52 protein-coding genes are annotated in these 49,059 nt (G+C 45.1%); 44 read left to right on the forward strand and 8 right to left on the reverse strand.

Going from position 1 to position 49,059, the window contains the following annotated elements; genetic code table 11:
• Positions 1-373 precede the first annotated feature (373 nt).
• The gene (locus tag QZL69_RS04015) at positions 374-1,837 is read right to left on the reverse strand and encodes a helix-turn-helix domain-containing protein (protein WP_022213940.1); all 1,464 of its coding nucleotides are present in this window, start codon (positions 1,835-1,837) and stop codon (positions 374-376) included.
• Positions 1,838-2,108: 271 nt separating this feature from the next.
• Between QZL69_RS04015 and QZL69_RS04020 the strand changes: the two genes are divergently transcribed.
• From QZL69_RS04020 to QZL69_RS04035, 4 genes are all read left to right on the forward strand, one after another.
• Complete coding sequence (locus tag QZL69_RS04020) at positions 2,109-2,675, forward strand: hypothetical protein (protein WP_022213941.1); 567 nt, start codon at positions 2,109-2,111, stop codon at positions 2,673-2,675.
• 175 nt (positions 2,676-2,850) lie between these two features.
• Positions 2,851-3,444 (forward strand): hypothetical protein, encoded by a 594-nt coding sequence (locus QZL69_RS04025; protein WP_022213942.1) that lies wholly within the window; start codon positions 2,851-2,853, stop codon positions 3,442-3,444.
• 410 nt (positions 3,445-3,854) lie between these two features.
• Positions 3,855-4,907, forward strand: coding sequence for a DnaJ C-terminal domain-containing protein (locus QZL69_RS04030; protein ID WP_022213943.1), 1,053 nt, complete (start codon positions 3,855-3,857; stop codon positions 4,905-4,907).
• Between the two features lie 235 nt (positions 4,908-5,142).
• The gene (locus QZL69_RS04035) at positions 5,143-6,393 is read left to right on the forward strand and encodes a CDP-alcohol phosphatidyltransferase family protein (protein WP_118252172.1); all 1,251 of its coding nucleotides are present in this window, start codon (positions 5,143-5,145) and stop codon (positions 6,391-6,393) included.
• Position 6,394: 1 nt separating this feature from the next.
• Here QZL69_RS04035 and QZL69_RS04040 read toward each other — a convergent pair whose 3' ends face one another.
• The 3 genes from QZL69_RS04040 to QZL69_RS04050 are packed head-to-tail and all read right to left on the reverse strand — an operon-like array spanning position 6,395 to position 9,553.
• Complete coding sequence (locus QZL69_RS04040; RefSeq protein ID WP_022213945.1) at positions 6,395-7,900, reverse strand: ATP-binding protein; 1,506 nt, start codon at positions 7,898-7,900, stop codon at positions 6,395-6,397.
• A 29-nt stretch (positions 7,901-7,929) separates the two neighbouring features.
• Positions 7,930-9,165, reverse strand: coding sequence for a vWA domain-containing protein (locus QZL69_RS04045; protein WP_022213946.1), 1,236 nt, complete (start codon positions 9,163-9,165; stop codon positions 7,930-7,932).
• Between the two features lie 52 nt (positions 9,166-9,217).
• Entirely contained in the window at positions 9,218-9,553 is a 336-nt protein-coding gene (locus QZL69_RS04050) for a hypothetical protein (RefSeq protein WP_022213947.1), read from the reverse strand.
• Between the two features lie 135 nt (positions 9,554-9,688).
• Between QZL69_RS04050 and upp the strand changes: the two genes are divergently transcribed.
• From upp to QZL69_RS04165, 23 genes are all read left to right on the forward strand, one after another.
• Positions 9,689-10,318: a uracil phosphoribosyltransferase gene (gene upp, locus QZL69_RS04055; protein WP_022213948.1), complete on the forward strand. Its 630-nt coding sequence runs from the start codon at positions 9,689-9,691 to the stop codon at positions 10,316-10,318.
• A gap of 10 nt (positions 10,319-10,328) precedes the next feature.
• On the forward strand, positions 10,329-10,961 hold the full coding sequence (locus QZL69_RS04060) for an endonuclease III domain-containing protein (RefSeq protein WP_022213949.1): 633 nt from the start codon (positions 10,329-10,331) through the stop codon (positions 10,959-10,961).
• Positions 10,962-11,032: 71 nt separating this feature from the next.
• Positions 11,033-11,950 (forward strand): ketopantoate reductase family protein, encoded by a 918-nt coding sequence (locus QZL69_RS04065; protein ID WP_022213950.1) that lies wholly within the window; start codon positions 11,033-11,035, stop codon positions 11,948-11,950.
• A 21-nt stretch (positions 11,951-11,971) separates the two neighbouring features.
• Complete coding sequence (locus QZL69_RS04070; protein ID WP_022213951.1) at positions 11,972-12,445, forward strand: acyl-CoA thioesterase; 474 nt, start codon at positions 11,972-11,974, stop codon at positions 12,443-12,445.
• Positions 12,446-12,483: 38 nt separating this feature from the next.
• Complete coding sequence (locus QZL69_RS04075; protein ID WP_022213952.1) at positions 12,484-12,942, forward strand: metallophosphoesterase family protein; 459 nt, start codon at positions 12,484-12,486, stop codon at positions 12,940-12,942.
• Positions 12,943-13,091: 149 nt separating this feature from the next.
• Entirely contained in the window at positions 13,092-13,334 is a 243-nt protein-coding gene (locus QZL69_RS04080) for a hypothetical protein (RefSeq protein ID WP_022213953.1), read from the forward strand.
• Between the two features lie 22 nt (positions 13,335-13,356).
• The gene (locus QZL69_RS04085) at positions 13,357-14,367 is read left to right on the forward strand and encodes a helix-turn-helix transcriptional regulator (protein WP_022213954.1); all 1,011 of its coding nucleotides are present in this window, start codon (positions 13,357-13,359) and stop codon (positions 14,365-14,367) included.
• Positions 14,351-15,319: a biotin--[acetyl-CoA-carboxylase] ligase gene (locus QZL69_RS04090; RefSeq protein WP_022213955.1), complete on the forward strand. Its 969-nt coding sequence runs from the start codon at positions 14,351-14,353 to the stop codon at positions 15,317-15,319. Before QZL69_RS04085 ends, QZL69_RS04090 begins: the two co-directional genes overlap by 17 nt.
• Before the next feature lie 190 nt (positions 15,320-15,509).
• The gene (locus QZL69_RS04095) at positions 15,510-16,175 is read left to right on the forward strand and encodes a F0F1 ATP synthase subunit A (RefSeq protein ID WP_022213956.1); all 666 of its coding nucleotides are present in this window, start codon (positions 15,510-15,512) and stop codon (positions 16,173-16,175) included.
• A 40-nt stretch (positions 16,176-16,215) separates the two neighbouring features.
• The gene (gene atpE, locus QZL69_RS04100) at positions 16,216-16,440 is read left to right on the forward strand and encodes an ATP synthase F0 subunit C (RefSeq protein ID WP_015540752.1); all 225 of its coding nucleotides are present in this window, start codon (positions 16,216-16,218) and stop codon (positions 16,438-16,440) included.
• Between the two features lie 40 nt (positions 16,441-16,480).
• Entirely contained in the window at positions 16,481-16,981 is a 501-nt protein-coding gene (gene atpF / locus QZL69_RS04105; protein ID WP_022213957.1) for a F0F1 ATP synthase subunit B, read from the forward strand.
• Positions 16,962-17,465, forward strand: coding sequence for an ATP synthase F1 subunit delta (gene atpH, locus QZL69_RS04110; RefSeq protein WP_022213958.1), 504 nt, complete (start codon positions 16,962-16,964; stop codon positions 17,463-17,465). The genes atpF and atpH overlap by 20 nt, the downstream gene beginning before the upstream one ends.
• A 5-nt stretch (positions 17,466-17,470) precedes the next feature.
• Positions 17,471-18,985: a F0F1 ATP synthase subunit alpha gene (gene atpA, locus QZL69_RS04115; protein WP_022213959.1), complete on the forward strand. Its 1,515-nt coding sequence runs from the start codon at positions 17,471-17,473 to the stop codon at positions 18,983-18,985.
• A 25-nt stretch (positions 18,986-19,010) separates the two neighbouring features.
• Entirely contained in the window at positions 19,011-19,907 is an 897-nt protein-coding gene (gene atpG, locus QZL69_RS04120; protein ID WP_022213960.1) for an ATP synthase F1 subunit gamma, read from the forward strand.
• Positions 19,907-21,301: a F0F1 ATP synthase subunit beta gene (atpD, locus tag QZL69_RS04125; RefSeq protein ID WP_022213961.1), complete on the forward strand. Its 1,395-nt coding sequence runs from the start codon at positions 19,907-19,909 to the stop codon at positions 21,299-21,301. Before atpG ends, atpD begins: the two co-directional genes overlap by 1 nt.
• 12 nt (positions 21,302-21,313) lie before the next feature.
• On the forward strand, positions 21,314-21,721 hold the full coding sequence (gene atpC / locus QZL69_RS04130; protein ID WP_022213962.1) for an ATP synthase F1 subunit epsilon: 408 nt from the start codon (positions 21,314-21,316) through the stop codon (positions 21,719-21,721).
• Between the two features lie 432 nt (positions 21,722-22,153).
• Positions 22,154-23,155 (forward strand): LacI family DNA-binding transcriptional regulator, encoded by a 1,002-nt coding sequence (locus QZL69_RS04135; RefSeq protein WP_022213963.1) that lies wholly within the window; start codon positions 22,154-22,156, stop codon positions 23,153-23,155.
• 411 nt (positions 23,156-23,566) lie between these two features.
• Positions 23,567-24,880 (forward strand): ABC transporter substrate-binding protein, encoded by a 1,314-nt coding sequence (locus QZL69_RS04140; RefSeq protein ID WP_022213964.1) that lies wholly within the window; start codon positions 23,567-23,569, stop codon positions 24,878-24,880.
• Between the two features lie 86 nt (positions 24,881-24,966).
• On the forward strand, positions 24,967-25,872 hold the full coding sequence (locus QZL69_RS04145; RefSeq protein ID WP_022213965.1) for a carbohydrate ABC transporter permease: 906 nt from the start codon (positions 24,967-24,969) through the stop codon (positions 25,870-25,872).
• 17 nt (positions 25,873-25,889) lie between these two features.
• The gene (locus QZL69_RS04150) at positions 25,890-26,738 is read left to right on the forward strand and encodes a carbohydrate ABC transporter permease (protein WP_022213966.1); all 849 of its coding nucleotides are present in this window, start codon (positions 25,890-25,892) and stop codon (positions 26,736-26,738) included.
• Between the two features lie 119 nt (positions 26,739-26,857).
• Positions 26,858-28,345 (forward strand): glycoside hydrolase family 32 protein, encoded by a 1,488-nt coding sequence (locus QZL69_RS04155; RefSeq protein ID WP_022213967.1) that lies wholly within the window; start codon positions 26,858-26,860, stop codon positions 28,343-28,345.
• 142 nt (positions 28,346-28,487) lie between these two features.
• Positions 28,488-29,639 carry an alanyl-tRNA editing protein gene (locus QZL69_RS04160; RefSeq protein ID WP_022213968.1) on the forward strand — a complete coding sequence of 384 codons (1,152 nt, stop codon included), beginning with the start codon at positions 28,488-28,490 and terminating at the stop codon, positions 29,637-29,639.
• A 21-nt stretch (positions 29,640-29,660) separates the two neighbouring features.
• On the forward strand, positions 29,661-30,530 hold the full coding sequence (locus tag QZL69_RS04165; RefSeq protein WP_022213969.1) for an amidohydrolase family protein: 870 nt from the start codon (positions 29,661-29,663) through the stop codon (positions 30,528-30,530).
• An 88-nt stretch (positions 30,531-30,618) separates the two neighbouring features.
• Here QZL69_RS04165 and QZL69_RS04170 read toward each other — a convergent pair whose 3' ends face one another.
• Together QZL69_RS04170 and QZL69_RS04175 are read right to left on the reverse strand one after the other, a co-directional pair.
• Positions 30,619-31,764: a hypothetical protein gene (locus QZL69_RS04170; protein WP_022213970.1), complete on the reverse strand. Its 1,146-nt coding sequence runs from the start codon at positions 31,762-31,764 to the stop codon at positions 30,619-30,621.
• Complete coding sequence (locus QZL69_RS04175) at positions 31,761-32,522, reverse strand: GNAT family N-acetyltransferase (protein ID WP_022213971.1); 762 nt, start codon at positions 32,520-32,522, stop codon at positions 31,761-31,763. The genes QZL69_RS04170 and QZL69_RS04175 overlap by 4 nt, the downstream gene beginning before the upstream one ends.
• 309 nt (positions 32,523-32,831) lie before the next feature.
• Here QZL69_RS04175 and QZL69_RS04180 point away from each other — a divergent pair, with 309 nt between their 5' ends.
• The 12 genes from QZL69_RS04180 (at position 32,832) to QZL69_RS04235 (ending at position 42,878) form a co-directional block, all read left to right on the forward strand.
• Positions 32,832-33,326 carry a prepilin peptidase gene (locus tag QZL69_RS04180; RefSeq protein ID WP_022213972.1) on the forward strand — a complete coding sequence of 165 codons (495 nt, stop codon included), beginning with the start codon at positions 32,832-32,834 and terminating at the stop codon, positions 33,324-33,326.
• Positions 33,323-34,345: a hypothetical protein gene (locus QZL69_RS04185; RefSeq protein ID WP_022213973.1), complete on the forward strand. Its 1,023-nt coding sequence runs from the start codon at positions 33,323-33,325 to the stop codon at positions 34,343-34,345. Before QZL69_RS04180 ends, QZL69_RS04185 begins: the two co-directional genes overlap by 4 nt.
• Positions 34,335-35,525: a CpaF family protein gene (locus QZL69_RS04190; RefSeq protein ID WP_022213974.1), complete on the forward strand. Its 1,191-nt coding sequence runs from the start codon at positions 34,335-34,337 to the stop codon at positions 35,523-35,525. The genes QZL69_RS04185 and QZL69_RS04190 overlap by 11 nt, the downstream gene beginning before the upstream one ends.
• Positions 35,522-36,265 (forward strand): type II secretion system F family protein, encoded by a 744-nt coding sequence (locus tag QZL69_RS04195; RefSeq protein WP_022213975.1) that lies wholly within the window; start codon positions 35,522-35,524, stop codon positions 36,263-36,265. The genes QZL69_RS04190 and QZL69_RS04195 overlap by 4 nt, the downstream gene beginning before the upstream one ends.
• Before the next feature lies 1 nt (position 36,266).
• On the forward strand, positions 36,267-37,301 hold the full coding sequence (locus tag QZL69_RS04200; protein WP_022213976.1) for a type II secretion system F family protein: 1,035 nt from the start codon (positions 36,267-36,269) through the stop codon (positions 37,299-37,301).
• Between the two features lie 47 nt (positions 37,302-37,348).
• A complete protein-coding gene (locus tag QZL69_RS04205) occupies positions 37,349-37,528 on the forward strand; it encodes a Flp1 family type IVb pilin (protein WP_022213977.1) in 180 nt (59 codons plus the stop codon).
• 15 nt (positions 37,529-37,543) lie between these two features.
• Positions 37,544-39,031, forward strand: coding sequence for a DUF5702 domain-containing protein (locus QZL69_RS04210; RefSeq protein ID WP_022213978.1), 1,488 nt, complete (start codon positions 37,544-37,546; stop codon positions 39,029-39,031).
• A gap of 229 nt (positions 39,032-39,260) precedes the next feature.
• The gene (locus tag QZL69_RS04215; protein WP_227222165.1) at positions 39,261-39,902 is read left to right on the forward strand and encodes a TadE/TadG family type IV pilus assembly protein; all 642 of its coding nucleotides are present in this window, start codon (positions 39,261-39,263) and stop codon (positions 39,900-39,902) included.
• Entirely contained in the window at positions 39,880-40,323 is a 444-nt protein-coding gene (locus tag QZL69_RS04220; protein WP_022213980.1) for an A24 family peptidase, read from the forward strand. Before QZL69_RS04215 ends, QZL69_RS04220 begins: the two co-directional genes overlap by 23 nt.
• Positions 40,320-40,760, forward strand: a complete 441-nt coding sequence (locus tag QZL69_RS04225) for a TadE/TadG family type IV pilus assembly protein (protein WP_022213981.1) — start codon at positions 40,320-40,322, stop codon at positions 40,758-40,760. The genes QZL69_RS04220 and QZL69_RS04225 overlap by 4 nt, the downstream gene beginning before the upstream one ends.
• A 2-nt stretch (positions 40,761-40,762) precedes the next feature.
• Positions 40,763-42,127: a DUF6382 domain-containing protein gene (locus QZL69_RS04230; RefSeq protein ID WP_022213982.1), complete on the forward strand. Its 1,365-nt coding sequence runs from the start codon at positions 40,763-40,765 to the stop codon at positions 42,125-42,127.
• 136 nt (positions 42,128-42,263) lie between these two features.
• Positions 42,264-42,878 (forward strand): rhomboid family intramembrane serine protease, encoded by a 615-nt coding sequence (locus QZL69_RS04235; RefSeq protein ID WP_227222167.1) that lies wholly within the window; start codon positions 42,264-42,266, stop codon positions 42,876-42,878.
• On the opposite strand, the gene QZL69_RS04240 is transcribed toward QZL69_RS04235, so the two are convergent.
• Positions 42,794-43,534, reverse strand: coding sequence for a sensor histidine kinase (locus QZL69_RS04240; RefSeq protein ID WP_022213984.1), 741 nt, complete (start codon positions 43,532-43,534; stop codon positions 42,794-42,796). The genes QZL69_RS04235 and QZL69_RS04240 overlap by 85 nt on opposite strands.
• 127 nt (positions 43,535-43,661) lie before the next feature.
• Here QZL69_RS04240 and QZL69_RS04245 point away from each other — a divergent pair, with 127 nt between their 5' ends.
• Both QZL69_RS04245 and QZL69_RS04250 read left to right on the forward strand, forming a co-directional pair.
• The gene (locus tag QZL69_RS04245; RefSeq protein ID WP_022213985.1) at positions 43,662-44,063 is read left to right on the forward strand and encodes an HIT family protein; all 402 of its coding nucleotides are present in this window, start codon (positions 43,662-43,664) and stop codon (positions 44,061-44,063) included.
• 24 nt (positions 44,064-44,087) lie between these two features.
• Positions 44,088-44,618, forward strand: a complete 531-nt coding sequence (locus QZL69_RS04250; protein WP_022213986.1) for an RNA polymerase sigma factor — start codon at positions 44,088-44,090, stop codon at positions 44,616-44,618.
• 60 nt (positions 44,619-44,678) lie between these two features.
• On the opposite strand, the gene QZL69_RS04255 is transcribed toward QZL69_RS04250, so the two are convergent.
• Entirely contained in the window at positions 44,679-45,749 is a 1,071-nt protein-coding gene (locus QZL69_RS04255; protein ID WP_022213987.1) for an undecaprenyldiphospho-muramoylpentapeptide beta-N-acetylglucosaminyltransferase, read from the reverse strand.
• A 152-nt stretch (positions 45,750-45,901) separates the two neighbouring features.
• Here QZL69_RS04255 and QZL69_RS04260 point away from each other — a divergent pair, with 152 nt between their 5' ends.
• The 3 genes from QZL69_RS04260 to QZL69_RS04270 form a co-directional block, all read left to right on the forward strand.
• Positions 45,902-46,978 (forward strand): DUF4367 domain-containing protein, encoded by a 1,077-nt coding sequence (locus tag QZL69_RS04260; protein ID WP_022213988.1) that lies wholly within the window; start codon positions 45,902-45,904, stop codon positions 46,976-46,978.
• A gap of 61 nt (positions 46,979-47,039) precedes the next feature.
• Complete coding sequence (locus QZL69_RS04265; RefSeq protein WP_291518235.1) at positions 47,040-47,564, forward strand: DUF6147 family protein; 525 nt, start codon at positions 47,040-47,042, stop codon at positions 47,562-47,564.
• A gap of 359 nt (positions 47,565-47,923) precedes the next feature.
• Positions 47,924-49,059, forward strand: a 1,136-nt coding sequence (locus QZL69_RS04270) for an MBL fold metallo-hydrolase (RefSeq protein WP_291518239.1), incomplete at its 3' end; no start/stop codon positions are given.

A 49,059-nucleotide genomic window follows, 5' to 3' on the forward strand; every position in this document is an offset into this window, starting at 1 on the left:
CTTGACAGGAAGTAAGTTATTTAAAGGTCTACAGAAATCGGAGAGGAAAATGACTGGGAGATGAGTAAGTGATCAGGAAGTCAACAGAAGTTAGGAGTTTTGGATGACTACGTTAAAAGAAAGTAGCAACAGAGTACATAAATTCGAAAAAAATGGATGGTTAGAATTGTACTTGCCTACAAGCAAGTCAATAAATTATCTCCAGGAGGATGCTCCAGAGGACACTTATTTACATGAAGGTCTTTCTACCTGAAATACCAGTGAATAGTAACGGCTTTAGAAGCAGGTTTTCATTCCGCTTGCCATATTCCGAAAAAACATGAAAAATATGAGTCAGCCTTTAGAAAAAATAAGGCTGGCTCGTATTTTTATACTATTTTGCTTCCAGCTGCTCAATCATGCGATAAATGATCTGCTCGGCTTCCTCAGGCTTGTAGTAAACATCCGGATCCATATTTGTCAGGAATTCCTGAAAGATCTGCAGGATAAATGGCTCTGTGATCGCGAAGCACATATGATCACCTGAATTTGTCTGATAAGTAAGTGAGCATGTGTTACCACAAAGACACATACGAAGGTTTTCTGACAAATGGTTCAGAGGCTTCTTCAAAATGCGGTAGGAACCGTTATGACAGCATTGTGCGATTTCACGGAGAATCCGGATTCGCTGCGCTATATTTAACGGATGATAAAAGGTTTGTGGAATTTCTTCAAATAAACCTTCTTGCAGGAAACGGGTCATTCCATACTCTGTAAAATATATAATAAATTTTTCGTCGTTGATCAGCTGCATATTATTGTTGAACAAAGTATCTGCCATAGATATAACAGAATCTGCCCCAGGAATATCATAATTGAAAATATCTTCCAACAAGTCTCTGCGTAAAAACGGGAGAATACAGGCTTCAGGCTGAATATTGATGAGCAGATCGGCAGAAGCTCGCGTTCTGGCAACAAATTGGAAAAGGGATGGCAGATCATCTGCAATAATAGGAAAAGTCTGAAATGCAGGCTGACAAAGATCTCGATGCGAATGAAACAGATTCCACAATGCCTGCAGGATATTCGGATCCTGATACAAAATTCCTGTCTGATAATCAGAAGAACACGTGATAGCAAATTCCGAGGTCAGGATCATATATGGCAGAGCAGAGAGATTCTGAAGATGCGAGATCTCATTTGTACAAAAACAATGGATACGATAATCCAGCTTATTCATATAGACTGGAAACAGATTTCGCAGATAATAAAGCTCATAAAGTTCATGCGCGTCTGTAAACTGAGCAGTACGGTTCAGAATGAAAATATGGTCGATCTGCAGCGAACCGGCAGGCTGGATCGTGGACAGCAGATGCAGCAGAAATGGATAGTCAGGCTGCAGGAAAAGAGCGATTTTTCCATTTGGCTTAGCGGCTTCCGACAATAAAATCTGATGGACAGAAGAATCTATTGCCTGTCTGGAATTTAGCAGAAGACAGTTCTGGGTGGGGGAAAAATCTTCCTTCAGATCAGGTGCGGAAGTTGCCAGATTATAAGAAGGCTGAGAGGATCTGTTTGGAAAATCAGACAAAAAGTGTTCGATGCTTTTACAAATATAGTAAGCATCATCTCCCATACGGGCCATTTTCCAGGATTCCTTAAGTTGGTAAGTCTCTGAAGGAGTAAGCTTCATAAAATAAGCCATCTGCTCTACTAATTCAGCAGACATAGGTTCACGTTTCCCATTAATAAATTTATAAACTGTAGAACGCTCCAGATCACAGTACTGAGCCAGAGCCATCACTTTGATTTTTTTCTCATGGATATAATTTTTCAGTAAATCAGAAAATACAGACATATGTAAAAATCCTTTCGCAAGTTCAACTATTAATCCTTAGTATACCATATTCGTTATAACGAAAGTGAAAAATCAAACAAAATTTGGCAAAAAGTACTATAAAAATCTGGCCACAAACTATGCCCCATCTTGTGATATAGTTGGAATTTTCTTAAAATTAGATAAGTAAGGTGCTACGGAGAAGAAATAAAAAAAGCTATCCGAAATAAAAACAAATTTGCAAATACACCATGATAAACTAAAAACATCTTAAAGATAAGGAGGACAAGAGATGAAAAACACAAAACAGACAGTACTGAAAAAGAAAGCAAAACAGTTATGTTGTATTTTACTGACGGCTATTTTGTGTATAGGAATGACGTTGCCGGTTATGGCTGCGTCATCGAAGTACAATGCGGCAGTGTCAAGCTACAAGAAGTACATGAAAGGCAAGCGCGGTAGTTACAAAATTGTGGATGTCGATGGAAACGGAATTCCGGAACTGCTTATGCATAACAGCTCTGCCGGGATTAATGAAGTTCGTACCTACAATCCAAAAACAAGAAAAAATGTAAGGGTAGGTTCTATTGGATATGGAAAGGGATACAACCTGTCGATTAAGTATTCCAGAAGTTGCCATACTGTAATGGTCTGCAATGCGAACACAGGTGGAAGTGAGTATTACATCTACAAGATCAAAGGCACCAAAGCTACGAGAGTAGTGAGGGCCGAACGTTTTAATGGTAAATTCAAGAGTGGATATGCAATCAATGGAAGGAAAGTAAGCTATTCCACTTATAACAAGACCATTAACAGATATATGAAGAATGCGAAAACAGTTCGTTCAAGCGGATATTGATGCGGCGCGATTATGAAAAAGGAAAAAGAAGAAGTACAAAAAACATAGGTATAGAACTTTAAAAAGGTTACTATACTTATGACCGTTTAGAGACAAAAGAGAAATATGTAGCAAAATAAATATGCAATTATGATATGTTAGAATTAAAAGCAGTAATCGAGAGGAGAAAAAAGGAATGAAACGAAGTATTTTATCAAGGATGGCAGCATTTTTGTTGATTTTTGTACTGGGATTTGCTGTAGTAGCAGGAAACAATGTTTCGACGGTAGAAGCGGCAGCCAGAAGTTCTTCCATCAACATGAACATTTTCAAAAAGAAAAATGTACGGACTTATCTTCAGGATATGTCTTATGCAGGCGGAATTAATTTTTCCGGGCAGACGCAGTTAAAGAAGAATCTTCCTAAAATTGTCCGTCGAGATTTCCTGTATGCAAACTGGAAAAAATACAAACGTTATCAAACGGGAGTAGATATGCTGGTTCCGAAAAGCGTTGTCCTCAAACATATACAGGATACCTACGGAATCAAAGTAAAAAGTGTGAATCTCCCGGTAAAAAAGGGAAAGTATCTGCTCAAAGAATTGTGGTGGCAGAGTGAAACTGTGATGAAATATTACAACGCAGTCCGCACAAAAACAGGAGCTACGATCACGATCAGGGGCAGCTTGTTTGGCAGATATGAAGGAAAAGAAGTGATTACAGTAAAACCTGCACGAAATTCGATGGGATTTGTAATCACATCCATGAGATATTATAGAGCAGGCAGGTAAAGTTTATTCCGCTTGACATATTCCGAAAAACCATGGAAAATAAGGGTATCAGAAATAAACTGGATGCATGGTTAGCCAGAAAGAGCAATTGGTTAGTCAGAAGAAGCAGTTGGAAATAAAAGACAAACAACTGGAACAGCAGGAGAAAGAATTACAGGAATTACGCCGTATGCTTGCAGAAAAAAATAAATGAATGAAGATGGGAAAGAACAAAACAGGGGCTACGATCACGATCAGAGCCAGGTTGTTTGGCAAGTATGCAAGGACAGGAAGCAAAAATCTTTCCGCACCATCTTGACATATCAAAAATCGAGTGTTATATTACAAATAGAACAAAAGACAAGGGCAGGGGATGCGGGAGTTTATGACCGCATCTTCTTTTCTATACGAATATAACCGGAGGTGGCATTATGGCTAAGAGAGATTATTATGATGTCCTTGGGGTCGGAAGAAATGCCGATGCGAAGGAGATCAAGAGAGCATACAGGAAACTTGCGAAGAAATATCATCCGGACATGAATCCGGGGGATAAGAATGCGGAACAGAAGTTTAAAGAGATCACAGAAGCATATAATATCTTAAGTGATGACGAGAAGAAGAAACTGTACGACCAGTATGGTTTCGCGGCCTTTGAAGAAGGTGCAGGTGCCGGAGGTGCTTATGGCGGAGGCCAGGGATACCATGGTCAGGGTGGTTTTGGCAGTGGATTTGGCGGCTTCGGCCAGGGCGGCAGCGGCTACCATGAATACCATTTCGAAAACGGTAACATGGGCGATATGGGAGATATTTTTGGAGATATCTTTGGAAATATGTTCCATGGTCAGAGCGGCAGCTTCGGAGGTCAGGGCTTCCACAGCCAGAGCGGATTTGGCGGCTTCGGCGGAAGAAGTACGCAGGCAAAGGGCAGTGATCTTCACTCAGAAGTAAGCGTCAGCTTCGAAGAAGCAGCCTTTGGATGCGACAGAGTGATGAGGCTGTCTGATCCATCTGGAAATGGCGTTACCCAGACACTTAAGGTACATGTCCCGGCAGGCATCGAAGATGGCAAGAGCATCCGTCTGAAAGGCAAAGGAAATCCGGGATTCAATGGCGGTCCTGCAGGAGATCTTTTCCTCAAAGTCAATGTGGCATCGAAACCTGGCTTTGAGCGTAAAGGAATGGATATCTACACAACAGCAAATATTCCATTTACAACAGCCGTATTTGGCGGCGAAGCCAAAGTCACCACCCTGTACGGCGATGTGATCTGCAAGATCCCGGAGGGTACACAGTCCGGACGTAAGATCCGTCTGAAAGGCAAAGGAATTGTTTCTATGAAAGATTCTGCTGTCCACGGCAATCAGTACGTAACTGTACAGATCCAGGTACCGCAGAACTTAAGCCCGGAGGCAAAAGAAAAGCTGAGAGAATTCCAGCAGGTCTTGCGTAAGGATACACAGAAGAGAAGAGGAAGTGCAGCATAAAGCACTTCCTCTTTTTGTATCTGTGTCGAAAACGAAAGAATTCCTTATTTTTATCTTAGCTTTATGAAAAGAGATTATGAAATTTCTGTAAAATCGGATATTTTGGGCATTTTGTGGATTGATTAAATCTTATAAATAGGTATATTATACCTACAGATAAATGAAACAAGAATGTAATGACTGAAACAATAAATTGCCCCTGGCATGCAGCCAGCATATTCGGAAAGGTGATATTTTGAATTATCTGAAGAAATCAAAACATTTGTGGATGATTCCGCTGTATGGGATTTTTTATATGGTATCCTTTATGCTCGTAGAGCGAAGCGATGTGAAAATACATATCATCCATTCGCTGGCAGATGACAAAATCCCGTTCTGCCCGTATTTTATTATTCCATATGTGATGTGGTACTTTTTTCTGATCGGTACAGTGGTTTATTTCGTGCTGTTCTGCCCGGGCAAGAAGGAATATTATCAGTATATTGGCACTCTGGCAGTGGGAATGACCTTGTTCATTCTGGTTTCCTATGTTTACCCGAACGGACAGAATCTTCGACCGGATCTGACCGGGGAGAGCGGTATTTTTATTTCAGCGGTCAGATTTTTGTATAAGATCGACACGCCTACGAATATTTTTCCAAGTATCCACGTATTTAATTCTGTGGCAAGCTGTGTAGCACTTTTCCAGAATGAGAGATGCAGGAAAAATAAAGTATTTACAGCAGCACAGACAGTTCTGACAGTGTCTATCATCATGGCAACCATGTTCCTGAAGCAGCACTGTGTTTCAGATGTAATGACAGCACTGATTCTGAATATCCTGTGTTACCAGCTTTTCTACCGTGTGATTCCGGCAAGGCAGGAGAAGCTTGCAGAAGTTTTTACACGTAAAGAAATCCTTACCGTACCGAATCTTCTGAGCCTTATCAGACTCGGACTTGCAATTCTTTTCCTTGGAATCTGCGAGAGACATGGTATGAGAGGAAACAGACCGGCTCTGACCATGATCATCCTGGCAGCGGCAGCGACCGACTTCCTGGATGGAAGAATTGCGAGATCCTTTAATCAGATCAGCAGGATCGGAAGACTGCTTGATCCACTGGCAGACAAGGCAATGCAGGCAGTGATGCTGGCGTGTCTGATATCACGTTATCCGCTGGTGAAACTTGTGATGATCCTGTTTGTGATAAAAGAAACATACATGCTGGTCGTAGGCTGGAAAGTCATTATGGAGACCGACGCGACCGGGGAAGCTCAGTGGCATGGCAAGCTGAATACAGCAGTTACTTATGTAGTTGTGATGATTTTGACAGCAGGAGTCAGACTTCCGTATTCGACAGCCAATGTGCTGATCGGGGCTTGTGCTGTGTGCATGACGATGTCCTTCGTAATGTACGGGGCTGAATTCCGCGAGGCACTGGAGCGCAAAAACGGTCTGATGGGACCGAAATACCGTAGGAACCTGAGCGGCAGAGACTGGATCTGAATCAGGAGTGCCTTTCAATTTCCCGGAGTAATGACTGCCGTTTCTCCTGAAACATCAACTGTTCACTGTAATGAAAATAAGGCTCGCATCCAAAAGTGCTGATAAACTGTACCGCCTTTGGATTGTGGCTCAGATCTGAAGTCAGGAAAAGAAGTTCCGGTCCATCTTCAAAGGCTTCACTTGCAAAACGATATCCATTTTCCAGTGCGAGAGAAGTTTGTGCGGCAAGATCTTTGCGATTATCTACCTCGTCTCTCAGGGCATCCCTGAGAATGGCGAGGTTTTTTTGCGGATCATTCACCCGTTTCTTACGTGTTTCGACAAGACAGCTTTCCAGAATTTTTGTGATTTGTTCGTTCTGCTCATAGTCCGCAGAAGAAATAAGATGATTTTCCAGCTTAACTTTCAGAGCCTGTTTTCGCTGTATAATGATTTCATCGAGTGTTTCTTCGCGCAGCAGGGCGGCACGGATCTGCTTCAGCGTGTCGTGGAGTGCTGTTGTAAACTGATCTTCTTTCTGGAACTGCTGGAAAAAACTGTTCCACCCATCGAGAAGAAGCCCCGCGACAGAGATTTTTTCATCGGTGGAAGCTTGCTGTACGAGATTACAGCGGTCCTGAAATTCTTCCTCAGAGATACGACCGGAGAGCAGTTCCGGAATCCGGTAGTCCTGGCGGTATTTTGCATAGAGATCATAATATCCGGCAAAATCCCTGGCAGTTTCCGGTTCCTGAAGATACTGCAGGACCAGGTCTGCGTCCGGTGTGAGATCAAGATCCTCATATCCATACAGAATGGAAGAAAGATCTTCCCATCCTCGTGCTGTGACGAAGCGGACACCGGAAGCAGTGTTTTCTACATGATAGAAACGATCATTATGTAAACTTAAATAAGAAAGGATCGCCGGATGGATGCCCTTTGCCCAGGCATATTCCTTCCACACGGCGAGATCGGGTTCCACATCGATCCGTTTCACACGGTCCAGCGTGACAATGTCGAATTCGCGGGCAGATTTGTTATATTCGACAGGGTTTCCGGCGGCAACAATGACCCAGCCTTCCGGGACAGGATGTGTGCCGAAAGTTTTGTTCTGGAGAAACTGAAGCATGGTCGGGACCAGAGTTTCCGATACGCAGTTGATCTCATCAATGAAGAGAATCCCCTCCTGGCAGCCACTTTTTTCAATCGTTTCATAGACAGAGGCGATGATCTCACTCATCGTATATTCCGTGATGGAATATTCTTTACCCTGATAATTTTTCTTCACGATAACGGGAAGTCCTACGGCACTCTGGCGGGTGTGGTGCGTGATGGTATAGGCGGTAAGACCGATTCTGCATTCCCGGGCAATCTGTTCCATGATGGCAGTCTTGCCGATCCCGGGTGGTCCGATCAGAAGAACCGGACGCTGGCGGACAGAGGGCATGAGATACTGTCCGTGCGCGTCTTTACGAGTGTAGATCTGTATCGTGTGGAGAATTTCTTCTTTGGCTTCTTTAATATTCATAGCGTGATCCTTTCTGGATATGCATAGGTTCAGGATTTTTTTGCATCAAGATATAACTTTACAGCCCATGCAGGAACTTTTTGGTGCATGGATTTTTCTTTATAAAAAACAAAAGCGGTTTCGTAGTCGGTGGCTTTTTCCGGATAGATCCCATCGCCGTCTGTGAAATAGAGAAGTCCCTTGAGATTTTTGAGTTTCCGTTCTTCGCGGAGCTTTTCCACGTATTCAAAAACGGGCCGGAAATCGGTCCCGCTGCGTCCGTGGATACGGAGGTTCTGTAGATAATCCTGCCAGTCTTTTTCGCAGGTAATATGTGCCACATCCTGTATAAAGCAGTCACATTGGATAATATAGAGGTTCATTTTGCGGAAAAAATTCTCCTGGTCGCTGAGGATTCCATAAGTTTCTTCCATAAATCGACGGACGGTGTCTGCTGAGCAGGAGCCGGAAGTATCGATCGCGATGACAAGCTCCTCAAGCCGGGTGACTTCCTGGTACTCGAGATATTCGATCAGAGGGATATTTCCATAATGATCAAGCCCGAATATATAGGGAATATAGTCGAAACTCTGGGCATCGGTATGGATTTCTTCCCTGTGGACGGCAAAACGTCTGAGAAAATGGTGAAAATCGTATTTGCCTTTTTCCTCGACAGAGAGTTCTTCCACCTGATTTCCGGGAGCACTGCCGCGTCCGCTGTTGCCGTACAGCCCCATGCCGGCGGCACCGGACATACCACCGAGAGTCTGTCGGATCGTCTCGAGGAATTTCTGGCGGTCGGTGTATTTCCAGAAGTTGTGGTCGTCAAGTGGAGTGATGGGTTCAGCTTCAGCAGAAGGTTCTGACGAATCTGGTTGAGAGGAAGAATCTGAGACGGCTGCGTTCTGGAATTCCTGATAGATTTTCATCGGGTCACGTTCCCTCTTTTCATTCTGAAGGATCCTCTGGACAGCCGCATCACAGGCGAGATCCCAGAGTCTGCGATCCGGTGGCACATCCATGATGAGATGAAGGAACAGGCAGTGATACAGCATGTGCAGAAAAAGCTCCTCCAGTTTCGTGGATGATTCCTGGAAGCTTTTTATTACAAAATCAGGGTTGAAATAGATATTCCTGCCGTCAGTTCCAGCAGTTTCGGTATCTTCAGATTCTTTAAAAGAAAAATTCCACAGAAGTTTCCGAAAAAAGGGATATTTTACGGAAAGCTGTTCCCGCGTGAAGTCCCAGATCTTCTGATAAAGGGAAAAATCGCCGGAAGGTTTCATAAACAAAATCCTTTCATACTATAAAATGAACTTCAAAATAAAAGTCAGATTTTCAGAGAGAAAAATCTCTGTCATGAAATCCGAAGGAATCTTTTTTTAACCGGAGAAGAAAAGCAAGGATCTCGGTCTGTCCGCAAATGGAAGCTTCCTGGATAAACTGTTCCAGTGCGGGAGCAGTCAGCGGGGCAAAAGCGCATAAATTGCGGATACGTGCCAGATCACCGCCATGGATCAGTTCAGTCATGGCAGGACGGAAACGGGTTCGTAGATAACTCTGATAGCGGGCTTTCCAGTCAGGATCCTCTGTTTCGATAAAGCGTTTCAGGGCAATTGTAAGTTTCTGCTTCTCCTGCCCGGAAGAGAGAAAAATCTGCTCATAATCAGTCATAAAATTGCTCCTAACATAAGATAAATATAAGTTAAGTGTAACATGTTTGCGGTGGTTGTCAATAACTGAGAAATAGGGTATAATCACCATAGAAAATGTAGAAAATTCGATACAGAATCATCTATGGAGGTTGAAATGGAGAATGTATTTATTATGGATCATCCGCTGATCCAGCATAAAATTTCTATGCTTCGTAACAAAAATACAGGAACAAATGAATTTCGTAAACTGATCGAGGAGATCGCAGTACTGATGGGATATGAGGCACTGAGAGATCTTCCACTGGAAGATGTTGAGGTAGAGACACCGATCGAAACCTGCATGTCACCTATGATCGCAGGCAAGAAGCTGGCTGTTGTTCCGGTACTTCGTGCCGGACTTGGAATGGTCAATGGTATCACTACACTTGTTCCGTCTGCAAAGATCGGACACATCGGACTTTACAGAGATCCTGAGACACATGAGCCGCACGAATATTACTGCAAACTGCCGGATCCGATCGATCAGCGTCTAATCGTTGTCACAGACCCGATGCTTGCAACAGGTGGTTCTGCTGTGGACGCAGTCAGAATGATCAAGGAACACGGCGGCAAAAATATCAAATGCATGTTTGTTATCGCAGCACCGGAAGGATTGGAGCGTCTCCATAAAGAGCATCCGGATGTACAGATCTATGTAGGACATCTGGACCGTGAACTGAACGACCATGCATACATCTGCCCGGGACTTGGCGATGCTGGAGACCGTATTTTCGGTACTATCTAAGGAGCGCAGAATGACCAAAGAAGAACTGGCTCTGGAAGTGATCGACAGACTTAAGAAGGAATACCCGGATGCAGGATGCACACTGGATTATGACCAGGCGTGGAAGCTTCTTGTGAGCGTGAGACTGGCAGCCCAGTGCACGGATGCGAGGGTCAATGTAGTCGTAGAGGATCTTTATGCAAAATATCCTGACGTAGCTTCTCTTGCAGCAGCAGAACCGGAGGAGATCGAGGCAATCGTCCGTCCCTGCGGTCTTGGCAAGAGTAAGGCGAGGGATATCAGCGCGTGTATGCGGATCCTTCATGAGCAGTACAATGACAACATCCCGACCACATTCGAAGAACTTCTCAAACTCCCGGGTGTAGGACGCAAGAGTGCAAACCTGATCATGGGAGATGTCTTTGGCAAACCGGCGATTGTGACAGACACACACTGTATCCGTCTGACGAACCGTATCGGTCTGGTTGACGGCATCAAGGATCCTAAGAAAGTGGAGATGGCTCTGTGGAAGATCATTCCGCCGGAAGAAGGCAGTGATTTTTGCCATCGTCTTGTTTGCCACGGAAGAGAAGTCTGTACTGCACGGACAAAGCCATATTGTGATAAATGCTGTCTGGAGGATATCTGCCAGAAGAATATATAACGACCAGGCTCCTCACTATATGAGGAGCCTGTTTTGAAACATAATACAAGTGATCAAAGGAGGAATCTGGTGTGAAATACGCAATCATCGGGGCAGGAGGAACCGGAGGGACTCTTGGATTTTATCTTACAAAAGCAGAAAAGGACGTAACTCTGATCGCGAGAGGCAGCCATCTTGAGGCGATGCAGAAACAGGGACTTACCATGAGGCAGCTCTGGGATGGAAAAGAAGAGACCATTCCTGTCAAAGCATGCCGGATGGAAGAATACACAGAGCAGCCAGATGTGATCCTGGTGTGTGTCAAGGGCTATTCCCTGACGGATCTGATCCCGGATATCCGCAGGATTGCCGGACCGGAGACAGTAGTTCTTCCAATCCTGAATATTTATGGAACCGGCGGCAGATTACAGAAAGAATTTCCGGATCTCACCGTACCGGATGGATGCATCTATGTATCAGCGGCGATCGAGGAGCCGGGAGTGATCCTTCGCCATGGCAAGATCCTTCGAGTTGTTTTTGGCGCGCGGACTCCTTCTGAAGAGACAGAAAGCATGAGAGCGATCGCACGGGATATGGCATCCGAAGATCTGGAAGTGATTCTTTCACCGGATATCCGCAGAGATGCGATGGTGAAGTTTTCCTACGTATCACCGATCGGAACGGCAGGTTTATATTACAATGCCACGGCAGTTGATTTTCAGCAGGAAGGCGAGAAACGTGAGATGATCTGCGAACTGATGCGTGAGATCGTTAATTTGTCCCATGCAATGGGAATTGAATTTGAAGAAGACCTTGTGGAACGAAACCTCAGGATCCTTTCAAATCTCGCACCGGAATCAACAACATCCATGCAGAGAGATGTTATGGCAGGAAAGCAGTCTGAGATTGACGGACTTGTATATGAAGTTGTGCGTATGGGCAGAGAATACGGCGTGCCGATGCCGGAATATGAAAAAGCAGCCGCACAGTTTCAGAAACAGGGATTATAGTTATAAGAAAAGAGAAAAAATATGAGAAAGATGAAACATATGGAGGATTCCCGTACCGAAAATACTTATCTCATCATGAATAAGCACATCAACGGCTACGGCAGGCTCTTTGGCGGAGTTCTGATGCAGTGGATCGATGAGATGGCGGGGATCGTAGCGTACAGACATGCAGGAACGATCGTGACGACTGCCTGTGTGGACAATCTGAATTTTAAGGCAGGAGCCTATCTGGGAGACACCGTGGTCCTGATCGGAAAGCTGACTTACGTCGGAAGAACTTCCATGGAAGTACGGATCGATACTTATGTAGAAAGTCCTGACGGAACACGCAGGGTCATCAACCGTGCCTATGAAGTCATGGTCGCACTGGATGAAAACGACAACAAGGTCGAAGTTCCCGGTCTGATCGTTGAAACGGAATCCGAGAAAGCTGAGTGGCTCGGGGCACAGAAGCGTAATGAACTCCGAAAGGAAAGACGCAGAGAGGGCTACTGATAATATCATCAGATCTGAAAGAAAGGAAGTGACATCATATGGCAAAAAAAATTGGCATCATTTCAGACACTCATGGTTTATTAAGACCGGAAGTCCTGGAAATCCTCAAAACATGTGACTGCATTCTGCATGCAGGTGATGTGGACAGACCGGAACTTCTTGACAGGATCCGTTGCCTTGGTTCCATCTATGTCGTAAGAGGAAATAATGACAGAGACTGGGCTGAGGGGATTGCAAAGACACTTCGTTTCACTATAGAAGGTGTGAAATTTTTTATGACACACAACAAAAAAGATGTGGCATGGGAGCTTGGCAGTGCCCAGGTCGTGATCTTTGGTCATACGCACAGTTATTCTGAAAAAATGGTCGACGGAAGATTGTGGCTGAATCCGGGAAGCTGTGGAAGAAGCCGTTTTGGGCAGGAGGCCACGATGGCTGTCATGAGCGTGGATCAGGGGACGTATCATGTGGATAAAATTGTGTTCGCAAATAAATAGTGAACATATATTCTGAAATTTAAGTTTGTCCCGTTTTATTGGACATTTAATATGAGATACTCTTTATATCGAAAAGATGTTCGGAAAATATGTTCAGAACAAATATTCGAAATTCTCAAACCATAATACGATATAAAGGGGATCTTACTATGATGAACACAGCAGAAACAGCAAAGAGACACTACGAGACAGAGAACAGAGAGAGCCATACAGAGAAGAAGAAATTTTCCAATGTCATGGCAATGATACTCGGAATACTGGTAACAGTGGAGATCATGATCCTGGGTGCCATGGTCATGAAGATCGATGTGCATTCTGCTGACAGGATTGCGATGGCACTGGCATTTGTGGTAGTATATTCCGGTGTGGTAGCAGCACTGACTGACAAGTAATAAGAAGGATAACAGACAATACATGCCGAAATCATTTAACCAGAAACTCAAAATATTATACCTGATGGATGTGCTGCTGGAGCGGACAGATGAGGAGCATCCCATATCTGCGAAGGATATGGCACAGTATCTCAGAGGATACGGGATCAGTGTCGAGCGCAAGACAGTTTACGATGATATTGAGGCACTGAGGATCTATGGACTTGATATCCGCAACCGCCGTGGGAAGGTTGGCGGTTTCTATATAGCGAACCGGAAGTTCCAGCTTCCGGAAGTGAAGTTCCTGATGGATGCAGTACAGTCTTCCAGATTTGTCACACAGAAGAAATCCAGAGAACTGCTCCGCAAACTGGAGAGCCTTGTTATCCCGGAAGCTGCAAAGAAACTCCGTGAGCAGCTTTTTATCGAACCAGGCAATAAGACAGTCAACGAGGAGATATACAGCAACATCCAGACGATCTATGACGGCATGTCCAGGAACAGACAGATCCGTTTTCATTATTACGAATGGACTCTGTCCAAGGAACTGAAACCCAAGAAGAATGGAGAGTGGTATCAGGCCAGCCCATGGAAGATGATCTGGAAGAATGAGAATTACTATCTTCTGGGACTGGATGAGCGAAGCGGAGTTGTGAAGCATTATCGCGTGGACAAGATGATGCAGGTAGAGGTAATTGAGAAGCAGAAGAGAAATGGCGGCAATATTTTCAGGGATTTTGATCTCGGGAAGTTCTCTTTCAGTACTTTCGGGATGTTCGGAGGGAAGGAGAGAAGTGTCCGGATGGAGTTTGAGAATCAGTTTGTAGGCGTTGTGCTTGACCGTTTTGGTCAGGATGTCATGCTGATCCCCAAGGATGAGAATCATTTTTCCATGCAGGCACAGATCAAGGTCAGTACACAGTTTTTTGGCTGGCTTGCAGGACTGGGTACAGGAGCCGTGATCGTATCACCGGAGAATATCCGCAGGGAATATGTATCATTTCTCAAGAAGACCCTTAAGAATTATGGAGAGAAATATGACGGTAAAATCTAAACTTTTAGGAATATTAGAACAGCAGAAGGGGGAAACTCTTTCTGGAGAGAAACTTGCCGAGGAACTTCACTGTACCAGAGCTGCGATCTGGAAGGCGGTGAAGTCCCTGAGGGAAGAAGGATATACAATAGAGGCAGGACAGAATAAGGGCTATATGCTGGTGAAGGACAGTCATCGTCTTTCCATGGAAGCAATACAGCCCTTTTTAGTTTCACCGGAAGTTTATCTGAAGGTATATCGGGAGATCGACTCGACCAACCGTGCCGCGAAGGAAGCGGCGGTAACCGGACTTGCCGGTCATGGTGGATGCGTTGTGGCAGGGAAGCAGACAGCAGGAAGAGGACGGAGAGGCAGAAGCTTCTATTCTCCGGAGGAAGCAGGACTCTATCTCAGTGTTATCCTTAAACCTCGCGGGAGCCTCAAGGAGAGCCTTCTGCTCACCGCAGAGGCGGCTGTGGCAGTCTATAAGGCTGTCCTTCGGACTACTGGTATCTCACTTGGAATCAAGTGGGTGAATGACCTCTATTACAATGAGAAGAAGGTCTGCGGCATCCTGACAGAAGCTGTCACAGACTTTGAGAGCGGAGATATTGACTTTGCCGTAGTTGGGATCGGGCTGAATCTGTATGAGGCAGAGGGCGGATATCCGTCTGAGATCAGGAATGTCGCCGGAGCCCTGTATGAGAACCGGGAAGCGGCAGCAGGACTGGATCGTAACCGTCTTGCCGCTGAGATCATCAATGCCCTTCTGGAAGAGACAAGAGAGCTGCGTTTACCTCCTGAATATATCCAGCAGAATCTTGTCCCGGGAAGGGAGATCCAGATCGTGGACGGGCAGGATATCCGTAAGGCGAAGGCACTGGAGATCTGTCCGGACGGAAGGCTCAAAGTACAGGAGTCTGACGGCTCTTTGTCTATTTTAGCCTATGGAGAGGTTTCACTTATAATATGAGATTATATTTAATATAATTGTGCAATGTGTATAGAATCGGCTGATCTTTTCGGACAAAATGGGGAGAATGGATATTGACTTTTTTTTGACAAAGCGTAAAATAAAGGAATCAAATGACAGACCGGTATGACCAATATGTTGGTTCGGTCGGAGAAAAGGAGGGAGAAAGACGGGGAATTTATCAGCCACATTGGCAGAAGAGCTTGAGAGCAAGACATTGTTTACGATACCAGTGTTCGGCGGAATACCGATTGCAGAGAGCGTCGCGGTTACCTGGGTCATTATGGCCGTTCTGGTAATACTTTCTCTGATACTGGTTCGAAATCTTAAAGTCGAGAATCCAGGCAAAAAACAGCTTCTTCTGGAATCAGGAGTAAGTTTCCTTCAGGATTTCTTTGTGGGAATTCTGGGAGAAGAGGGAAAACGGTATGTCCCTTATCTGATGTCAACCGTAATTTTCATTGGAATAGCCAATATAGCAGGTGTGTTTGGGTTTACACCACCGACAAAGGACATGAATGTTACCATAGCATTGTCGCTTATGAGCATTATTCTGATCGAATATGCAGGATTTCATAAGAGAGGACTTAAGGGATTCCTTAAGAGCTTTGCAGAGCCTGTGCCGATCATGCTTCCGATCAATATTTTGGAGCTTGCGATCAGACCAACATCTCTGTGTATGCGATTATTTGGTAATGTTCTGGGAAGCTTTGTTGTAATGAAATTGCTTGAATTTATATGTCCGGCAATTCTTCCCATACCGTTCAGTCTGTATTTTGATTTCTTTGACGGATTCATACAGGCTTATGTATTTGTATTTTTAACATCCTTGTTCATCAAGGAAGCAATCGAGTAAGACAAAAGAAAATTTGATATCTATTCAGGAGGAAAAAAGTATGTCAACATTAGTAGCAATCGGAGCAGCTATCGCAGTTCTTACAGGTATTGGAGCAGGTATTGGTATTGGTATCGCAACTTCCAAGGCAGTTGAAGCTATCGCAAGACAGCCGGAAGCAGAGAGCAAGATCAGTAAGAACCTGCTGTTAGGTTGTGCCCTTGCCGAGGCAACAGCTATTTACGGTTTCGTAATCGGACTTCTGATCATCATCATGCTGGGCTAATGATAAAGAACCGAAAAATACAGAGAGGCAGGTGGACCAGGTGATAAAAATTGACATCAACCTTGTCTTTACGATCATCAACCTGTTAGTTCTTTATTTATTGATGAAGAAGTTTTTATTCGGACCGATCATCAAAGTGATGGACGTAAGAAAGGCTATGATCGATCAGCAGTTTGCAGGAGCAAAGGAGCAGGAGGATCAGGCGAAGGCACTTAAGGAACAGTATGAGGGTGCGTTGAAATCCGCCAGAGAAGAATCCTTCCAGATTATGGAGCAGGCCAGAAAAGAAGCCAAAGCACAGGCAGACAAAACTGTGGAAGATACACAGGCAAAGGTATCTGCAATGCTTGCCAAAGCGCAGGAGGACATCAACACAGAGCGCGAGAATGCTATGCGTCAGATGAAAGATGATGTTGCCTCTCTTGCTATGGAAGCTGCCGGTAAAATTATTGGTAAAAACAGTGGAGCAGACCAGGATTTATCCTTGTATGACCAATTTATAGAAAAAGCAGGTGATCCAGATGACAGTGACCGCCGTTAATTATGCAAAAACTCTGTATGACCTTTCTGTTTCCAGAAAGGTCATACAGAATACAAAAGAAATATTTCGGAAGGTTCCTGAACTCGCACAGAGTCTGAAGAACCCATTGGTACCATTTGAGATCAAGGAAAAAGTGATCGACAGAGTGATCCCTGAGGAAATGAAGAGTTTCATCAAGGTCGTCTGCAAGCATCACAGAATTGATCTGATCGAGGAAATTTTTGAAGATTACGAAGAACTGTGCCGACAGCATGAGAAGACCATACACGCAGTCATGCGTTATGTAACAGCACCGAAGGATGCACAGCTTGATGGTATCAGAGCATTTTTATGCCGGGAATTTGGGGCGCAGAAAGCCGAAATAGAAATGATAGAAGATAAAAGCCTGATCGGAGGATTTGTCCTTCTGGCAGGCGGAAGCGAATATGACTGGAGCCTGCGGGGACGTTACCGCAAGCTGGAACAGAAATTGACCCGGAGGTGAACACGTTGAGTGCAATCAATCCAGATGAGATTATTTCCATTCTGAAAGAAGAAATAGAGAATTATGATGAAATCAGCCAGAACCAGGAAGTAGGAACGGTCATTTCCGTAGGAGATGGAATTGCAACTGTTTATGGAATTGATCACGCTATGTATGGCGAGGTTGTAGTATTTGAAAACGGACTCAAGGGAATGGTTCAGGATATCCGTACAAACAGCATGGGATGTATTCTGTTTGGTAAGGATACCGGAATCAAGGAGGGAACCAAAGTAACCAGAACTGGTAAACAGGCAGGTATACCTGTAGGTGATGGTTTCGTTGGACGAATCGTCAATGCTCTTGGAGCCCCGATTGACGGAAAAGGTGATATCAAAGAACAGGATTATCGCCCGGTAGAGAATCCGGCACCTGGAATTATTGACCGTAAATCCGTAAATGTACCGCTGGAAACAGGAATCCTTTCACTTGATTCCATGTTCCCAATCGGACGAGGACAGCGAGAACTTATCATTGGTGACAGACAGACCGGTAAGACTTCCCTTGCAATCGATACCATCCTGAACCAGAAGGGTAAGGATGTGATTTGTATTTATGTGGCAATCGGTCAGAAGGCATCTACGGTAGCCAAAGTTGTATCCAACCTTGAGAAATATGGAGCTATGGAATATACCACAGTATTTTCTTCAACAGCAAGCGACTGTGCGCCGCTTCAGTACATTGCTCCTTATGCAGGAACAGCACTTGCAGAGTACTTTATGTACAAAGGCAAGGATGTCCTGATCGTATACGATGATCTGAGCAAGCATGCAGTTGCATATCGTGCACTGTCACTGCTTCTGGAGCGTTCTCCGGGACGTGAAGCATATCCTGGTGACGTATTCTACCTTCATTCCAGACTTCTGGAGCGTTCCAGCCGTCTGAGTGATAAGCTGGGCGGAGGTTCCATTACAGCACTTCCGATCATCGAGACACAGGCAGGAGATGTATCCGCATACATTCCTACCAACGTAATTTCCATCACAGACGGACAGATCTTCCTCGAGAGTGACCTGTTCTTCTCAGGTATGAGACCGGCGGTCAACGTAGGTCTTTCCGTATCCCGAGTTGGTGGTGCAGCGCAGACCAAGGCAATGAAGAAAGCATCCGGAAGTATCCGTATCGACCTGGCACAGTACCGTGAGATGGAAGTATTCACCCAGTTCAGTTCCGATCTGGATGATGCGACCAAAGCACAGCTTGCTTATGGCGGATGCCTGATGGAACTTCTGAAACAGCCGTTGTGTAATCCACTTTCTCTCCACCAGCAGGTTATCACACTGTGGACAGCGACCCACAAGAAGCTGGTTCATGTGGATAAGAAGGCTGTGAAGAAATATCAGATGGATATGCTCGAATACTTCGACAACGTATATCCTGAAATCGGCAAAGAAATCGATGAGAGCAAAGTCTTAAGCGATGAACTCGGAGAAAAAATCCTTCAGGTTGCAGATGAATTCAAGGATCGTGCAGCCGCAAAATAAAGCAGAGATTGCATAGGAGGAACTTATGGCAAATGCAAGAGAAATAAAAAGCAGGATAAGCAGTGTCCAGGACACAATGAAGATTACCAATGCCATGTATATGATTTCCTCTTCCAAGATGAAAAAAGCCAAGAAGATACTGTCTGATACAGAGCCTTACTTCTATAATATGCAGGGGGCGATTGCCAGAATTCTTCGTCATGTTCCGGATATCCAGCATCCGTTCTTCAGCGTGCGTCATCTGATCCCACAGGAAGAACGTAAGATAGCGACCATAGTGGTAACCGGTGACAAGGGTATGGCAGGTGCTTATAACCATAACATCACCAGAATGACAGAAGAATTTATAGCATCTACACCTGGATATCATAAGCTGTATGTTCTTGGTATGGTCGGTCGTCAGTATTTTGGCAAGAAAGATGTGGACATGGATGGAAGCTTCCACTATACCGTACAGAAGCCGACCATGCATCGTGCAAGATTGATCAGTGAGGAAGTTGTAAGAAGCTTTCTGGAAAGAGAAGTGGATGAGGTGCATATCATCTATACACAGATGCAGAATGCAGTTGTGATGGAGCCGGTAAATATGCAGCTTCTTCCTTTAAAGAAAACGAACTTTTCGCCACTTGAGGTTCCGGTGGGCGTTCATCAGGAGGAGATAGAGATGTTTCCTTCAACAGACGGCGTACTGGACATTATGATTCCTAATTATCTGACAGGTGTGATTTATGGCTGTCTTGTAGAAGCATATGCAAGTGAGAACAATGCGAGAATGACAGCCATGCAGTCTTCTACAGACAGTGCAAAGAAAATGCTACAGGATCTTTCAATTCAGTATAACCGTGCACGTCAGGCAGCGATCACACAGGAGATCACAGAAGTTTGCAGTGGTGCGAAGGCCCAGAAAAGGAAGGGACGATAATGAGTAAAGGTAAGATTGTACAGGTCATGGGACCTGTTGTAGATGTTGTTTTTGAGAATGGCGATCTTCCGGATATCAAGGACGCCCTTGAAGTCGAAAACAATGGTAAGAAATGCGTTATGGAAGTTTCTCAGCATCTGGGAAATGATGTGGTTCGCTGCATTATGCTGAGTGCCAGTGAGGGACTTCAGAGAGACAGAGAAGTAGTTGCCACAGGAAGTGGAATCAAGGTTCCGGTAGGAGACTGCACTCTTGGCAGACTTTTTAATGTTCTTGGAGAGACAGTTGACGGTGGAGAAGCTCTGGATGATGCAGAGCGTTGGGTGATTCACAGAGATCCGCCAAGCTTCGAAGATCAGAAACCGGCCGTAGAGATCCTGGAGACAGGTATCAAGGTCATCGACCTTCTTGCTCCTTATGCAAAGGGTGGTAAGATCGGTCTGTTCGGTGGTGCCGGTGTTGGTAAAACCGTTCTGATCCAGGAACTTATCCAGAATATCGCTACAGAGCATGGTGGATATTCTATTTTTACAGGTGTCGGAGAACGTTCCCGTGAAGGTAACGACCTCTGGTCAGAAATGAAGGAATCCGGTGTTCTTGAGAAAACAGCCTTAGTGTTCGGACAGATGAATGAGCCGCCGGGATCCCGTATGCGAGTTGCTGAGACAGGTCTTACAATGGCCGAATATTTCCGTGATACAGAGCACAGAGATGTACTTCTGTTTATCGATAATATTTTCCGTTTTGTACAGGCCGGTTCTGAGGTATCTGCACTTCTCGGACGTATGCCGTCTGCCGTAGGTTATCAGCCTACACTGGCAACTGAGATGGGTGAGCTGCAGGAGCGTATCGCTTCTACAACTTCCGGTTCTGTTACTTCTGTACAGGCCGTATATGTACCTGCTGATGACCTGACTGACCCGGCTCCGGCAACAACGTTTGCACATCTGGATGCGACTACCGTACTTTCCCGTAAGATCGTAGAGCAGGGTATTTATCCGGCTGTTGATCCGCTGGAATCTACTTCCCGTATTCTGGAAGCTGATGTAGTCGGCGAGGAGCATTATGAAGTTGCACGTAGAGTACAGGAAATCCTTCAGAAATACAAAGAACTCCAGGATATCATTGCAATCCTTGGTATGGAAGAGCTTTCTGATGAGGATAAGAATACGGTATTCCGTGCAAGAAAGATTCAGAAATTTCTGTCCCAGCCATTCCATGTAGCTGAGAACTTTACAGGTATTTCTGGTAAATATGTTCCGCTCAAAGAAACAATCCGTGGATTCAAGATGATCATTGATGGTGAGATGGATCAGTATCCGGAAAATGCGTTCTTCAACGTAGGAACCATTGACGAAGTAATCGAAAAAGCCAAAACTTTATCAGAAGAATAAGGGGTGAGGCTTATGGAAAGTACATTCGGACTTGAAATTTATGCTGCCAACAGACAGTTTTTTGCAGGAAGAGCCAAATCACTGATCATCCCGGCCGAGGATGGACAGAAGGAATTTCTGGCACATCATGCCAATATGATCTGTGCGATCGTTCCGGGTGAGATGCGCTTTGAGGATTCTGAAGGGAACTGGCTGACAGTTGCAGTAAGCTCAGGTTTTGTTGAGATGATCAACAACCGTGCGAAACTGTTCTGCCTGACTGTGGAACGTCCGGAAGAGATTGATATCCGCAGAGCAGAAGAGGCAAGAGACCGCGCGGAAGAGCAGCTGCGTCAGAAACAGAGCATTGTGGAATATCACAGAAGCCAGGCTGCACTCGCAAGAGCGATGACAAGACTTCGTGTCAGCAAAAATATATAAAAGTAACTGCTAAGACATGAACCGGTTACGGGATGTGAACAGAGAACAGTTACAAATCAAAGTCAGCAAAACAGGACTGCGATTCAGAAATGAATGCGGTTCTGTTTTTTTGGATTTCAGGGAAATCTGAAGAACTTGTTTCATGTTTTCAGGAGAGGTTGCTGAAAAACGTTTGTTTTTTCCTACAGGATGATAATTGTAAAGAAAATGCTGCTATGCTATAATTGTCACATTACTTATAACTGCAGAGTCACTCTGCGTGATAAGAATTCATATTGCTGTTGATGAATGAACAGTAATGATCTACCGCGAAAAAGATTGGAAATGTTTTGAACTCGTTGTCTGAAGTGGAAAAACTGTAAGGAGACAGAACAGTTACAATAAACTATCGTAACCAGACAACAGAGTATAAGAAAGGTTAATTTAAGAAATATGGCAAGTATCAAAGATGTGGCACAGAAGGCCGGAGTAGGGGTCGGTACTGTGTCCAGAGTAATAAATGGCAGTGGCTATGTTGCTGCTGATACCCGCAAAAAAATTGAACAGGCGATCAGCGATCTGGAATATACACCAAATGAACTGGCAAGAAATCTGTTTCGTAACAGAACCGGTATCATAGGTGTCCTGATCCCTGATCTGGATCATCCGTTTTTCTCGGCATTTACGCGGGAAACGGAGGTAGCTCTCTACAAGAGAGGCTACAAGGCGATGATCTGCAACACAGTAGGGAGCAGCAACAGAGAACGTGATTATCTGAATATGCTTGACCGTAATATGGTGGATGGGATCATTACCGGTGCACATACACTGCACTGGAAGGAATATGTAAACCGGAAGCGTACAATTGTCGCACTGGACCAGGATTTCGGCCCGGAAATCCCTATGGTAGGGTCTGACCATGTTTATGGTGGTAAGTTGGCAGCAGAGATCATGCTGAAAAATAACTGTAAGAGGGTCGTCCACATCACTGGTATTGCTCCAAATGTAGCGGCAAATGACAGACATATCATATTTGAAGAGACGTTGAAGAAGCATGGAGTGGAAGTCCTGGATCTGACCATGGAATGGAATCTGTTTGATCACCAGTCTTACTGGGATGCAGCAGCCGAGGCATTAGAGAAATATCCGGATGCGGATGGTATATTTGCGGCTGATCAGCCGGCACTCTGTTATATGCACCTTGCCCTTAAAGCAGGAAAAAGAGTCCCGGAGGATCTCAAGGTGGTCACTTATGATGGTATGGATGTCAGCAGGATCTGTTATCCGGAGGTAACGGCTATTTGTCAGAATGTGAAATTTCTGGCAGAAACCTGTGCCAAAAGTGTCATAAATCTGATAGAAGGCAAGGAACCCGTTCCACAAAGGCAGATTTTAGCTGTGGAGTTGCGGCAGGGACAAAGTACCTATCCGGTTGAAATTAATGGCGAATTATAAAAAATAAAAATAAAATACAGAATATATGACATGAAAAGTAAACTATAAGCAAATTTTGGTAAAATATTCTGATAATAATTCGAAACATGCAAAGTCTAACAACAGCTTTGCATGTTTTTTATATTACAGATAATTCGTGTTAAAAAAATAACGCATATGCATATGCAATATGCACAAAATTAAAATGCTAAAATTATAAAAATGCACGGAAATGTGCCTGGAAACGAGTTTTCAATCAAATTCTGTTGACAAATACACTTCAGGGAAGTATGATAAAGACACGATATGGAACGGCTTCCACATAAAACTTCTCGAACAAAATAATGAAAATCGGCTGTTTGAGGATGTGGAACGGGTTCTACAATATTTCCTTTCGCGCGGTGGAAATAAACATTAAAGGAGGATTAAGAAATGAAAAAAACCATTAGTCTGGCAATGGCAGCAGCACTTGCAATTTCAGGAGCAGCAACAACTGTACCGGTATTCGCAGATGACGTAACAAATATCACAATCTGGAGTCCAACAGACAGAGAAGCAATTGAAGCATGGTGGAAAGAAAAAATTTCCGAATGGAACGAAGAACATCCTGAGATTCAGGTAAGTCGTGAAGCAATTGACCGTTCAGACTCTTACGCGTATGATAACAAGATCGCTACAGCAGTTACATCCAACGATCTTCCGGATATCTTCTATGTAGACGGACCGCAGGTTTCCTATTATGCAGCTAATGGAATCACAGTTCCGCTGGATGACTATTTTACAGATGAAGACAAAGCAGATTTCGTAAAGTCTTCAATGACGCAGAATACATATGATGGCAAATTATATGCTGTAGGTGCAACAGAGTCATCCGTAGCATTCTACTACAACAAAGATTACCTCAAAGAATGTGGTGTAGATACAGATGATCTGGATTCCCGTACACTCGAAAATCCTCTGACAACAGATGAAGTTGCTGAGATTGCTGAAAAATGTACAACAGATGATTATGTAGGGACACACATCATCATGGACCACGGCGAGGGACTTCCATATGCTCTTGAACCGCTGTATCTTTCTGCTGGAAAAGATTATATCAGCGAAGATGGAAAAGAAGCCGATGGATATGTGAACAGTGAAGAAGCAGTAAACACAACAGCATGGCTTGCAGATCTGATCGCTAAAGGATATGCAAACGTTGAACCGATCACAGATGAATTCCTCAATGGCGCATGTGCAACAATGATCGGTGGTTCATGGGAAATCGCAACACTTGAACAGAATGCCGACTTTGACTGGGGTGTAACTTACTATCCGGTAAATGCTGAAACTAAAAAAGCAGTTTCTCCATGTGGTGACTGGTCAGCAGCAATCTCTAAAGACTGCGAGAACGCAGATGCAGCTGGTGAATTCCTGGCATGGCTGATGAATACAGATAATGTTGCATCATATGCAGCAGCAATTGCAAAACCTGCAACACGTTCTTCTGCTTATGAGACAGAAGCAATGGCTGAGTACAAAGAAGGTGCAAGAGCTCTTATCGTAGATCAGCTTGAAAACACAGCAGTTCCGCGTCCTAGAACACCATCTTATGCTACATTCTCATCTGCATACGCAGAAGCAATGACAAACATTTTCTCTGATGCAGCAAGTAATGAAGAAGTAGATACAGATTATATTCAGTCTGAATTTGATACAGTAGTAGATACATTTACAGAAGACTACGAAACATATTACGCTGAATAAGAAAACAAATAAATGAAAACGGAGCCGCATCGGCAAAAAAGCGGTGCGGCTTCGCTTTTTCTGGATAAGAAAAAGGGGGAAAGGCAATGGCAAAGGCAGAAAAAAAGAAGCTTTCCGGCCGTAAACGTGATGAAAGAGTGGCTGCATATATCTTTGTAGCACCGGCAGTGATTCTTCTGATTGCATTTCTTGTTGTACCTATGATCTATACCGTATATTTTTCAGGATTTAAATATCAGATCATGAGACCTGATGCCATGAAATTTATTGGTTTTGAAAATTATCAGAAGCTTTTCAGTGACAAAAACTTCTGGCTTGCATTAAAAAATACAGTGTACTTTACTGTAATTGTTGTTCCGTGTCAGTGTGTACTCGCACTCGCACTTGCACTTCTGGTTTCAAAGAAGTTTCGTGGAGTGGCTGTTTTCCGTACCATGTACTTTGCACCACAGCTTACTTCTATGGTAGTTATCTCCGTACTGTGGTCCGTACTTTACAATGCAAACCCGAACACAGGTCTTATCAACTCCATTCTGGTATCTCTGGGAATGAGCCCGATCAAATTCCTGAGTGATGCAAGCACAGCGATGAATTCTATCATCTTTATGTCTGCATGGCAGGGCGCCGGTTATCAGATGATGATCTTCCTGGCAGGTCTTCAGGGAATCCCGAGAGACCAGTACGAAGCAGCATCCGTAGACGGTGCTACAAAATTTAAACAGTTCCTTTATATCACTATTCCTGGGCTGAAGGGAACAATTAAATATGTAATCATGATCACTATGATCCAGGCAATGAAACTCTTTACACAGCCATATATCATGACACAGGGTGGACCGAAAAACTCCACAAAGACTCTTGTATACTATATTTATACACAGGGCTTCCAGAAGGGTAACTTTGGCTATGCCTGCTCGATCGCGGCTGTATTCTTTGTAATCGTAGTATGCATGTCTATGGCTATGAAGAAAGTAACTGCGGCAACAGACTGAGAAAGGAGGATATAAATATGAAAAAATCAATGAGGTTTTCTAATGCATTTGGAAAATTTATGTTCTATTTTGGAAATATTATCATCGGTATCATCTTTGTATCTCCTCTGATCTGGATGATTTCCGCATCACTGAAACCAGAGGCTAAGATTTTTGCAAATATGGATTCACTGACTACTTTTTTACCAGTTCAGGCATCCTTAAGTAACTATGCAGAGGTATTTTCACGATTGAATATGCCACTGGTGTTTAAGAATACACTTCTGTATATTGCATTGATCCTGGTTCTTGATCTTCTTGTAAACTCCATGTGCGGTTATGCACTGGCTAAATTTGAGTTCAAAGGTAAAGGTGCAGTTCTGAATCTCGTAATTGCACTGATGGTATTGCCGATGGAAGCTATCATGCTCCCGCTTTATATTGAAATGTCTCAGCTTGGCTGGGTCAATACACTGGCAGCACTTGTTATTCCTTTTGTTGCGAAATGTTTCTCTATTTATATGTTCCGGCAGTTCTTCTGTGATGTTCCGGATGACCTGATTGAAGCAGCGGCAATTGATGGCTGCAGTCCGATCAGAACCTTTTTCCAGATTGTAATGCCAATTTCCAAAACGGTGTATGCTACAGTATTTATTCTTGATTTCGTAGCACACTGGAACGACTTTATGTGGCCATTCCTCGTTATGACAGGTGAGGATAAACGTACGATCCAGCTTGCAGTTCAGTCATTTTTTGGTACCCAGCCGGTGCACTACAGTGCCATCATGGCAGCCCTGGTTGTCTCTGCGATCCCGATGATCATTATGTTTATCTTCATGCAGAAATACTATGTAGAAGGTATTGCATCTTCTGGTATCAAAGGCTAAAATCTTACTCGGATCAGAAACAGGAAACCAAGATGTCAGGTTTTTTTGTTGCCATGTAAAACACATCGTGGGATACTATCTGTAAACCGTTAGAATATTACAACAAGGAGAACGAATGTATGATTAGTGAGAAATTACAGAAGGCCAGAGAATTTGAACAGGAACAGTTGAGCAAAATTTCTCCGGAAGAGCGTCCTTCTTTTCATGTGACTGGTGGCACAGGCTGGATCAATGATCCAAATGGATTTTCCTATTACAATGGAGAATACCATCTGTTTTATCAGTACCATCCATATTCCAATGAATGGGGTCCGATGCACTGGGGACATCTCAGCAGCAAAGATATGCTTGCATGGAAAAGGCTTCCGGTAGTTATGGCACCGGAAGAATCCTATGATAACTTTGGATGCTTTTCAGGAAGTGCTCTGGAGCTTTCTGATGGACGTCATCTTCTGATGTATACCGGAGTTGGATATGTAGGCGATACCCCGATGGCAAACGGAGAACTTCCGACTCACCAGACACAGTGTATGGCTGTTGGCGATGGCGTTAATTATGAGAAATACGAGAACAACCCGGTCATCACCGGAAACGATATCCCGGAAGGCGGAAGCAAAGTAGATTTCCGTGACCCGAAGATCTGGAAAGAAGACGATGGTTATTTCTATGCTGTTATCTCCAATATGACAGACGATGGAAACAGCCGTATCCTCCTTTACAGAAGCCCCGATGGTTTCAAATGGGAATATGTCACCGTTCTGGATCACAGCGATGCAAAACTTGGCAAGATGTGGGAATGCCCGGACTTCTACGAAGTTGACGGCAAACACGTTCTTGTAGTAAGTCCGATGGCAATGCTTCCGGAAGGACTGAAATTCCACGTAGGTCACAGCGTTATCTACCTGACAGGAACCTACGACAAAGAAACACACAAATTTGTAAGAGAAGATGTACAGCCGCTCGACAGTGGAATCGATTTCTATGCTCCACAGAGCATGCTCACACCAGACGGCCGCCGTGTAATGATCGCATGGATGCAGGCATGGCCGAACTCCAAGTTCGTTCCGGACGGAGCGAAATACTTCGGACAGATGACTGTTCCGAGAGAGATCAACTACCGCAATGGCAGACTGATCCAGCAGCCGGTAAGAGAGATCGAGAACTATCGTGGAGAGCTGGTTCAGCACCACAACGTTGAAATCTCAGAAGAAACCGCACTGGACGGAATCAAAGGCCGCGTTCTTGATATGACCGTGAAACTCAAAGTGACCGATGATTTCAGTAAGTTTGCGATCAAACTTGCAGCAGACGATACATATTCTTCTTATATTACCTATGATCCGGCAAAAGAAGTTCTGAACATCGACAGAAGCAGAAGCGGATATCTCTACGACATCCTCCACACCAGAGATATTCAGGTGAAACCGGTAGATGGAGAAGTGACATTACGAATTCTCATGGATAAATTCAGTGTTGAGATCTTCATCAATGATGGAAGCCAGACTGCTACAATGGTCCTGTTTACTCCGCAGGAAGCAGATCAGATCACTTTTGCAGCAGAAGGAAAAGCAGAGATCAGTATTGACAAGTATAACCTTGTTTTCTGATACAACCTCCAAAGAAAGGCAGGCGTAAGCATTTAGCTGCGCCTGTCTTTTTTCTGTTCAGAAAGGCAAAGCTGTGCTATACTAAAGGGCAGAAAAACAGATTTTTTACTGACTTAAATTTACAGAAAGAAGGTTCGGCAGCATGAGTGAAACAAGAAAACTGTATTACGAAGATGTATATATAAAAGAATTTACCGCAAAAGTACTCGAGTGCAGAGAAGCTGGTAAAGGATATGAGATCGTTCTGGATCAGACCGCTTTTTATCCGGAGGGCGGTGGACAGCCGTGTGATCTTGGAACACTGAATGAGATCGCAGTGACAGATGTCCGGGAAAAAGACGGCGAGATTGTTCATCATACAGAGGTGGCTCTGGAGGTCGGAAGTGAAGTAACTGGAAAGATCGACTGGGAGAGAAGATTTGACCTGATGCAGCAGCATTCCGGTGAACATATCGTCAGCGGTCTGGTGCATGAAGCATACGGATATGATAATGTAGGATTCCATATGAGCAGTGATGTGATCACAGTGGATCTGAGCGGCGTTCTCACCGAGGCACAGCTTGCTGAGATCGAGGCAAAGACAAACCAGAAAATCTGGGAAAATACTCCGGTAGAGATCTTTTATCCACCGAAAGAAGAACTGGAGAAACTTTCTTACCGAAGCAAAAAAGAACTGACAGGACAGGTGCGTCTCGTGCGTTTCCCTGGTTCCGACCTCTGTGCATGCTGTGGAACACACGTTACCCACACAGGCGAGATCGGTGCGGTTAAGATCCTTACTGTCGAAAACTTCCACGAAGGAATCCGTCTGACCATGATCTGCGGAAAACGTGTCATGGATTACCTGAATATGGTCAACGAGCAGAATCATCAGATTTCCATGAAACTTTCTGCAAAAACAGGCGAGACAGCGGCTGCAGTAGCGCGCCTTCAGGACGAAAACTTCCGTCTCAAAGGAAAAGTCAGCCACATGGTTGATGAACTCTGCGCGACAGAGGCAGAGAGATGGGCAGATTCCGGAAGCGTTCTTCTGTTCCACGAAGGACTGGAGGCAGATCAGGTCCGCAGGATGGCAGATACAGTGATGCAGAAATGCTCCGGCTGCTGTGCAGTATTTTCAAAGAGTGAAGATGGCAGTTATAAATATGCAATGGGAGAGCAGAACGGAGATCTACGTCAGTTCACAAAAGAAATGAACGCTGCCCTGAACGGCCGCGGCGGCGGCAAGCCGTTCTTTGTGCAGGGTTCTGTCAAAGCTTCTGAAGAAGAAATCCGCAGTTTTTTCCAGCAGTAAAAGACGGAGAGGTACGGGACAATGTTTGGTGAATGTCATGCACATATGCTGATGGATGGTGTCAATTATCGTGAGGCTGTAGCGCGGCACAGAGATGCTGTCTGCGAAGAGAAGGTCAGAGAATTTTTTGAAGCATATCAGAGGGCTGGTGTTTCCTTTATCCGGGATGGCGGCGATAATGCAGGAGTCTCAAAGAGGGCATCTGAGATTGCCGGAGAATACGGGATCGACTATCGGACACCGGTTTTTGCTGTCCATAAAGAAGGACATTATGGCAGGATCGTCGGACGCAGTTTCAGCAATATGAAGGAATTTCACCAGAGAGTGCAGGACGCGGCGGCAGAAGGTGCTGATTTTATCAAGATCATGACGACAGGGCTTCTGGATTTCAATGATCATGGAGTGGTCACAGGAACACCTCTCGACCGAGACGAAGTCCGGGAAATGGTACATATCGCACACGAAGAAGGTTTTGCAGTGATGAGCCATACAAATGGGATTTATGGTGTACAGGCGGCGGTCGAGGCAGGTGTGGACAGCCTGGAGCATGGCAACTACATGGATGAAGAGACGCTTTCTATGCTTGCAGACAGTCATACCGTATGGGTTCCGACGCTTGTCACAGTCAGGAATCTTCTGGGCTGTGGAAGGTACGAAGATGAAGTCCTGCTTCCGATCATCCGTCAGGCAGAGACTATGGTCAGGACTGCTTTTCGCAAAAAAATCAAAGTCGCCCTCGGCAGCGATGCAGGGGCGTACTGTGTACCTCATGGGAAAGGAATCTGTCAGGAATATCAGTCTTTCCAGGAGATCCTGGGAGATTCTGACGAAGTCCGGGAATGGCTGGAAAACGGAGAAAAGATCATCCGGCAAAAATTCAGACGAAGTTAAGATCATAGAAATAAAAAATGCCATAATTCTCAGAAAGATGATGATTCTGAGGGTTATGGCATTTTTGTGTGCAGTATATATTTGTGGATCACGTATATAAATCTTCAATCTTGATCGCGGAGACAATATTGGAATTCCGGGATTCCGCCGGATTGAATGTGATCTTTATGGAACTTCCACTTAAGAGCCCGCCCGTGGAGGAATTGGAGGCGTTTTCTATGCTGCAGGTCACATACATATTGTCGTAGGTCAGAAGTGTGAGTGTGTTGGAGGTGGAGGCGGTAATGTCTCCGGATACGGTAAAGGAGATACCGTGGTCGCTGAGTGATTCCGGAACTTCACCGGTAATGCCGAGAATCGAGATTCCTGCTGTAGAAACTCCATCAAACTCACCGGTGTAGGTAACTGTCACATGAGAACCAGAGGAAAGTCCACCACTGAAATAACAGGGGATTGCAGACATATTAAGGTTCAGAAGGTTATCCGTGTTTTCAACAGAGACCTGCAGAATATTAGTCTGGATTCCCTGAATCACGGCACGCATCTGTCGTTCCTTTTCCTGATCTTTATTTTTGGAAGGAGCGGGTGTTGGCGTTGGCTCGGGAACTTTGAGAGGATCAATGTCAGATACACTGAAAACTTTCGTATGGAAGCCATATAAATGGGAAGGATTTTCCGGATCAGGTGTGTCCATTTCACCCTTGAAATGGATGTAGACCCATTTGCCTGCTTTGATTCCGTTCTGATAATACTGTTCGGTTCCGGTGATCGGGAAGGTTGCGGTCTTGCCGCCTTTTGACTTGATGGTGATGGAGTTGGTGGTGAGTTCCTGAACCTGTCCATGGGTGGTTCTTTCTTTGAGGGAATCCATATCGTGATAATCATCGACAACTTTCAGAGTACGGACGGTAGAAGTGTCAGTGCCGGAAAGCTGCCCTTCATAGATTACGCTGATGGAATCTCCCCGTACCATGCCGTCCACGGATTCCAGCGTAGCCTGAGAAACATCGAAGGTGTAATCCTGGGAAGAACTGGTAAGAGTCAGCTTGTTTCCGGTAAAAGTCTGAAGTGTTCCCTGAATTTCATCCATATAGACGCGGGTGCTGTCCGGGTGGATATCCTGCGGTGTTTCTTCTCTGGAAGGTGAAACAGACTCGACAACATTCTGCAAACTGCAGCCTGACAAAGAAACCCCAAAAAGACTGCAGATCAACAAAAGAAGCCATTTTTTCATTTTGTTCCTCCCTGTGGCTGAACACGGAACCAGTATGTGTAGGAATCCGTAAAACCAAGTGAAGCGTAAAGTCTCTTGGCAGGAGTGTTTCCCTTGACGACCTGCAGATAGGCATTCTGTGCGCCCTTGGTCATGCCTTCTTTGAGAAGAGAAGTGCAGATCTGGCGGGCGAAGCCCTGTCCGCGGTATTTTTCTTTGACGTGGATCGCATAAATCCCAATATAATCACGGTCCAGAATGCCGAGACCGGTAGCGATGATCTTGCCGTTCTTCCAGATGGAAGCGCAGACGGTTTCCTTCGGGATCGCACGGTACATGGAAGGAACGACGGCACGGTGGATCGGATTTGTCATTCCCTTGAGGTCAAACAGGCTGGTGATCCAGATATCCGGGATTTCGTCTGTGAGGGTGACATCCGGGCAGTCGGCACTGAGTTCGGCATTTTCAAGGTGGAGTGTCATGACTTCGGTTGTGTGCTGGATCTCGTATCCGCGATTCTCCAGTGTATAGTCAAAATCCGGCGAAACCAGAGGACTGATCTTAAAGATTGCAGGTGATCCCAGACGCTTATAAACGTCCTCACAGTAGGAAACCTTCTCTCTCCATGGAAGGGTAGAAGTTCCAAACTGCTCAACACTGTTCGTTCTGTGTGTATAAAAATAAGAAAAACGGAGGATCCAGCCATCGTACAGTTCCATTTTGTGGGAAGGCCATGCGTTCAATGACATATCCTCGATTTTTTTGATGTTTTTTTCCATAAAAAAAGCCTCCTGTTTCGGGCATCTTCGATAAAATCCAAGATGGATAGACATATTATACAAAAGCCTAAAAAAAACTGCAATAACTCTGAAGCGAAGAGATAAATAAATTTAAGAAAAAAGCGAAATCCGGGAGAATCCTGCTGTCCGGATTTGGCGAACGAATCTTCTTTACAAAGGGCGGAATGCAGGACTATAATAAGACTCACCAGAAATCATCTGGTATTCCTGCCGTCAGTTCTGACGGAACGATCCCATTTTTTTATAATCAAATATCAACAGCGAGGAGGGGTTTTTATTGCAGATGAAATGCTGCTTCTGACGATCGCCGGTGTATCTGTGGTCATGGATCTTTACAAAATGCGTGTAAAAAACAGCTGGATCCTGTGTTCACTTCTTGCCGGAGCAGTAACATGTTTCTGGCAGAAAGGATTTGCCGGTCTGACAAGATTCATACCGGGAATCCTGATGCCGCTGGCGGTCCTTGGATGGATGTTTTATTTTCGGATGCTTGGTCCTGGTGATATCAAGGTATTCTGTGCACTGGGAGGGATTATGGGACCTGTAAAGATCCTGTGGTGTATCTGGTTTTCCTTTCTGTGCGGAGCCGGGATTTCACTTGCCATTCTGCTCTGCGGTGGAGGAATCCGGCAGAGGATGGCGTATCTGGCGGCATATCTTATGGAGTATCTGCAGACAGGCAGCCACAAACCCTATTATCGAAGGGAAAGTACACCGGAAAATATTCATTTCACGGTGCCCATATTTATGAGCGTGATGCTTTATACAGGAGGTCTATATTGAAGAAACAAATTTTTGCAGTCTGTGATCTTGAAGCAGAATATGCCAGAAACTTCATGGAATATCTCAATCGCAAAAACAATCTGCCCTTTGAAGTACAGGCATTTACCAGTGTGCAGAGCCTGATTGCGTATGCAAAAGAAACACATGTGGAACTGCTTCTTATCTCAGCAGATGCCATGTGTGACGAGGTACGGGAACTGGATATCAGCAAAACTGTGATTCTCACGGAAGGAACCAGACCGGAAGAACTGGATACATATGCAGAAGTCTATAAATATCAGTCTTCGGCAGAGATCGTCCGGGAGGTCATGGCGTGCTATGGCGAGGAAAAAACTGTGTTTCCGATGCAGAACCCTGCGTTAAAAAGAAAGACAGAGCTTTTTGGCGTGTATTCTCCATTGGGACGATGTCTTAAGACCTCGTTTGCGTGGACACTGGGACAGATTTTGAGTGAGGAACGAAGTGTTCTTTTTATAAGTCTGGAAGAATATTCCGGTCTGGAGGAACTGATGCAGAAAAAATTCTCCTGTACATTGAGTGACCTGCTTTATTATGTACGTCAGAAAAATCCGGGTGTGATTCTGAAGCTGAACAGTATGGTGCAGAGTGTGGGGCAGCTTGACTTCGTGCCGCCGGTGCAGTCGCCGGAGGATATCCGGGGAACATCCTGGAAGGACTGGGAATATCTTTTGCAGGAACTTATTCTTCATGGAACTTACGAGGCAGTCGTGATCGACATGGGGAATGGAATTGAGGAACTTTTTCAGATGCTTGACCTGTGTAAATTTATTTATATGCCAATCTGTGTGGATCCGGTTTCCAAAAGCAAAATACGACAGTTTGAAAATCTTCTGAATGCAAGAGATTATTCCGAGGTATCTGAGAAAACAGTAAAAATGAAACTTCCGTTCTGCACCGTGGAAAGCGTGAGCGCAGATTATCCGCAGTCGCTGGTGTGGAGCACGCTGGGAGATTATGTGAGAGAACTTCTCGGAAAGGGGCTTTCTTATGAGCAATGACCATTTCCGGAAACTCCGGCAGCTTCTGATGGAGAAACTGGATCTGGCAAGAGAACTGTCAGATCAGGAGATCCTGGAACAGATTGATGATCTGATCCTGAATGGAATGCGGGAATCTGCACTTTCACTCAAAGAGAAGGTACAGCTTCGCCAGGAACTTTTTTATTCGGTGCGTAAACTGGATGTTCTGCAGGAACTGATCGAGGACGATTCCGTGACGGAAATTATGGTGAATGGTCCGGAAAGCATTTTTGTGGAACGTGCAGGGAAACTGAAAAAATGGGAAAAGGGATTTACTTCCAGAGAAAAACTGGAAGATGTGATCCAGCAGATTGTAGGAAGGTGCAACCGTGTGGTCAACGAATCAATGCCTATTGTGGATGCCCGTCTGGAAAACGGAGCCAGAGTAAATGCGGTGATCCGCCCGGTTGCCTTAAACGGTCCGATCCTTACGATCCGAAGGTTCCCGGACACACCGATCACAATGGAGAAACTGATCGCCCTTGGAAGTCTTCCGCGGGAATGTGCAGAGTTTCTGGAGACTCTTGTAAAAGCGAGATATTCCATGGTGATCGGCGGTGGAACCGGCAGCGGGAAGACGACATTTCTGGGGGCATTATCTAACTACATTCCGAAGGATGAGAGGCTGATCACGATTGAAGATAATGCAGAACTCAAGATTCAGGGTGTGCAGAATCTGGTGCGTCTGGAAGCAAAGATGGCAAATGTTGATGGTGGTACTTCGATCACAATACGGGATCTGATCCGGACGGCACTTCGAATGCGCCCTGACAGGATCGTGGTAGGCGAAGTACGAGGCGGCGAGGCAGTTGATATGCTGCAGGCTCTGAATACGGGACATGAGGGCAGTCTGAGCACAGCGCATGCGAATTCGGCAGTTGATATGCTTTCGCGTCTTGAGACAATGACGCTGATGGGTGTAGAGTTACCGCTTGAAGCGATACGCAGGCAGATCGCATCGGGAGTGGACATCCTTATACATCTCGGGCGAATGAGGGATAAGAGTCGTAAAGTACTGGAAATAACAGAAGTTTGTGGATTTGAAGAGCATGAAATAAAGACCAGGACACTTTACCGGTGGCAGGAGGGACGCGGGCTTGTACAGACGGCAGAACTTCTGAACCGGGAGAAGCTGGTCCGGGCAGGGGTGGAACTATGAAGCAGGATTACAGGGAATATCATTTTTCAGGAAAGGAGATCGCGAAATATCTGGTACAGAGCATTCTGCTCTGTGGTGCACTGGATTATCTTTTTTACCAGAGCAAATGGTTGATGATACTGGCTATTCCGGCAACAGTGGTGTTTCTGAAAATGCGGAAAAGGCAGCTGATCCGGGAGCGGAAGAAAAATTTGAATTATCAGTTCAAGGATGCGCTGAATGCGCTGAGCGTGGCAGTGCAGGCCGGATACTCTGTAGAAAATGCAGTCTCGGCCTGTGCAGGAGATCTGGGACGGATCTATCCGCAGGACGCAGATATTGTAAAAGAATTCCGGTATATGGAAGGCCAGCTAAAAGTCAGCGTTCCGGTAGAAGCACTGTTTCAGAGTCTGGGTGAGCGCAGCGGTATTGAAGATATGGAGAATTTTGCGGCAGTCTTTTATACAGCCAAGAGAACAGGCGGGGATATGACCAGAATCATTCAGACTTCCGCAAGGATGCTTGGAGACAAGATTGACGTAAAGAAAGAAATAGAGACAACTCTGGCGGCAAAGAAAGCCGAGCAGATGGTCATGAGTCTGATGCCGGCAGGGATCATTATTTATCTGAAACTGACTTCTCCGGGATTTTTGAGTGTTTTGTATGGGAATCCGTTCGGGATCGCTGCGATGACGGTGTGTCTTGGAATTTATGGATTTTCCTACTGGCTTGGACGTAAGATCGTCGATATAGAGGTGTGATATGTGGGTACATCTTGTGATTTTTATCGTTGCGGCAGGAAGCGCCTTTGCCTGGAAAGCCGGATGGCTTAAGCTGGACGGACTGGCAGACAGAGAAAGCGTGCGATGGTTTCTTATTGTGGCAGTTTGTGGAAATCTTGTGGGAATGCTTCTGACACTGACAAGTGGAAGCAGTGAAGTTTACACGAATGGATATCGTCTCGAAAAAGAGTCGACAGGGGCATATACCCAGGAGTTTCAGGTTGCTGTAAACGGCGAAGATACGGAGAAAGTTGAGATTCAGGTGCCGGAGAAAGAGAGTGAGGAATCACCTGCCTCTGAAGAAACAGTAAAAGAAGAAACTCCGGAGGAATCCAGAAAAAAAGAACTCAGGGAAGCTATCGAGAAATATAACGAAGAAAAAGAGGACCCGGATTACTATTATCTGCCGGAAGAATGGAATGGACAGAAGTTAGAATGGCAGAAGCCGGGAGACAATACAGGAACGTTGATCGCTGCGCTGAGCTTCTTTGCTGCTTTTGTGCTTCTGCTGAAGAAGGCAAGGGAAGAACAGGAGGCACTGGCAAAACGTTCGGAACAGCTTCTGATGGACTATCCTCCTCTGCTTCTGAAATTTACACTTCTGATTCAGGCAGGAATGACAGCGAGGCGGGCATTTCAGAAGATGGCAGCAGATTATATGAGAACAAAACCGGCAAAAGGCAGGTTTGCATATGAAGCGATCGTGACAGCTTGCCATGAGATGGACAGCGGCGTGTCAGAACTGGAAGCCTATCGTCGGTTTGGAGAACACTGCGATCTGATGAAGTACAAAACCTTTTCTACGATCCTGATTCAGAACCTTCAGAAAGGAAGCCAGCGCATGGAGGATCTTCTTGAGAAAGAAGCACTGGAAGCCTGGGATGAGCGCAAACGAAAAGCGAGAGTTCTGGGAGAGGCGGCAGCCACGAAACTTCTGGTACCGATGGTCATGATGCTTGTGGTTGTCATGGCAATCATCATGATTCCGGCATTTCTTTCCTTCTACGGGCAGTAAAAATAAGGAATTGCAACAATTCAAAGACAGTATTGGGAGGTATGTATATGAGAGAGTTTATGGAAACAGCAAGAGAGTTTGGAAGAGAAGAAGATGCAGTAGGTGTTGTTGAGATTATTTTGATCCTGGTGGTGTTGATCAGTCTTGTCATTATCTTTAAGGAACAGCTCACAAATCTTGTAAAAGCAATTCTCAGCAAGATCACAAAACAGAGTAATTCTATCTGATCCGGTGGTGTGTTTATGAAGAAAAAAGGCAGCATTACGGTTTTTCTGGCACTGGTACTCAGTGTTCTTTTGTCTCTGGTTGCCACCAGTATCCAGTCGGTGCAGGCGGCTGCGGCGAGGACACAGATCCTGAATGGGCTGGATATTGGACTGTATTCTCTGTTCGGGCAGTATGACCGTTCACTTCTTAAGGATTATGATCTGTTTTTTCTGGACGGGGCGCAGGGTGGAACTGAGCTGGATCTGGCAGCTGTCTATGACAATATGGAATCCTATATGAAGCCTGTATTGAAGCAGAACAGCCAGAAACTTCGGATTAAACAGGGTGGTTTTACCGGATATCGTCTGGCAACAGATCAGAATGGAGAAGTTTTTTATCATCAGGCGGTGTCCTATATGAAGGATACTCTTAGCGGTCAGGGAGTTCAGGCACTTCTGAACCGGCTGAAAGACAGGGAAGAAAAAACGAAACAGGCAGAGACAGATGGAAAGACTGCAGAAAATGGAGGGACGCTGGAAAATTATGATTCGGAGATGAATGGTGCATTTAACAAAAGTCAGGAAGCGGCAGAAGCTGCCAAGAAGGAAGAAGCGAAGGAAGAGGATTTCGGAAGCGGTGAAGGCGGTGGATTTTCGGATGGTGAATCAAATAATGCAAAAAATCCGATCCCGGCAATCCGACGGATCCGAACGATGAGTCTTTTGGATCTGGTCGTTCCGGCATCGAAGGGAATCTCAGAAGTACAGATTTCAATGAAAGATCTGGTATCCAAGCGGAACCTCGAAGTGGGAATGTCCATGCCAGGAAATCCGACAGAGGACTCTTCACAGACTTCTCAGATGCTGTTTCAGAAATATCTGACAGACCGGCTTGGCAATTACCAGAAACCGGCAGCCTCGGGACTTAAGTACCAGCAGGAGTATATCCTTGGCGCAAACGATAATGACAGGGCAAACCTGCGGACAGTCGCGAACCGGCTGCTTCTGATCCGTGAGGGAATCAATGCGGCATGTCTGATGTCGGATGCAGGAAAGCGGGCTCAGATGCATGCACTTGCACTTGCGATCGCGTCTGGATTTCTCGTGCCGCCTGCGGCGGTCATCATCGAAGCAGCACTTCTTCTTTGCTGGTCCTTTGCGGAGAGTGTTCTGGATGTCAGGGAACTGTTTCACGGCGGCAAAGTTCCGCTGGTAAAGAATGCGGCAAACTGGCAGTTATCACTGGAAAATCTTCCGTATCTTCTCGAAAATCTTGACAGTCAGAGGAAGGATGCCGAGAATGGCATGTCCTATGAAGACTATCTTCAGGTGCTGCTTCTGGCACAGTCCAAACAGGAAAAATTACAGCGGGGGATGGACATGATCGAGGTCTGTATCCGTGAATCGAAGGGCAGAGACAGCTTCCGGCTGGACTGCTGCATTGAGGCGATTGAGGCTTCGGTGGATGTTGATGCGAACAGAAACAGAGTATTTACCGTAACAAGACAATACAGTTATATCTGAGGTCAGGGCGGTTCAGCAAAGGGACCGTCCGATACAAAAGGGGTGCAGAAAGATGCTTTTTCAGAAGGATATATATGATGGGTATATAAAAAAGATAGACAGGAAGAAAAAAGAAGTAAATGAAAATAAAAAAGAAAGGAAGCGCTCTTTAAAAAAGTCAGTTCTCCAGTTTCCCCCGATAAGCGGAGATTTCCTGAAGCCTTCTGAAAAGGTGTCTTTCTGCACCTTTTTGAGATTCTGCAGGCGTGCAAGCCTCGCGGTGGAGACGGCACTGGTGCTGCCGTTGTTTTTCCTGGGGATGGTTACGATGATCTCCTTTATGGATATTTATCAGATCCAGACACTGCATCTCCAGAAATTGTGTGAAAAGACGAAAGATGCGGGAATGTATGCGTATGTACTGGACGGGAAAGGTCCGGACAAAGTTACTCTGCCGGATGTATATTCCTATACGCCGGTTGGCGGACTGATTCCGCTCTCAAATGTGTGGATGCATAATACCATAACTGTCCATGCATGGACGGGAGCAGAGGAACAGGAAAATTCAGGAAAAACAGAGAAGCAGGAAGAAATGGTGTATGTAACAGAATCCGGTTCTGTATATCACAGAAAACTGGGATGCCGGTATTTGAAAGTGTCGATCCAGCAGGTTGCCGGTTCAGGAATTTCCTCGATGCGGAACAGTTATGGAGAGAAGTATGCAGCGTGTGAATCGTGCAGCCGTGGTCAGAAGCCCGCGGGAAGTGTCTATGTCACTTCGACGGGAAACCGCTATCATAATCAGGAAACATGCAGCGGACTGAAGCGGACGGTGAAACTGGTGAAGCTGTCGCAGGCAGGAAGTATGCATGCGTGCAGCAGCTGCGGATAAGGAGGATGGAGTGAAAGAATTGTGTACGGTGGTTTTTCTGGCGATGAACAGCTGGCTGGATATCAGGAGAAGGGAAATTTCGCTGCTCCTGACTATGGTCTATGCAGGATGTGGGATCATTTACAGTATTTTGCAGGGAAGAAAAATTCAGGATGTGCTGATACCGGCAGGGATTGGTATTTTGTTTCTTGCAGCGGGGCTGATAAGCAGGGGTGCGATTGGGGCGGGAGACTGCTGGATCCTGCTGGCACTGGGAGCTTTGCTGGATACGGAAACATATATCCGGATGCTCTGCATTGGATTTTTTCTGGCAGCGTTCTGGTCCGGGATTTTGCTTGTGATCCGCAGGAAAAGCAGGAAGACAGAGATTCCGCTGGTGCCTTTTCTGCTGGCGGGATATATAGGAGGAATTTTGATATGACGGATTTGCGACAGATAAAAAAAGGCAGTTTTACGATCGAGGCAGCATGTGTGATGTCACTGGTCCTGCTGGTTTTGATGGGAGTTTTGTACTTGAGCTTTTTTGTACATAACCGTGCATGGCTGACAGCGGCGGCGTGCGAGTCGGCACTTACCGGAAGTATGGAAGGTGTACGAAAAGACGGACAGCCACAGGAGGCGGCATCTGTCAGGAGCCGGGAACTTGGAAATGTCGGATTTTTTGGAGCTGAGAATCTGACCGGTCAGGTAAATGGCGGTAAGGAGATCAAAGTAACTTATACAGCGGATACAGTGTCTGGATTTGGAGGTCTGAAATGGAAACTTGCAGTGGATGGAAGTTCCAGAGTCGTTCGTCCGGTGGAGTGGATCCGGAAGATCAGGGCTGCTTCTGAAGTAATAGCAGAAATTGGAGGATAAAAATGAGGGCAGAATATAAACGGGATGTAAGTCGTAATTATCTGATCCTGCATGGGGAGAATCCGGTAGATACTGCTTCCTATCAGGTGAGGATGCTGACGGGAAATGCGGTTCCTTCTATATTGAAATGCAGGATCCAGGGTCTGGACGGGAGATTTCTGTTTTATTATGACATTACGTCAAGGCAGTCGCTGGCATCTTTCTATGAGCAGAAGAAACTGAAAGCATCGGATCTGCGTATTATTTTTGGCGGTGTTGTGAAGATCATGGAAGAAATGATGGAATTTCTTCTGAATCCGGATCAGCTGTTGTTATCGCCGGAATATATGTATCTGGATGTGGAAAAACAGAAACTGTATTTCTGTTGTCTGCCAGGAGAAGCAAAGGCAGTCAGCGAGCAGTTCCGGGAGATGACAGAATATTTCCTGCCGAAACTGGACCATGATGATGCGGCAGCTGTGACGATGGGGTATGGAATCTACCGCAAAGCACTGGAAACGGGAGTGCAGCTGGATGCACTCAAAGAGTTTATCTATCAGAGTGGGACAGAAGAACCAGCGGAGAATAAGGAACCGACGAAGCCAGAGGAAAAGATTTCAGAACAAACAGTACTTCGGGAAGAACAAATACCGCTGGATTTTGCAGAGAAACCGCCCGAATGGGAAGAAAAAAGTGAAACCTCGAACAAAACAGGAGGAAAGATTCGCGGAAACTTTGTGTGGATCGGTGGATGCGGTCTTGGGGTGTTCGTGCTGCTTGGAATTCTGGCGGCGTGTTATCTGGGATACCTCCCCGGAGTTCCGATTGAGGCGGTGCTGGCAGCAGCGATCGCGCTTCTGGGTATTGGAGCACTTGGGATGTGGGCAGGTGAGAAAAAGAAGAAAAAGCAGGACGAAACAGCGGAATGGAGAAAGAAAGTCCGCCGGGAATTTACAGATGCCGCAGGGAATACGGAAAAAGCAGAACAGCACAAAAAGTTCCGGGATGAGTACAGAGAAAGACTGCAGTTCGAAGAACCGGAAGAGACAGATTACGGTGAGACAGTTGTTCTTTCCGCAGGAGCAGTCAAGGGACCGTCCAGCCTTGTGAGTAAGGAACCAGGAGAGCTTGCAACGATCTTTCTGGAACGGGACCTGACGATTATCGGCAAAATGGAAAACGCAGCTGATGCAGTGATTCCCAGACCAACCGTAAGCCGGGTTCATGCCAGGATCCGTAAAGATGAGGAAGAATATTTTCTTGCGGATCTGAACTCAAGAAACGGTACTTCTGTAAATGGAAGAATGCTCAGGGCAAACGAAGAATACCAGCTTCAGGACGAAGATGAAGTAGATTTTGCGGAAGCGCGGTATATATTTATAAAATAAGCTGCGGAAGTTTATAAAAAGATAAGATTTCACGGGGACACAGTGCTTGCTATGCAGCAGACCATCTGTTAGAATAAACGGAATAACGAAAATGTTGACCAGGCTGCTGGAAACAGTGACCATCTGACAGAATGGAGTGAGGACTTTGGAAGAGATTCGGAAAGAACCGGTGACGGTCGCATTAATTCTTATTAATGTACTGATTTTTATTGCAGTGGAACTTACAGGGACTTCGCAGGATGCATGGCATGTACTGAACTATGGAGCGGCGTATACGCCTTATATTGTGGAAAAAGGAGAAGTCTACCGGCTGTTTACCTCCATGTTCCTGCACTTTGGAATTGAGCATCTTGTCAACAATATGCTGGTGCTGTTCGTACTTGGAAGCCGGCTGGAGCAGGTGATCGGAAAGATCCGTTTCGTGCTTATCTATCTTCTGGGTGGAATTGCGGGAAATATTCTCTCGCTGGTTCTGGAACTGCGGTCTCAGGAATTTTCTGTATCAGCAGGGGCATCCGGAGCAGTGTTTGCTGTGATGGGAGCGATGATCTATGTTGTCATTCGAAATAAAGGCTGGCTTGGTGATCTGTCTATGAGACAGGTTCTGGTGATGGCAGCATTCTCACTTTATTTTGGGTTTACCAGTTCAGGTGTGGATAATGCCGCTCATGTTGGAGGGATGATAGCCGGATTTGTAATTGCTGTTCTGGCCTGGCATCCGTCCAGCCGGGTTAAGGGAAAATATATATGAAAAGTGCTTCCACTTCCGGGAGCACTTTCGATTTCTATGGAGCCGTGATGGGCTTCGATGATCTGTCTGGTGACAGCAAGTCCGAGGCCGGTGCCGCCGGACTTGTAGGTTATGAAAGGTTCAAATACCCGCTTTTTTTGAGAGGAGGTCATGCCGCATCCGTTGTCAGAGATGGAAATATGTACGTACTGTGCTGAGGATTCGGCACGAAAATGGATGGTTCCATGCGGATGATCGATTGCTTCCTGTGCATTGCGAAGAATGTTCAGAAAGACCTGGCGGATTTTTAACGGATCGAGAGATAGATTGGGGAGATCATTTGGAATATCCGTCTCAAATTCAATACCAAGATAATCAAGTGTGGGGCGAAAGGACTTTGCGATTTCATTTAAACATGCGCTTAAGTCAGTCAAGACAAGGGAAAGCTGCCCCGCATTCTGGTATCTGGTCATGTCGTTCAGGAGAGCATGGATATAATCCAGGTTTGCATAAATATTTTCCCACTGTTCGTCATATGTGAGTTCCGGGTGGGAGGAAGCGAGAAGCTGCAGTTCGCTGGAGAGAAGAGCCAGCGGGTTTCGCAGCTCATGCGAAAACCTGGAAAGCAGGATCTGAAACTGTTCTGTCTGTACCGCAGAATCGATTTTTTCTTTCATAATCTGTCACCTCACGTCAAGTGTAGCATTGGAAAATGCCCACGGCAACAAATTTCGTATTGAAAAAATCGAAGAAATACGTCACAATAGAACCAGAAAACACTATAAAATAAAGGAGAAAACGACCATGGAAAATTGTATTTTTTGTAAAATTGCAAATGGAGAAATTCCGTCAGCTACTTTATATGAGGATGAAGACTTCCGCGTGATCCTGGATCTGGGACCGGCAAGCAAGGGACATGCCCTGATTCTTCCGAAATCACACGCAGCGAATATCTACGAACTTCAGGATGAAACAGCAGGCAAGGCAATGATCCTTGCAAAGAAAATGGCAACGAAACTCAGAGATGGACTGAACTGTGACGGCTTCAATATCGTTCAGAATAACGGTGAGATCGCCGGTCAGACAGTATTTCATTTCCATATGCATCTGATTCCGAGATATGAGGGCGACGGGGTAGGACTTACCTGGAAACCGGGAACTCTGACAGACGAGGACAGAGAAGAAATTCTGGCGAAGGTAAAATAAAATTGCCGGAAGGATACAGAAGATATGATTGAGAATTTTGAAGTCTTTTATAAGGCGTTCCTTCAATTCTCAGTAAACACTGCCCGCAGGATTGTAAAGGATGAGCACATTGCGAATGATATCGCCCATAATGTATTTTCCTATTTCTTTGAACATCAGGACATGCTTGATTTTTCGGATGAAGAAATGCTGATGGCAAAAGTCAGCAGCAAAACCAGAAAGGAAAGTTTTGATTATATGAAACTTTCCTGTAACAGACATGAAATGTGTATTATAGATGCGGATAATGGCGACGAGATTATAGATGAAAAGAGTAATCCGGAAACGATTATCCTCGAACTGGAAGATAAAGCAGAAAAGTATTCGGCATTGGATATGCTTCGCAGGGAAAATCCTCTGAGTTATGAGATCCTGATCAGGACAAGAGTCTATGGAGAAACATCAGAGGAAGTAGGAAAAGAACTTGGGATGAGCAGAAACTGTGTCAACAATCGCAATTCCAGAGCAACAACGTGGATGAAAGAGAAAATTAAAAAAATACGCAGACACCTTTAAGTAAGGATGTCTGCGCAATTTATTGCATCGCATATCGGTGAGGCATAGTACCTTCCATGCTTATCTGGATGAAACACAGCCCTCGATAAGAGATACGATATGGTGGATAGAATCCATCTGTTTGCTTGCTGCCATTGCTTCTTCGAAGGAATGACGCTCCTGGTAGAGTTTATGGATGGTATCGAGAAGCTTCTGATCGGTGATCTCCTCTTCTTCAAGAACCATGCTGTAGCCCTGCTTTTCGAAAGAACGGGCATTCAGGATCTGGTCACCACGGCTTGCATTGGCTGACAGCGGAATCAGGAGATTCGGTTTGTGAAGAGCACTGATCTCACAGATCGCATTGGCACCGGCACGGGAGATGACAACATCTGCCAGGGCGAAGAGATCCGGCAGTTCGTCTTTGATATATTCGTACTGAACGTATCCGGCTGTGCCTGTCAGTTTCTCGTCCATTTTGCCCTTGCCGCACAGATGAATTACCTGGAAATCCTTCAGAAGTTCCGGAAGGATCTTGCGTACATGGTCATTGATGGATGCTGCACCGAGACTGCCTCCGATAATCATAAGAACAGGTTTGTCAGCGGTGAAACCACAGAACTGACGGCCAGCCTCTCTGTTACCGTTTAATAATTCCTGACGAATTGGAGTTCCGGTAAGAACTGCTTTGTCTTTCGGAAGGCTGTTGACAGTCTCCGGGAAGTTGCAGCAGACTTTGACAGCGGAGGGAATACACAGTTTGTTGGCAAGTCCTGGAGTCATATCAGACTCATGGATGATTGCTGGAATTTTGCAACGCTTTGCAGCGATAACAACAGGGACGGTTACAAAACCACCCTTGGAAAATACAACATCAGGTTTCAACTGTTTGAGAAGCTTTTTGGCTTCATGGAATCCTTTGAGAACGCGGAACGGATCGGAGAAGTTCTTCGGGTCGAAGTAACGTCTTAATTTACCAGAGGAAATTCCGTAATAGGGAATTCCGAGTTCCTCGATCAGTTTACGTTCGATTCCGTTGTAGGAACCGATATAGGATATCTGATATCCGGCATCCTTGAGAGCCGGGATCAGAGCTATGTTTGGAGTAACGTGTCCGGCAGTACCGCCGCCGGTAAGTACAATATGTTTCATGGGAATTCCTCCTGAAAAATCTTTTTTATTACCAATTACTATGAACCAGAAGGGCAGAATTGTCAAGGAAAGATAGGCAGGAAAGTTACTGTGAACGGAGGGAACAGTAACACATAACGTTGGGAAATTCCATTGGCAGGAGAAATTACTTTATGAGAAAAGAATTTGAAGAAAACGAAGAATCAGAAAATAAATCAGAGAATAAATCAGAGAATAACCTGGAAACACAGGATGAAATAGATGACGAAACCTTTCAGAAGATTCTGGAGAAAGAGTTTATAGAGAGGGAAAAACGAATTACGGCAGCACTCTTTGCGGATGATGACGTAGAGGACATTAAGTTCACGAAAGAGGAACTGGACAACTCCTATCAGGAATTCCTGCGCCGGATCGAGAGGGAGAAGAAGGAAAACACGGAATTCTCCGAGGAACTGGTCCCGGATGTGGATGCAGTTCGCAGGAAAGAGACTGCTTTGGATGAAAAGCGTGTTATTTCTATCGAAGAGATACGTGATCGCCGGAAGAAGGCTGCGGAGAGAGAAATGCGCGAGGAAGTTTCGAAAGAAGCGAATATGGAAGAACCGAATGCAAAGAATCGGACAAATACAGAGAACCGAATGAATACAAAGATCCGGACTACGGGAGGTGGTCTGCACCGGCTTGGGAAAGTCGTGGGAATGGCTGTGGTCTGCGTGGCATGCGTGTTTGCAGCCAGCATGACAAGTGAGGCGAATCGGAAGTATTTGGTGAATAGCGTTAGGGTTTGGAGTGGGGATGATACTAAAACGGTAGTGGATAATGACGATAGCAATGAAAAAGCGAATGTTGATGAAGATGAGGCGATTGCTGATATCAAAGAAAAATTGGGCGTTGAAATGCCAATATTTTATTGGCGTCCGCAGGGGCTGAATTTTAAAAGTTATGAATTAAAAGCTCCATTGGATGTTGCAAGAATAGAATATGAATATGAGGAAAATATAATTGTACTGTATATAGATAAACAAAGTTCAGATATTGCTAGTAATATTAGTAGTATGCATGGAGATAAACAAGAGATTATAGATTCCGAGGGAACGGATTCAGGAATTGTACTTGAGAAAATTGAAAATAAGGATGACAAAAATTCGAATTATGTAGCAAGATGGTATAAAAATAATGTAGAATATGTATTCTCTGGAAAGATAGATATAGAAGAATTAAAAAAAATTTTAAAAAATATGAAATTCTAGCGTGATTTTCGCGAGTTTCTGTCGTATTAATAGTGTAAGGGTTGTTTACGACAGAAAGGAAGTGAAAAAAGTAAAAAAGAAAAACTGGAAAAAATTAATGGTAGCTGCTTTAGCGACAGGCATAATAGCAGGCAATTCTCAGACAGTGTTTGCAACATCTGATAATCTTATGGACGCGATTCTGAGTGAAGATACAGACAATGATGAAATTACAGATGAGGAAACAACGGAAGATTTTGCTGAGGATACCAGTTATAGTTTGCTTCGTGGAACAAATTTGAATTTTGGTAATATGAAGATTCAAAGATTATCCAGTAATGAAATCGGCATATATGGATTGACCCAATGCCATAAGAGTTGTAGCAAGGTATATCTCTCAATATATCTTGAACGTAAAGTGAATGGAAGTTATGGAACCTATAAATATTGGGAGTATACAGCCAATAATGTGACGAGTCTGAGTAAAGGCTTGCAGGTTGCAGTTCCAAGCGGCACCTACTACCGTGTCCGCGGCTACCATGCTGCAAGTAACGGAGGCCTGAAAGAATCCACCTCCACTTTAACAAGTGGTATCATGGTGAAATAATTTCTACCGACCAGCAGAAAAAGAGAAATATTTGCAATAAAATCAACAACTGAATAGCGAAGCACAGGTGCGGTCAGCGGGATGTCAGCATACGAACGTAACGAAAAAAGTGTAAACATCCATTACCTTCCGGCTGACGCGAAGTGCTTGCAATCGCCGATTGCATGGAGAAATATTCCGGATCGGCAAAAACAACATCATACAACATACATACAAACAACATACACAGAAGCGGGGTGAAATTTATAAAAATTTCATCCCGTTTTTGCATCTAAAGACTGTTAAAAACTTGCCATATCGTGTATAATAATTACAACTAGAATGTATTGGAAAAATTGTCAGAAAAAGGGGGTTCGCACATGAAGATTACCTTTATTGGGGCGACGCACGAAGTAACTGGTAGTTGTTATTATCTGGAAGCAGCAGGTAAGAAGTTTCTGGTAGACTGCGGTATGGAACAGGGACCGGATTATTATCAGAATCAGGAAATCCCAGTTAATCCGGGAGACCTGGATTTCGTTCTTTTGACACATGCGCATATGGACCATTCCGGAAACCTGCCCGCTATCTATGCGAAAGGCTTTTTGGGTCCGATCTATGCGACCCAGGCAACCTGTCATCTCTGCGATATCATGCTCCGTGACAGCGCGCATATTCAGATGTTCGAGGCAGAATGGCGTAACCGTAAGGGACGCCGTCAGGGTAAACCGGAATTTGTACCTGCCTACACGATGGAAGATGCCATGGGTGTAATACAGAATTTTGTACCATGCCCCTACGAAAAAACAATTACCCCGGCACCAGGGATTTCCGTTCGGTTTGTAGACGCAGGACACCTTCTCGGATCAGCAAGCATTGAGCTGACCATCCAAGAGGACGGAGAGGAAGAGAAGATCGTCTTCTCAGGAGATATCGGAAACCTTCATCAGCCGTTAATCAAGGACCCGACTTACCTCCACGATGCAGATTATGTTGTCATGGAATCCACTTACGGTGACAGAAGCCATGGGGAACGTCCGGACTATGTTGCCATCCTTTCAGAAGTGATCCAGCATACGTTTGACAGAGGCGGAAGCGTTATCATCCCGTCTTTTGCGGTCGGCCGTACACAGGAAATGCTGTACTTTATCCGGCAGATCAAGGAAGAAAACCGTGTCACAGGACATGGCAACTTCAAGGTCTATGTCGACAGCCCGCTGGCAAATGAGGCGACGACGATCTTTAATGAACATCAGTATGACTGCTTCGATGAAGAAGCGATCGCACTGGTCCAGAAGGGAATCAACCCTTTGATGTTCCCGGGACTCCGTACATCCATCACAAGCGATGACTCCAGAGCCATCAACTATGATGAGGACTGCAAGGTGATCATTTCTGCGAGCGGTATGTGCGATGCAGGACGAATCAAGCATCACCTGAAACATAACTTATGGGATCCAAGAAATACGATACTTTTTGTAGGATATCAGGCGATCGGAACGCTGGGAAGAGCACT

The organism is Blautia sp. CAG:237, from assembly GCF_000436615.1.
Classification (GTDB): Bacteria; Bacillota; Clostridia; order Lachnospirales; family Lachnospiraceae; genus Blautia_A; species Blautia_A intestinihominis.

Coding starts and splice junctions, on each gene's coding strand:
- QZL69_RS04015 (WP_022213940.1), bottom strand. CDS start 1,837: ATGTCTGTATTTTCTGATTTACTGAAAAATTATATCCATGAGAAAAAA.
- QZL69_RS04020 (WP_022213941.1), top strand. CDS start 2,109: ATGAAAAACACAAAACAGACAGTACTGAAAAAGAAAGCAAAACAGTTA.
- QZL69_RS04025 (WP_022213942.1), top strand. CDS start 2,851: ATGAAACGAAGTATTTTATCAAGGATGGCAGCATTTTTGTTGATTTTT.
- QZL69_RS04030 (WP_022213943.1), top strand. CDS start 3,855: ATGGCTAAGAGAGATTATTATGATGTCCTTGGGGTCGGAAGAAATGCC.
- QZL69_RS04040 (WP_022213945.1), bottom strand. CDS start 7,900: ATGAATATTAAAGAAGCCAAAGAAGAAATTCTCCACACGATACAGATC.
- QZL69_RS04045 (WP_022213946.1), bottom strand. CDS start 9,165: ATGAAACCTTCCGGCGATTTTTCCCTTTATCAGAAGATCTGGGACTTC.
- QZL69_RS04050 (WP_022213947.1), bottom strand. CDS start 9,553: ATGACTGATTATGAGCAGATTTTTCTCTCTTCCGGGCAGGAGAAGCAG.
- upp (WP_022213948.1), top strand. CDS start 9,689: ATGGAGAATGTATTTATTATGGATCATCCGCTGATCCAGCATAAAATT.
- QZL69_RS04060 (WP_022213949.1), top strand. CDS start 10,329: ATGACCAAAGAAGAACTGGCTCTGGAAGTGATCGACAGACTTAAGAAG.
- QZL69_RS04070 (WP_022213951.1), top strand. CDS start 11,972: ATGAGAAAGATGAAACATATGGAGGATTCCCGTACCGAAAATACTTAT.
- QZL69_RS04075 (WP_022213952.1), top strand. CDS start 12,484: ATGGCAAAAAAAATTGGCATCATTTCAGACACTCATGGTTTATTAAGA.
- QZL69_RS04080 (WP_022213953.1), top strand. CDS start 13,092: ATGATGAACACAGCAGAAACAGCAAAGAGACACTACGAGACAGAGAAC.
- QZL69_RS04085 (WP_022213954.1), top strand. CDS start 13,357: ATGCCGAAATCATTTAACCAGAAACTCAAAATATTATACCTGATGGAT.
- QZL69_RS04090 (WP_022213955.1), top strand. CDS start 14,351: ATGACGGTAAAATCTAAACTTTTAGGAATATTAGAACAGCAGAAGGGG.
- atpE (WP_015540752.1), top strand. CDS start 16,216: ATGTCAACATTAGTAGCAATCGGAGCAGCTATCGCAGTTCTTACAGGT.
- atpH (WP_022213958.1), top strand. CDS start 16,962: ATGACAGTGACCGCCGTTAATTATGCAAAAACTCTGTATGACCTTTCT.
- atpG (WP_022213960.1), top strand. CDS start 19,011: ATGGCAAATGCAAGAGAAATAAAAAGCAGGATAAGCAGTGTCCAGGAC.
- atpD (WP_022213961.1), top strand. CDS start 19,907: ATGAGTAAAGGTAAGATTGTACAGGTCATGGGACCTGTTGTAGATGTT.
- atpC (WP_022213962.1), top strand. CDS start 21,314: ATGGAAAGTACATTCGGACTTGAAATTTATGCTGCCAACAGACAGTTT.
- QZL69_RS04135 (WP_022213963.1), top strand. CDS start 22,154: ATGGCAAGTATCAAAGATGTGGCACAGAAGGCCGGAGTAGGGGTCGGT.
- QZL69_RS04140 (WP_022213964.1), top strand. CDS start 23,567: ATGAAAAAAACCATTAGTCTGGCAATGGCAGCAGCACTTGCAATTTCA.
- QZL69_RS04145 (WP_022213965.1), top strand. CDS start 24,967: ATGGCAAAGGCAGAAAAAAAGAAGCTTTCCGGCCGTAAACGTGATGAA.
- QZL69_RS04150 (WP_022213966.1), top strand. CDS start 25,890: ATGAAAAAATCAATGAGGTTTTCTAATGCATTTGGAAAATTTATGTTC.
- QZL69_RS04155 (WP_022213967.1), top strand. CDS start 26,858: ATGATTAGTGAGAAATTACAGAAGGCCAGAGAATTTGAACAGGAACAG.
- QZL69_RS04160 (WP_022213968.1), top strand. CDS start 28,488: ATGAGTGAAACAAGAAAACTGTATTACGAAGATGTATATATAAAAGAA.
- QZL69_RS04165 (WP_022213969.1), top strand. CDS start 29,661: ATGTTTGGTGAATGTCATGCACATATGCTGATGGATGGTGTCAATTAT.
- QZL69_RS04170 (WP_022213970.1), bottom strand. CDS start 31,764: ATGAAAAAATGGCTTCTTTTGTTGATCTGCAGTCTTTTTGGGGTTTCT.
- QZL69_RS04175 (WP_022213971.1), bottom strand. CDS start 32,522: ATGGAAAAAAACATCAAAAAAATCGAGGATATGTCATTGAACGCATGG.
- QZL69_RS04180 (WP_022213972.1), top strand. CDS start 32,832: ATGCTGCTTCTGACGATCGCCGGTGTATCTGTGGTCATGGATCTTTAC.
- QZL69_RS04190 (WP_022213974.1), top strand. CDS start 34,335: ATGAGCAATGACCATTTCCGGAAACTCCGGCAGCTTCTGATGGAGAAA.
- QZL69_RS04195 (WP_022213975.1), top strand. CDS start 35,522: ATGAAGCAGGATTACAGGGAATATCATTTTTCAGGAAAGGAGATCGCG.
- QZL69_RS04200 (WP_022213976.1), top strand. CDS start 36,267: ATGTGGGTACATCTTGTGATTTTTATCGTTGCGGCAGGAAGCGCCTTT.
- QZL69_RS04205 (WP_022213977.1), top strand. CDS start 37,349: ATGAGAGAGTTTATGGAAACAGCAAGAGAGTTTGGAAGAGAAGAAGAT.
- QZL69_RS04210 (WP_022213978.1), top strand. CDS start 37,544: ATGAAGAAAAAAGGCAGCATTACGGTTTTTCTGGCACTGGTACTCAGT.
- QZL69_RS04220 (WP_022213980.1), top strand. CDS start 39,880: ATGCGTGCAGCAGCTGCGGATAAGGAGGATGGAGTGAAAGAATTGTGT.
- QZL69_RS04225 (WP_022213981.1), top strand. CDS start 40,320: ATGACGGATTTGCGACAGATAAAAAAAGGCAGTTTTACGATCGAGGCA.
- QZL69_RS04230 (WP_022213982.1), top strand. CDS start 40,763: ATGAGGGCAGAATATAAACGGGATGTAAGTCGTAATTATCTGATCCTG.
- QZL69_RS04240 (WP_022213984.1), bottom strand. CDS start 43,534: ATGAAAGAAAAAATCGATTCTGCGGTACAGACAGAACAGTTTCAGATC.
- QZL69_RS04245 (WP_022213985.1), top strand. CDS start 43,662: ATGGAAAATTGTATTTTTTGTAAAATTGCAAATGGAGAAATTCCGTCA.
- QZL69_RS04250 (WP_022213986.1), top strand. CDS start 44,088: ATGATTGAGAATTTTGAAGTCTTTTATAAGGCGTTCCTTCAATTCTCA.
- QZL69_RS04255 (WP_022213987.1), bottom strand. CDS start 45,749: ATGAAACATATTGTACTTACCGGCGGCGGTACTGCCGGACACGTTACT.
- QZL69_RS04260 (WP_022213988.1), top strand. CDS start 45,902: ATGAGAAAAGAATTTGAAGAAAACGAAGAATCAGAAAATAAATCAGAG.